The organism is Acetivibrio sp. (assembly GCF_035371925.1).
Lineage (GTDB): Bacteria > Bacillota > Clostridia > Acetivibrionales > Acetivibrionaceae > Hungateiclostridium.
Genome location: NZ_DAORXT010000009.1, coordinates 1 through 51065, shown reverse-complemented (window position 1 = coordinate 51065; position 51065 = coordinate 1). Strand labels below are relative to the sequence as shown.

The following is a 51065-nucleotide window of genomic DNA, read 5'->3' as shown; positions in this document are numbered from 1 at the left end:
TTAAAACAGGGTTCTGTAAGATTTTGTAAGGCAATTAAACTTGCAATTTAAAAGCTGCAAATAGAGCAATATAATTATTGACTTTGCTCTCTTAGTCATAGTAATATATGATATCCATAATATTTAATTCAATTTTCATTACAGGAGAAAGATATAAGTATGGGCAATAAATGGAATAAAAACATAGTACTTTTTTTGGCCAGTCAAACCATTTCTCTTTTAGGTACTTCACTGGTGCAATATGCAATAACATGGTACATTACGTTAAAAACCCAATCCGGTGCAATGATGACCATATCAATCATATGTGGTTTTCTGCCCACCTTTTTTCTTTCGCCCTTTGCCGGCGTATGGGCAGACCGCTATAACAGAAAAATGCTGATTGGCTTTTCGGATTCACTGATTGCAATATCAACATTGGTTTTAACCATATTGTTCTTTATGGGATACGACTCTCTGTGGCTTCTTTTTGTTATGTCAGCCATACGAGCCTTTGGTTCGGGAATTCAAACACCAGCTATAAATGCATTTATACCACAGCTAGTGTCCAAGGATAACCTTACCCGCGTAAATGCGACAAACAGCAGTATTCAATCCGTGATTACGTTAATATCCCCCATGATTAGTGCCGCCATTATGTCATATGCTTCGATTGAAGCAATATTTCTTATTGATGTTTTCACCGCGGCCATAGCAGTAGCTATACTTGTGTTGTTTCTTGACGTTCCCGCTCATGCAAAGGCTTTAAGCATAGAGGAATCAAGTTATTGGAGTGACATGAAGGAGGGTCTTTCCTATGTCAAAAATCACAGCTTTCTTAAGTCATTCTTTTTATACAGCATATTATACTTTATATTGATTTCACCCGCTGCCTTCTTAACTCCTCTTCAGGTAACGCGAAGTTTTAGCGATGATGTTTTGTACCTGGCGGCAGTCGAAATCTCCTTTTCTTTGGGTATGGTGCTGGGCGGTATAATCATCGCATCTTGGGGAGGATTTAAAAACAAGCTTCTTACAATGGTACTGTCAAATCTTGTTTTGGGATGTTGTACTTTTGCTTTGGGAATTATCCCTATTCTTTTGATTTACCTTTTTTTCATGCTGTTAGCGGGAATTGCAGTGCCCTTTTTCAATACCACATCTACGGTTTTATTGCAGGAGAAAGTAGAAGAGGATTATTTGGGAAGAGTATTTGGAGTTCTTTCAATGATATCGAGCATTATGATGCCAATAGCAATGCTTGTTTTCGGTCCTTTGTCGGACAGAGTTAAAATAGAATTCCTGCTTATTGCGACAGGTGCTCTAATGGTTCTTCTGAGTATTTTAATGTACCGCGACAAAGCACTGATTGAAGCCACAAAGCCGTCACCTGACCCTGAATAATTCCCTTGAAGTAAAATTATCGGGCATTTATAGTTTTTAATACTCTTATAATGTCTTCAGGGTCTTTAGCCAAAAAATCGGGATTGCCGGTCAATAAAAGGTCCGCCGACTCAAAACCCCATGTGACGGAAATTATTTTTACTTTGGATTTCTTGCATGCTTCAATATCCCTAAGCTCGTCACCTATATATATTATGTCATCTTTATCAAGGCCGCTTTTTTTGATAAAGTCATTTATAACGTAATGCTTTCCAAAAATGTTTTTTGCCGGGTAAATACTTTCGAACATATCCAAATCATTTAATTGCAATACCTGTTTTATTGTGCTTTCCGTATTTGATGATATAATATGTAAACTATACTTTTCTTTTTCAAGAGCGTATAATACCTCTTTCATTTTATCAAATACTTTTATTTTATGAATATTATCTTTTATTTTTTCATTTAACTTGTGCACCAGTAAAGGTATTTGTGCTAAAGATATGCCAAGCACATTACACTTTTTCACAATGGGAAGCCTGCCAAGCTCCGTAAGGTCCGAGGGATTTAACTTTTTAAACTTACATTCTTCAGCTATTTCATTATATGCATCGATTCCTATACCTAACGAATCAACTATTGTCCCGTCAAAATCAAATATTAGTGTATTCACCATATCGTTTCACTGCCTTTCTTATCTTATCGCCCAATATTTTATGGATTAGTTTTATATGTTTCTTCAACTTCTTAATATATTTTGACCCCAGCATAAAACCGATTTAATTCCAAGCAAGCTACACCTCATTATTATATACTATTCTACGTTAAAATAATAGCATAATTTTACATTGAAATATATGGCAGAATATAAAACAAGCCCGGCAGGCTGTATTTACCTGCCAGGCTTTAAAATTACTAATTTTCAATTATTAATTCCTTTCACCAACGCCCAGTTCAAACTCTATTACAGTTGTAAGCTGGCTTTCATCAATCTTTTCTTCATCTTCCCCCTGTACAACCATAATGTCAATCTTTGCTTGGTATTTTCCCGCTGTGAGCTCATTTCCCTCTTTGTCCGTCATATCCCATTCATCCTGCCATTTTACAGCTTCACCCGGGTTTATTGTTTTTGATACTAACGCCAGTGTAAAGAATTTACCGTCGGAATATCTATATACTTCGTTACCTTTTTCATCGGTTATAGTTACTTCAAACTGCTGTCCGGAACCAAACATCAGCTCCTTTGCCTCTTCATAACGGTTCACCAGCTCAAAGTTAAATACCACCTTGCCGTCTTTTATTTCATAATCTCCCCTGGTCTCAAACCTATCCTTTGCTATTTGCTGAACGTCAGATTCCTTCTCTTTTTCTACAGACTGGGCCGTATTATACACTAAAGCCGCCAACTCACCATATGTAACATCAGTCTTTGGATCAAAAATGCCTTCGCCCCTTCCTTTTGCTATGTCCTTCATATAAGCAACCATAATAGATTGGTAGTATTTTATATCCACTTGGTCAAGGTCTACATAGATTAGCATTCTAATTACCGGTACTTTATCAAGATCTTTTCCTGTTTTCTCAGCCCATATTTTCATCAATTCATGAACAACAGCTTCCCTTGTCACCGAATCAGGTGTTCCGTCGTAATCCTTGTCCAGCACGAGTCTTACCAAGTTTTGAAAGTCCTTTGCTTCAATAGCAGAATTTAAATTTTTTCCCTCAAACATCTCATTAGCATTATAGTTTTCTGATAATTGATTTACAAAAGGTTCAGACCAATGCTTCATTTGATAGCTTATTGTAACAACATCCGGCTTTTCAACCGAAAGCAGCGTTATATCTGCGGTCTGTGCAAATGATGTCGCAGTAAAAACCGAAATTACAGCCATTGGTAAAATAAAGCTTCGTACAATTTTCTTTGTCATAAGAAAACCTCCATAATTTTTATCGTTTGTATTATAGACGACAATAATTAATATTATGTTCCCTTTAAGTTAACATAAAAAAATGGGAACCCCTTCACTTCAAAGAGCCTAAATAAAAGCTCGGGACATCGAGTCCCTTCGCTTTTGCCTCTTTCATTTCATTCCAAGAGGCAAAATAAAAAAACGCCTGAAAAAAACCAAGCGTTTTAATACCGTAATGACTGGAGCCACCAGGCGGACTCGAACCGCCGACCGGCGCATTACGAATGCGCTGCTCTACCAACTGAGCCATGGTGGCATCAGCATATATACATTATTTAACTTATATAAAAATATTAATTCCAAAACATAATTTTGTCAAGACCAATACTTTCTATTTTTTGCGCTTTATCTCAATACTTTTTTGGCTATTTCTTTTACACTAAACTTTACTTTTTCCTCATCAATGGTCTTAAGCTCTCTATTTTCCATGACAATATTTCCGTCAATTATCACCGTGTCAACGTCCGATGCCTGAGCAGAGTATACCACAGCCGAAACAGGGTCGTTAACAGGACAAAGGTGGGTTTTATCCATATCTACAAAGATGAGATCTGCTTTCATTCCCTTTGAAAGTTCTCCTGCCTCATCTCCAAATCCCAATGCTTTTGCCCCGTTTACAGTTGCCATCCTCAATGCAGAGGAAGCTCCAATCAATGTGGGATCCATGTGAACACCTTTGTGTATCAGCGCGGCCAAATGCATTTCTTCAACCATGTTAAGGTTGTTGTTGCTTGCTGCGCCATCGGTCCCTAAAGCCACATTGATGCCGTTTTTAAGCATATCGTCCACTTTTGCTATTCCGCTGCCCAGCTTTAAATTGCTGGTGGGATTGTGAATCACATTTACGCCTTTCTCCTTGATTATCTCCATATCCCTGTCGGACAAATGAACACAATGGGCTGCAATTACCGGAACATCAAAAATTCCTGTCTCACAGCAAATTTCTGCAGGACTCATCCCATACTTTTTGATGCTGTCTTCCACTTCTTTCACTGTCTCCTGCACATGTATATGAATACCTGTACCTACCTGTTTTGCAATTTCTGCCGACATCTTAAGTGACGGCTCGTCAAAAAGATAAACCGAATGGACTTCAATATAGACTTTTATCCTGCCGTTAAAGCTGTTGTTCCACTTTTTAAAATACTCAAAGCACCGAATGGCATCGTCCACACTTCCATTTCCGTCTTTTAGAGGGCTTCTGCAAAGGTTTGCTCTAATACCCGTCTCCGAAACAGCCTTTGCCACCTCTTCCATGTGAAGATACATATCGGCAAAAGTGGTGGTGCCCGACTTTATCATCTCGGCTATTCCCAAAAGTGTACCCCAGTATATATCCTCCGGTGTAAGCTTTTCTTCCACAGGAAGCACGTTGCCGAAAAGCCAGTCCTCCAAGGCAAGGTCGTTTGCAAAATTCCTAAGTATTGTCATTCCACTGTGGGTATGGGCATTTACAAATCCAGGCATAACCAATTTCCCTCTGGCATCAATAACCCGGTCAGCCTTAAAGTCCCTTATAGCATCTTCACTGGTATCTATAAAATCAATATAACCGTCTTTTATGCCCAAAAACGCATTATTCAACACGTCATTTGAGGCATTGCAGGTAATAATGTCAGCATTTTTGATTAATATGTTCACAAAAACAAGTCTCCTTTACATACTGATACGTTTGTAACTCATATTTAGCTTATTTAACACCAGCTGTCGAGATATTTTTTCTGTTCCTCGGTAAGCTCGTCTATTGCTACCCCCCAGGATTTCAGCTTCATTAACGCAACTTTCCTGTCAATTTCCTCCGGCACGTCCAGCACCTTATTTCCAAGCTTTGAATGGTTCTCAAGCACATACTTTGCACTCATGGCCTGAAGGGCAAAGCTCATGTCCATAATTTCCGCCGGATGTCCGTCTCCTGCAGCAAGGTTTACAAGTCTTCCTTCTGCAAGAAGGTTTATCCATCTGCCATCCTCCATCATATATCCCATAATGTTTTTGCGCTGTTCTTCCTTGCGTACAGCCATTTCTTCCAGTTCCGTGACACTTACTTCCACATCGAAATGTCCGGCATTGCACAATATTGCGCCATCCTTCATAACCTTGAAATGGTCACGGTGTATCACCCTGATGCAACCGGTTACGGTAATAAACAAGTCCCCAATCTTTGCCGCGTCATCCATAGGCATAACTTTGAATCCGTCCATCACAGCCTCGGCCGCTTTTATCGGGTCAACCTCGCACACAATAACGCTGGCACCCAAGCCTTTAGCTCTCATGGCAATACCTTTGCCGCACCATCCATAACCGACTACAACAACATTTTTTCCTGCCACGATAAGATTGGTGGTTCTGTTTATGCCGTCCCACACCGACTGGCCCGTACCGTATCTATTGTCAAACAAATACTTGCAGTAAGCATTGTTTACTGCCACCATGGGGAATTTCAGCACCCCTTCTTTTTCCATTGCTTTAAGCCTTATAACCCCTGTTGTGGTCTCCTCGCATCCTCCCATAACATGGGGCAAAAGCTCGGTCCTTTCGGTATGCAATAGATGTACAAGGTCTCCTCCGTCATCAATAATGATGTTTGGCTTGTATCCCAATGCAAGGTTCAAGTGCTCTTTAAACTCCTCTTCTGTGGCATTATACCATGCGTAAACATCAAGTCCGTCTTCAACTAAAGCGGCAGCCACATCGTCCTGAGTCGATAATGGATTGCTTCCCGTTACCGAAACTTCTCCGCCGCCTATGGCAAGAAGCTTTGCCAAGTAAGCCGTTTTTGCCTCAAGATGTACCGATACCGTAATCCTAACTCCTTGGAAAGGCTTTGTCTTTGAAAACTCTTCCTCAAGGCTCCTTAGAAGCGGCATATTTTTCCTTACCCAATTGATTTTCTGCCTTCCGGATTTTGCTAAGTTTATATCACGAATAACACTTTTCATATTTTATACCTCCCAGACGGATATTACCCTTTTTACTAACCGCGTAAAATTATTTTCGGCTTCTTTTGCTGTTTTCATAACCTCTTCATGATTTAACGGCTGATCTAAAATTCCTGCTGCCATATTGGTTATGCACGAAATTCCCAGTACATTCATACCGGCATGCCTTGCGGCAATAACCTCCGGAACGGTGGACATACCGACTGCATCGGCTCCCAATATGCCCAGCGCCCTTATCTCGGAAGGCGTCTCATACATTGGACCCTGGGCAAAAGCATAGACTCCCTCTTTGACATCCACTCCCAAATCCGAAGCGGCTTTTTTACACATTTCAATAAGCTTCGGACTGTATGCCTTGCTCATGTCCGGAAATCTTAATCCAAATTCATTTATATTTTTACCTCTTAATGGAGATGGAGCAAAAAAACTTATGTGATCTTTGATAATCATTAGATCTCCCGGTTTGAAACCTCTGTTTATTCCGCCGGAAGCATTTGTGACAATAAGATTGTCTATTCCCAGCATTTTAAAGACCCTGACGGGAAAAACCACTTGCGATACATCATATCCTTCATAGTGATGGAAACGCCCTTTCATGGCAATTACACGCCGGTCTCCCAAAAGTCCGCACACGAATTTTCCGGCATGTCCTTCAACGGTAGTCACCGGAAAGTTGGGTACGTCTTTATAATCAATCTCAACACTGTTTTCAATCTCATCTGCCAAAGGTCCCAAACCCGAACCGAGAATGACGGCAATCTGGGGAGTTTCCTTTATTATCCCTTTGACAAATGAGGCCGTTTCCCGCACCTTTTCATATATGTTGTCCATTTTCAACCTCCTGGGAAATGTAATTTTTTATAATATTTATTTTTCTTATAAATCTATTGATTTATTTATTGCCATAAATTAAATATATACGAAAATATAGTATCATAATTTGAAACTAAAAGACAAGCTCACATTAGTTTTTGCCTTCTTGAACTTATAGAAAATATTGCACCGAAAACAATAATTGAGGCAAGAACAACAACCGAATTTAAAAAGAATGCCTGCCTGATTCCGATTAAGTCACTTACGACACCACCGCCAATACTTCCAATTATTCTGGAAACTCCTTGACCTATGGCGGAGTTTACTGTCTGACCGGAAGCCTTCAATTCAAGGGGCACTTCATTATTAATATAGGTTGCCATGGAATAAGCCAAAACAATATAGATAAAACCGTGAAGAACTTGAAACACCAGTACCAAATAAATATTGTCAATAAAGCCCAGAATTGCCCATCTTACAACTGCTACAAAGGCGGCACCGAAGAGGGTGGCTTTAATTCCCAATCGCTTTATTATTCTATCGCCAAAGACAAGGAAAATTATCTCACTGGCCGAACCTATAAATACTGCCAATCCCAGAAGGGCATTATCGGCACCCATGTTTTTATAGTGAATTGGAAAAAAGGTGTTATAAAAGCCCATGGTAGTATGAACCACAACCGTAAATCCCATAAGCAGCACAAGCTCCCTGTTTTTGAAAACCTCAAGAATGGAAAGCTTTTTTCCGTTTGATTGATGTCCTTTTACCGCCGGTATTTTAAATGTAGTCAACAAAGACATAATACCTATAACAAAGCATATAAAGAAAATCCCGTTGATATTTTTCTTTGTCAATGCCCCTCCTAAAAATGCCATAACCGCATATCCCAATGCACCGGCAAGCCTTATGGGACCATATTTCCACCTTGTTGCAGTAATGTATTCCAATGTAATCGCGTCCCCTATTGGAATAATAGGTGTTTGAAAAAAAGCATAAAAAACCATTACCGCAAATATATAATAATAGTTGCCTGAGAGACGAAACATGAGAATAGCAATACTGCTAAAAATCAATAAGGTTTTTAGCACAGTGTTTTTAGATTTTGCCCGGTCACTCACAACTCCCCAAACGGGTTGTGCAAAAAGACCAACAAACGAGCTTATTGAAAGAAGTGTTCCAATGTCTGTATTGTCATAGCCCAATCCTTCCAGATACACAGGCATAAATACCCCAAATACGGCAAAAGCCATATAAAGCAAAGAATAAAACAAAATTAAAGAGAATGGGTATTTCTCAGAATGTTTAAGACTATCCAAAATCATCCTGCTCCTTGATTCAGCTTTAAAAAAGTTTACATTAAAATATTTTATACTTACCGCAAATTGATGTCCAGAAATAAAAATGCACTCAAAAAACACCAAAAAAAAACAGTCCTCTCAAGCCCCTAGTCTTAGGGCCGGAAAGAACCGACTTAAGCTTGCTTATCCGTCTACCAAAGTAACTTTCTTTTGTTCGTCGCATACAATAAGCTTCTTTTTATTGTCAATCATTGTGCCTAACATGACTTTTCCGTCCCAAAGGTCAACTATATGCTTCATGGTTTCATAAGCATAGCTTAACTCAATTTCCCTACCATCATATTCATGTTCCAAAAACAGCGTATTGTCCTTTTGAACCCATTCCGCCACCTTTATGACAGGAATACCGGAAAGGCCCACACTGTTGGCTATTGTATCCCTAATACTTTTCCAGCCCTCTTCATCCGACACTTCCGTTATAATGTAGCTGCTGCCAATCTTGGCATATTCGAAAAGATTCATTTCCTCACAAAGCTCTCGGGTAAGATATCTTCTTATAAAAGACTGGTCCCTTTCAACTTCTCTTACTTCAAATATTTTCTTCGGGTCGTCTTCATACCTTTTCTTAAGGTCTTCAAATATTTTAAATCCGATATAATATGGGTTTAGTTGACCTAAAAGGGGCCTTATAACCTGATTGTGTCTTTTTAAAAACTCAAAATGAAGTCCCTGCTCCAAGTTTAGCTTGCTTAAAATGTTATAATGCCAGAAACTTGCCCATCCTTCATTCATTATCTTTGTCTCAATTTGAGGAAGAAAATATAAAGTTTCCTCTCTGACAATGCTTAGAATGTCGCGCTCCCAATCTGAAAGCTTGCTGTAATTTATAAAAAATAAAAGCATATCTTCTTCAGGTTCAACGGGAATCTTCTTTAAATCCGGCAGCTCCATATCATTTTTTTGCCTGGGTTCTAACAAAGGATACTCGCTTTTAGGCCTCGTATACCTTTCCATGAGCTCCTTTTTTTTCTCTTCCTGGGACAGCTCTTTCACGCCTATATTGCGGGATATCTGATACTTTATGGCATGGGCGGCATTAAGAATTCTTTCCACTTTGGCATAGCCTATGCCAGGGTCCTGAATATACTCCCTGATCCTATTGGCATGGTTTTTAAACATCTCCACCGTGTCTTTGGCTCTTGTGCCAAGTCTAAAAAGCCGGTTGTTCTTAAAAAAGTCGTTATGACCGTAAACATGCGCAATCGTCAGTATCTGCAAAAGCAGGGTATTGTCTTTCATAAGGTAAGCTATGCACGGGTCCGAGTTTATAACCATCTCATAAGGCAATCCGGTTAAATTGAATTTGTAAAGGGTTTTGGTCCTCTCATAATTCTTTCCGTAGCTCCAATGAGGGTAGTGCGAAGGCATGCCCACATAGGTTTCATAAGCAATCATATCCTCGTAGCTGCATATTTCAAACTCTTGTTCATAGTAGTCAAGGCCTTCGGCACGGGCTATCTCTTCTATTTTTTGATTCCATTCAACAAGCTCCTTCATGCTGTATTCGGTCATCTCTTCACCCCCATTTATGTCAGTTACTCCCCTTCTTTTTCCAAAAGCTTCTTTAATCCCGGAAGCACGTCATCTTTATTGGTTATTGTGATAACAGAAAAATTATCCCTTTTGATATTTCTCTGGAACTCATTTTTTATGGTACTTCCGGAAGAATAATAGCCCGGTACTATTTCACCGTACCCAAAAAGGTTGCAGACTTCACAAAGCTTTTGGCCAAGTTCAACTGCTTTTTTATTGTCTTCAGCCCAGTTGTCGCCGTCACTGCAGTGAAAAGCGTATATATTCCAACTGTTGGGATTATATCTTTGTTCGATTATTTCAAGAGCTTTTTCATAGCCGCTGCTGATATATGTTCCCCCCGATTCACCCCTGTGGAAAAATTCGTTTTCACTGACTTCCTTGGCAGTGGTGGTATGGGCTATAAAAACAACATCAACATTGGCATATTTTAATCTAATAAACTGGTACAATAGAAAATAAAAGCTTCGGGCAAGATACTTCTTTGTCTGATCCATGGAACCGGAAACATCCATAATGCAGATAACTACCGCATTAAAGTCTTTTTTGTGGTCCTCTCTAACCCTTCTGTAGCGCAAATCATCCTCACTGAAGGGAAATCTCTTTCTTGTGTTATCTTCAGTCTCCAATTCCCTTATATCTTCTTCTACCTCTTCCTCCGAATCAGTCAAGCTTCTATTATTTCTCAGATATGCCTGCTTTCTTTTTATTTTTTCAATAACGGAACGTTTCTTGGCAAGTCTCGGAGGTATGCCTTTTCGCTGGTAACCAAGGTTTTTATAGCTTCTTATGGATTCCTGTTCCGCAATCCTCTTTTTATCTATATCCGGAAGGTTTAAATCATCAAAGAGATAATTTATGAGCTCCTCAATAGTAATCTCTGTCTCATAAACTTCTTCTCCTTCCTGATTTCCGGCCTGACCAGCCCCCTGCCCCTTTTTACCTGCCTTTTCCTCACCTATTTTTTCCCCGCGTTTCTCCGTTCCGTCACCGGAACCTACCGAAGGAGTATTCTTTCCGTATATAAACTGATATTCCTTAATGCTTCTTATCGGTATTTTTATTTTTTTGTCTTTGCTCTGTCCGATGATACTTTCCTCTGCAATGATATTGCCTATATTCTTTTTTATCGATTCTTCAACCAATTCCCTGTGGCGCCGTCTGTCTTCAGCAGCTCTGTCTTTGCCGCTGCTTACATACTCTCTGAAAATAGCCACAACAACCACCCCCCGGTTTGATTTTTTGCAGGATTAAGGGGTTTAATCCTTCCACAAGTTGTTTGCCGCATACTTCAATATAACATTGCAGCAATGGTCACAGTATCCGTTCTTTTTCATCTCTTCAACCATTGTATCGTACTTCTCGCTCTGCTCTTTATCCCTCACCTTTGCCTGAGTAATGACCCTGCTAAGCTCCTTGACCGATGCTGTAAGTTTCTTTTCAATAGCCTCCTTTAAAGGCTCATAGCTGCTAAAGTCAAGCTTTCCGCCATTTCTTAAAACGTAGAACATATATGCCGTAACATCCGCTCTAAATCCCTTGGCCGCAGTATCTGTAATTCCTATTTGCTCCTCAATTGACCTCAGGAACTTTTCATCGGGCTCAAGCTCTTCTCCTGTATTCCTGTCCTTTATCTTTGTCTTGTTCACAAAGGCCTCGGCATGGTCAAGGTAGTTGTTGAATAGGCTTTCCGCCTGCTCCTTGTAACCGTGAATAAATGCCTTTGTAATCTCCTTTTCCAAAATCTTGTTGTACTCTTTTCTTATGCTGTCCTGTACAAACCTTAAATATCTTTCTCTTTCTTCATCGCCAATTGCCAGTTCTTTTACCGACTTAACCAATGTCTCCATAACCGATATAGGATTAATGCAGTTATGATCCGACTCTGACAGCGCTGTATCCAACACCTTCATGATAAATCTGGTGGAAATACCGGTCATTCCTTCTCTAGGAGCCTCTTCCTTCAGTTCAAAAATATCCACCTTTCTTGTCATACCCTTTTCGATTACTTCTTCACCGTTGTATATCTTAAGCTTTGTTATAGGGTCAACCTTGTTTGACGGCGCAAGTCTTGTGAGTATCGCAAACATTGAAGCAATTTCAATGGTGTGAGGTGCTATATGAGCGTCAAATTTACTCTTCTTGAGTATTTTTTCATAAATTTTTATCTCTTCGTTAAGCTCCAAGCAATAAGGAACTTCGATTTTGACAATTCTGTCAAGTATCGCTTCGTTTGTATGGTCGGCTTTAAACTTGTTCCATTCCGCTTCATTGGAGTGGGCCAAAATTATACCGTCAAAGTATATCATTGAACCTTTTCCCGGAGATGGAATCGATTTTTCCTGGGTTGCCGTAATCATTGTGTGCAGGTACTCCGTCTCATTCTTAAACACCTCTATAAACTCAACAATACCGCGGTTTCCAACATTGAACGCACCGTTTAGTGAAAGAACCCTTGGGTCATCTTCCGGATACAAGTCTATCTTGGATATGTCCACGCTGCCTATTAAAACCGATGTATCCTGATTATTCGGGTCAACGGGAGGTACCACGCCGATACCTTTCCTCGATCTGATGGAGAAATCCACTGTCTGAACGGGGAACTTCTCATATTCTCCGTTAAACTCATTTTTAAGTCTATAACGGCAAACAGGGCACAGATCCCCTTCTATTTTCACATTCAATATTTCTTCAAATTCCTTTCTCAAATGCTTCGGTACGAGATGCAAAGGTTCTTCCCTCATCGGGCATCCTTTTAATGCATAAATCGGCGGGCTCATTTCCAGTGCACGTTTCAAAGCCTCCATCAAAGATGACTTACCTGCTCCAACCGGTCCTACCAAGTAAAGCACCTGTCTTGCTTCCTCTCCTGCCATGGCTGCCGAATGGAAATACCTTACAATTTTCATAATTGTTTTATCGATTCCAAAAAACTCATCATCAAAAAATTTGTATTTCTTTATAACATCATTCCCATAAATCCTTCTAAGTCTGGGATTTTCGTCTGTTCTTATTACGGTTACACCGGGCTCTGTGATAAGCTTATACATTCTTTGGTGAGCAAGCATTGCAATCTCGGGGTTTTCTTTTACAATATCAAGATACTCAAGGAAAGTTCCTTCAAACTTTTTGCTTTTGTGTTCTTCCCTGTCCTTGCGTATAATAGTTGAGAAATCTCGCTTTTCCACGTTTTATTCCCCCTCTTTTTTATGGAATATTCACTAAAAAATGTTACGATTTTATAAAGCTACATATTCTTTCAACCGTTTAAAGATTGATGCTATCACCAAATTCCAAATTCAAAAAGTTTAGAATCGGGGATATTATTTTGTATGATTGATTCCTGTTTTAGTTTCATATTTTCATATATATTACTGAGTTAGTTATAAAATACTGCCATTCGGAACTGATTTACAAAAAACACCGGACTTAAATTGTCTCGTTTCACATGTGAAAATCCAAGTTACAATATAGATTTGCTTACTTTTATTATAACATAATAGTATGTTAATAGCCATATTTTTTGTATGGAAAACATGGAAAAATATATTTTTGATTTTTATCCTTTTATGATATAATCAATTTATTAAACATAATAATTTACAGAGATTTACAATCCCAAACTTATTTACATTCTTTTTAAGGGAGATGATATCTTTTATGAACTTCAAGATTTCCAAATTGGATTTCAAATCAATTATCATCTGGGCTGTCATACTCCTGGCAGGGTTTTGGTATCTAACGATAGAAATCGGCCATGAGACATTATGGTTCGACGAATCTTACTCTGCCGCCATTATCAACCATTCAATCCCAAGCATCATTAAAATTACTGCAAGTGACAGTCATCCTCCTTTATATTTCATAATGCTCAGGATTTTTAGTTTTATATTCGGCCGCTCAGAACCGGCATTAAGGCTTTTATCCGTATTGGGAGTACTTGCTTTGTCAGCCCTCGGATTCGGGCCGGTAAAACGTATTTTTGGCAAATTCACAGGTATGATATATTCATTCTGTATAATTGCAGTCCCCATAAGCGTATCAATCGGGCAGGAAACAAGAATGTACACATGGGCAGCTTTCTTTGTTACCGCCAGTGCTTTGTATGGGTATCTTGCAATACAGCAAGGCAAAACATCCGATTGGGTTAAGTTTGGACTTTCTACACTGGCATCCGCTTTTACTCATTATTATGCACTTCTTGCCGTTACTATTTTAAATGTACTGCTTTTTGTTTGGGTGCTTCTAGGATTTATAATTAAAAAAGATAAAAAGAAGCTGTTAAGCTATTTGATTACTGCAAGCGCAGCAGTATTATGTTATTTACCGTGGATTTTTATATTATTCAATCAGGCAAAAAGGGTTTCCAAGTCTTTCTGGATTCCTCCTGTCACAAAAGACGTCATATGGCTGACCTTGGCGTATCCGTTCAGAGCAAAGTTTTGGGGATCTGACTTTTCTAAAACATATTTTATTTGCGCAGCAGTATTAATACTATGGGGATTGATATTTTGCATAATAAAACGAAAAAAACAGGGTTTAATGTCTTTGGTTGCAGTACTGACATACTCATTAACCCTGGTAACTGCAATTATTCTGTCCAATGTAATCAGACCTATTTTGGTGGAAAGATACATATTCCCGGTTGTGGGATTGTTTGTCCTGGCTCTTACATACGGAATATCCGTGTTAAATAACAAAGGGGCTTCAATATTTGTTTGTCTGGCAATACTGTTCGGTTCAATTTCACTAAACCAAATAATCTTTGAGCAAAGATTTAACGGACCAATGAAAGAAGTATGCGATTTTGTAAACGAAAGTATAACTCCTGAAGATGTCTTTATTCATACCGACGAGCATACCTTCGGAACATTTTGCTACTATTATCCCAACCACAAGCATTACCTATACTTGCCTCCCAACTTCGAAGGATACAGCGGCTACGAAGCTTTTTCGCCTAATGGCTACTACGGTTCGGATGCTAAAGAGTTTATAAAAGGCAAGGAAAACATATGGCTTGTAAACCGTGAAGGTGCTTCAACCGCTTCATTCTCATCCAGATTATTCAGGGATAATACCATTAAGGCAAAAGACACTGTCCAACGTTTCAATCTTAATCCGTATTCCTTCTACGCTGTTAATATTAGAAAGGTTTTACCGGGAGATGAAGTAAATGAATAAAAGCGCAAAAGTTTTAATATAATTTACCGTTGAAAATTCTAAATTGCCGCCATGCATTAAATGGCGGCTTTATATTTTCATCATTGATTTAAGCTCACTCTATTCAGGCAGTATATTTTTAAGCAAATCAAACCTTTTTAGCGCATTAATATATTGAGCAACACATACAAAATTTTGGAGGTCTTTTTCATCAAGTCCTTGAAAAGCACACATTTCATCCCAAAGCATCGTGCTTCCTTCCACCATAAAAAAGCCTGTCACTTCGTCAATACCGGTAAAAATCTTCGTAATGCTCCCATTCCAAACATCATCAGGGTCTTTGTTTTCATCCCGATAAAAAATTTCACCATTACCCGCCCTCTCAAGATAAAAAGCTCTTGGAATAGGTGTTTTTCCGGCTGGCAGTTTTTCTGCATGAACTTTGTTCATAGTAACATTGTAAATGATTGCATCCAAAGCTCTTTTTTCATTTATCTCGGTCAAGATATATTTATTTTGCAGGTACTCAATCAATTCCTTTCCCGATTTTCTATTTGGTTTTAGCATATCTTTATACTGCATCCAAATAGATTTCCATTCTTCAAGCATATCTATGGTTGGTTTTTCTGTTATCATGTTGCTGTTCTCCTTCTTCATTATTAATACAAGCTTCCGAAACAATCCCTTTATTATAATCACAATAACATTTCAAACTCAATTTCATGCAATATGGGAATATTGTCATAACCATATAAAGGTATCTGCGGTTTGATTTTTCGAGCCTCATTTACTGCGTTTAAATATATATTGCAAAGATTAAACCCTCTTTTCTGGTAATACCGAATCGCACGGGTATTATCGTTCGTAGTTATCAACCAAACTCTTTTACATTTGAACTCTTTTGCCTTTTCTATTACATGGTTGATTAGCTGTGTTCCAACTCCTCTATTTTTAACAAAACTATCAAGAGAAACAATTTCTAAGCTATCATCAGATATGGAATATGTTATGAGACCGATTATTCTACCGTTTTCCAAAGCAATGAAACCCGGTAAGTCTTCAAACGAATGAACTTTACCTCTTGATACTATGATGGAACTACCCCAGTTTTCAGTTGTCAGTTTCACAACCTCTTTTCTGTCTTCATCGTCTATAGGCTTTAAAAAAACATACTCTCACCCTATCTTCTCCTCAACTTTCCATTCATCCATTATCTCGCTAACAGGAACAAATCCAAACTTTTCATACATTTTAACTGCTTTCTCATTGCAAGCGGCAACCGTCAAAAATATCGGTGTACGGTGAGTTTGCTGAAGTTTTGCTACAGCAAAGTTCAATAACTTCTTTCCGTAACCTTTGCCCTGATATCCTAGGGCTACCACCACTTTCTCAATTTCATAACAGTTTTCCTCTTCGTTATGATGAATGCTGATACCCCCGACAAGCTCGTCGTTTTCGAACCATAGATACGTTTCGCGTTTTTTTATTTCATCCAGCGGAAAAAACTGGCGTATGTTACTTCGCATTTTGCGAAGTAAATCGGCAAAAGCGTCATTACCCATCCTTTGATATACATCGTAATATTTGTCTTCAGACAAAGTCAGCTTTGGCTCTAAATCTGAAGTAACTTGTCCTCCTCTATATTCCATTCTTATAAACCATGCATAAGCAGTACCAGTTGTTTCGTCAAATCGAAACGGGTAATTTTCTTTCATAATTCTTTCTCCTTTTAATCCCTATAAAGCATACCATTCTTCTTTTAAGATTGCATATTCATATGTATCAACCCAAATGCATTCTCCCATCTCATCCCGTTTAAAAAATATATTCTTAAGTAAATGTCCCTCTCTCCTCATATTTAAGCGTTCCAACAGCTTCCATGATGCTATATTTTCCGGATTGCACATAGCAACTATTCTACGTGCCTTCAAATTTTTGAATCCATAATCGATAACTGCCCGGCAGCTTTCCGTCGCATATCCGTTACCATAATATTGAGGATTAAAAACGTATCCAATTTCCCAGTTTAAAAATTCCTTTGGTTCCTGTTGATTAAAATAAACATTGCCTATCAATTTATTATTGACTTTTAAGCATACAGCCCAAAAGGCTTCATTTGATGAACGTTTAACGGCTTCATTTTTACAATCTTCTTCTGTAAAAATACCATATGGCTCATATCTTACTACTTGTTCTTTCGAAAGATATTCATATAAATCCTTCCAATCATCGGGAGAAAATCTCCTTATTATTAATCTATCAGTCTCTATTACAGCCACTTTGTGTCCTCCTTTTATACCTGTCCAATGTGGAGCATTGCGCAAAACTTATGCTTTTTTTACCATTTTGGACTGGATCCATTTTTTTATGAATACTTCATCGTATTTTCCCGTGGCAACCCCCAACCCAAGTTCTATCAGCTCTTGTTGAGTATATTTTATTTCAATATCATTTAATCGCAGTAATAATAACATTACTGACACACCAATTCTCTTATTCCCGTCAATAAGGCCATGATTATTAGTTTCTCTAGCAAACTCATTCTCCATCATCTCCATGTAAATATTTTACATCCCATAAACATATTTGTATATTTCGTGATTTTCTCCGTGATAACACCCAAAATACTTTTCTTTCAAACTAAATGAACATTTTTCTAAAACTCTACGGGAAGCCATATTATCCCCGCGGCAAACACCCCAAACCCGTTTAATATTTAGCAGGTTCATTATTATCGGCACAAAAGCTTTCACTGCTTATGTCGCATAACCTTTGCACGTATAATGCGAAGCAATATGATAACCAATTTCCCACTCATCACCGGTAGGTACTGCTTGCACATAACCTATATTCTCACCGCTTTTTAACAAAACCGGATATACTAACGGTCCATTCATACCTTTGTAACATTCAATCAGAAACTTAAGAATTTTCTGTGCTTCTTCTACAGTTTCAAAAACTTCATCCGGTACAAATTTGCGATTGTCATCATCTAAAGAATTGAGATGGACAATTTCTGCCATACTCTCATCAAACTCGCTAATTATCAATCTTTCTGTTGTTATTTTCAAAGTATCCACTATAAGTTTATCTCCTTTTTGTAAAGCTAAGTATTAAAAGAGCCTTTATCCAACGCGCAGAACGCAGCAACAACGCCTTATAGCGTGCATATATCATTCCTTATGCTCTTCATTTAGTCTAATAATTTCAATATCACAGTATCTATCTTTGTATCCCAAATATTTCTGTATATGTATAACTTACGAGAATAAGGCTTATTTGGGCTAACATACAGTAAACCATTATTTTAAATATCGCTCTATAAATTTATTATACAAATCATTACCATAATATACAAGTAGCTGAAACTCAAACAGCAGCCAAACATCCATATTTTACCAAATCAATTCCGCCAGCTTTAATGATATAATATTGTAGAGATAATAATTTTATAGGTACAAGCATAAATAAATTTATCATAAGGAGGATGTCATGAGCAGCTTATATAAATACTCGAAAAACATCGTTTTATATATAACATCCTCTCTTGCCGGAATTATACTCTTTCTTTGGGTAATGTCAATAATTCTTGGCTCATCAGTTATGACATCCGATTTTCACAAAAAATTGTTCGAAAAAAATAACATCTACGACGAAGTTCAAGGTGAAATCAATAATCTGGTAAGCAGTATATTTACCGATTTAAGCAACCAATCACCCCAGCTTAGCGACCAACAGAAAGAGATATTTGCCATACTCCAAGACTCCATTTCACCTAAAATGGTAAAAATAAACCTTGATACCATCACCGACGGTCTAATCAAATACCTAAACGGTGAAAAAAGCTTTTTGCCCGACATTATTATTGATGTCGAACCAACATCTTCACAAAGTTCAAATGCTCCGGCAGAAGACTCTTTGGAAGATACCCCGGACATTGCAAATTCCGAATATGTCTTAAGCAAAATAAAGCGGGTCAACCTCAATGCAATACTCTTGTCAATAAATCGCAGTGATATCTTGGACATGCTGCTTTTTGTCAAGCTTATTTATTTTGTCACAGATTTTATACCGGTATTTTGCGCATTACTTCTCATGCTGCTGTTTTTAAATGCTCTGCTGCTTATCAAAAATATTAAAGAAATGCTAAGATGGCTGTTTGGTTTATTAATGACTTGCGGCATCTTAAATGTTATAACAGCACTGTTTTGCCTGATATTTTCCTACAAGCTCCTTCCCCAAAATATATATATTCTTTCCGTGACCGTTCCGCTGAAATCCGAAGTACTTCTGTCCTATGTTCAAAACTGCCTTCTTCCGCCACTTGTGTTTTGTATGGCTTTGGGCATACTTATAACGGTGCTGTCATTTTTGGTGTTGTCCTTTAGCAAAACTGCGGATAAATTCAGCTTAGCAAATGTATTTAAGCTAAATCTTTCAATCAAACTTAAAAAAATACTGAAATACACTGCTATAACAATACTCATGGTTTCTTCGCTTTTCTTTCTTTGCTTCGAGCTGTATTCCTTTAAAAAAGAATTTGAATCCAACAATTTTTCAAATTTGATATCAAGATTGACCAATTCAAATTCCTATACCGAAATAATATCCGCAAAAGATGATACAATTTACACTCTTCAGATTAAACTTGTTGACATTGAAGACGACTCTCCGGTTTCGGGTATCCGGATAAGTGTAAACGGCAAAACGGAAAATCCTGAAAAGTACTATACTGTTGCAGGTATAACCGATGAAACCGGTACTGTAAAATTTACACTGGGAAAGGGAACCTTCCATCTGGCATTCTCTCCTGTGGAGGGAAGTACCGATTACATTCTGCCGTCCCCGTTTTTCTACGACTTAAAAACAGTGGGAACAACCATGCTTACAGTTAATCTTGGCAAAACCAACTTATTAGCCTCCGGTACCGGAATTGCCGAAATTGAAGTCCTGGATGAAAACAACCTCCCCGTAAAAGGCATTGAGCTTTACGTTGATAGTGCCAATTCTGAGGCACAGCAAACTGAAAACACCTCTTCTGAAGATATATCGGGGTCCCCATCGCCAAAAAATACAGAAGCTTCAAAGAATCCCGACAGGTTTTTGTCCGTCACCAACGAAGAAGGCATTGCAGTATTTAAGCTTCCTTCAGGTGTCTACAATGTAAAATTTTCTCCGGACAAATTCCCTAAAGATTATAAAATTCCCGAACTTTTTGAAATCAATTGTTCCTCTGACCTCACAACAAGATACACAATACGTCTGGTTAAAGCCATTCAGTAATCAAAGTAACATAATTCTCCTTTCCTGAATATTATGTATAGCAGGTATCTATGTTTAATATGAAAGGAGAAATCTTTATGGATTCATATTACCATTATCCCTTTGTATACGATCCATACGCTGCATATACACCAAATGCCTGGCAGCCTCAGAATGTCGATGAATTATACTTGTATTCCATGCCGGCTGTAGAAAGACAACCTCAACCGGTATTAAGCAACAGGCCTGCCCAAACATCCATTGTGCTTTTTAAGGAACTTACAGGTTATCCGAACTACGGAAATCCCAGTGGCAATGCAGACATTTTGTATACCGGCAACCGCGGAACATGGACCTTCGATATACAGCCTTTCTTGCTCGTAGCAGGCAATTTAAATGCACAGCTGGTAATACGCGGAGTACTTGATGACCACACAAATGTTCCTGTAGCAAACTACTCTGCCAGAATAACAATAAACGGTACTGTTGTCCATACCGGCAGGCTTCCTTTGGTTCACGGCTCACCGGCCGGCCAGCGTTTCAACAACTGGAGGCTTCTTACCTTTAATGTGCCGAATCTCAGAAGAAACAACAGTGTCGTAATTCAAAATACTTCAAACACCGGACCTAATGATTGGATTGCCTTTGACTGGATGGAGTTGAGACTTCAGCCCAGGTAATATACAACAATGATTTCACTTGCACAAGTAAAACCCCCCACACCTAAAACAAGCCCTGTTTTTTCGAAAACAGGGCTTGCCTTTCATATTTTATCTAAATTTTATTATCAATTAATCAAGTTTGGGCAGGTTGTTTATGCTCTTTGAGATCGCTTCTTCGGAATAATCCACGTCACTAAGCTTTCCGCTAAAGTAGTTGTCATAAGCAACCATGTCAAAATATCCGTGTCCGCTCAAATTAAACAGAATAACTTTCGACTCTCCCGATTCCTTGCACAACAATGCTTCATCAATAGCAGCCCTTATTGCATGAGAAGACTCAGGAGCAGGAATAATTCCTTCAGTTCTTGCAAAAGTAACGGCCGCATCAAATACCGAACTTTGTCCGTAAGCTTTAGCTTCAATCAATTTGTCTTCATAAAGCTGGCTGATTATGGGTGATACTCCGTGATATCTTAATCCGCCTGCATGTATACCTGCAGGTACAAAGTCATGACCCACTGTATACATCTTCGCCAACGGCCCAATCTTTCCCGTATCCGAATAATCATAAGCATATACACCCTTCGTAAGAGTAGGACATGCAGTCGGTTCAACTGCAACAGCTCTAACGTTCGTTCCTTTAAGCTTGTCCATTAAGAAGGGGAAAGCTATTCCTGCAAAGTTTGATCCGCCTCCGCAGCATGCAAAGACTACATCAGGATACTCATCAAGATATTCCAACTGTTTCTTGGCCTCAAGACCGATAATGGTCTGGTGCAGGCAAACATGATTCAAAACACTTCCCAAAGCATAATTTGTATCAGCATGGGTAGCCGCATCTTCAACAGCTTCACTTATGGCAATACCGAGACTTCCCGTACAATTAGGGTCCTTCTCCAATATGGCTTTTCCGCTGCTGGTGAGATTGGTAGGACTTGCAAACACTTCCGCTCCAAAAGTTTTCATAAATGAACGTCTGTAAGGCTTTTGCTCGTAGCTTACCTTAACCATATAAACCGTACACTCAAGTCCGAAATGACTGCATGCAAGGCTCAGCGCACTTCCCCACTGTCCTGCACCGGTCTCCGTAGAAAGTCTTTTTATGCCGGCAGCCTTGTTGTAGTAAGCCTGCGGCAGTGATGTATTGAGCTTGTGACTTCCGGTGGCGTTCGTTCCTTCATATTTGTAGTAGATTCTTGCAGGAGTACCCAAAAGCTTTTCAAGCGCTTTAGCCCTGTACAATGGGCTTGGCCTCCATTGACGATACATCTCTCTAACTTCTTCCGGGATATCAATCCATCTTTCTTGGGTATTTTCCTGTTGAATCAGTTCTAACGGAAAGATTGCCTGAAGTTCTTCGACAGTAGCTGGCTTGCCGGTCTTTGAGCTGAAGTATGGCGCGGGCTTGTTGGGCATGTCTGCCAAAATGTTATACCATTGCTTTGGAATATCCGCCTCATCTAAAACTACCTTGGTTACATCCTTTTTACTCATCTTTCTCAACTCTCCTCACAAAATAATAACATTATTTAATATTGTACTAGAAAAAGCTACAACAATCAACATAAGTACAAAATTTTATACAAATGCATAATGAGCAAAATAAACGATTAACAGATTTTTGGCGTAAAAAAAGCGCATCCAATCTATAATCAGACGCACTAATATATGACTTTTTCCATATTTATAAAATTATACGCCTTTTCTATATTTTTGCAATGCTTAGATTTTACATCTCATAACACATACCCTTTTACTGCCTATCTCCTGCCAATACTCTATATAATCATTGTCCTGTTTAAAGTTTTCAAACGCATATCCTTTAGACTTTGCGTATTCTACAATATCCAAGGAGAAAAGAACATCCATGGCCGCTTCACTCAAGCTCGGCAGCTTTCTTAATGTAAATTCATCACACAAAGCCTTAAGCTGGTCAAACAGCAGCACCGTATATGTCCTTTCGCTGTTTTTGCATATTGCATAACCCGGCCGTACTCTGACAATATCCTCCATGGAAACTTTTCTCTCTATCAGCAACAAATCATTGAGTCTTTTTTCAAGATACAAGATTTTGCAATTTTCCAAATACTTAAGTAATTCATTTTCTTTTAAGCCTTTAACTTTATCCAAATTTATCGTCAGAAAATCCGGTTTATCATTTTTAAACAGCACCAAAGTCGCTACATCTTTATCACGATACCATATCTCACCGTCATTCATGAATATGATTTCGCCATTCAAATTTTTTTCATTGAATACCGGGAACAAATAAGGATAATCATTAAAGAATTTAACCAACCTTAGTAATACTTTATTGCCCTCTTTTATAGTAACTGAGCACGGTTCTCCCCACATATCTCTGTCTACAACAACCATCCTGCCAGCCTCTGTAATATAAATATAGTTCTTCTTGTCGGACTTTTTCAAATCCTTTTTTGTAACATCCAAAAGCCTTTCGAGATTTCTTATCTTATCCTTTTTCAGTGAATGAATAAAGTTGGCTGCTCTCTCTGTCCTTTCTTGAATATTGTCCACTATGCTATCCTTCAAATTTGACAGAATTTCCTTGCTCTGATCTACCGAAATCTTTGATGTTATAGTTTCCATGAGACTCTTGACGCCTTCATTGCTCGTGCTCAATACTTCCTTTTTATCATCCACGAAACACCACCCCTTTATATAAACGAACGAGAAACAGATAAGATGAGATACTTATTGCAAAGATTAACGTGTTTTATAGTTATAATACTATGCGAAATATATTAATATTATTATTTTTATTATACCCTATTGCACAAAAAATGCCAAGCCCCTAATGTATAAATTATTTAATATTATTATATTTAAACAAATCTAATATATTTTTTTTGTTTATATATTGCCCATCAAAAAAATTTGCTAAAATTATATGGGAAAATTAAAACGACTTGGATTTGTCAGCAAACACAAAAGGGGGAACATCAATGAATAACGTAATAAAATTTAAAGTATTATGTTTTGCAACCACAGCTGCATTGCTATTGTCAGTCACAGCCTGCAATAAAAGCAATACCCAAAACTTGGGTACTTCTTCGGCCAATATCGATCCATATGGTGAAAATGGCACTGATTCGGCAAAATATTCTGAGCTTTCCTCCAAAATCTCCGAAGACAAAGCCGTATATTATCTTGTCAAGCTGGAAAACAGCTTCGGAAGCATGGAAAAAGTCTTCGACGAATACCTTCTTTCTTTGCAGTTGGATATTGATTTTGATAAATGCCTTGAGGACAAAAACTCATATGATAAACTTCGGGAAGACAAGCTTTCAAAAATTGACGAAAGCAGCCTTATCACTGTGGAGGATATTGAAAACAAAGCACTGGAAAGTCTCCAAAGATTCAACAATAACAATAACAACAATATCCCCGGTATAGGAAACGATATCCTAAATCCATCCGCCAACACCGTCCCGAATATTGTAAATCCTCAGCCCGAGCTTCCAAAAGTTGACATGCCGAAACCGATTGACCCAACAGAGCAATTTAACAGGTAAAAGCTCAATATAACGGAACAGGGTTTTCTTAAGCATGTTCATTCCTATTCTCCTGTTCCTTGTTTTTTTTCTTGTCCTTTCTTAACATTTCGTAAAAGCCCAATACCAAAAGAAATATTCCGAAGTACCTTTTTAGCGATACTCCCGGTAACGATACTGCCAATCTGGAGCCCAAAAATGCTCCGACGAGCCCGAAAATTACAATCGGTATTGTCAGCTTAAAGTTAACCCTTTTATTTTTTATATGTACAATAAGGGCTATTACAGCTGTAGGTATAAAAAATAAAAGGTTCACACTTTGTGCAATGTGCTGGTTCGGATTAACAAACAGCACCAAAGCCGGAATAAGAATTGCTCCTCCCCCAATTCCCATTCCGCTGATTATTCCTGAAGCAAGTCCTATTAAAAAAAGAAGCATTTATCCTCCTTGTTGTTTTTGTTATATTATCATTCTTACAGCTGCTGCTATTATAAATACTGCAAAAATTTTTCTCAAAATGCGGGTTGGACAGATGTTAAGAAGCTTTGCACCCAAATACCCTCCTACTATTCCTCCCAGCATGGTTTTTATAGTCAGGCTCCAATCGATATAGCTGTTTGATACGTAAATAAAGGCACTTACCAAGGTCAAAGGTAAAATAATAGAGATGGCAGTTGCATGGGCTACATGCTCCTCCTCTTTCAGCAGCAAAACCATGGCAGGAACGGCGATTGTTCCTCCTCCGGAGCCGAAAAGCCCGTTTGCAATGCCGGTAATCAGCCCAATTATCGCAAATTTGATATGTTTGGATATTGAAATTCTTCCCTTGCCCAATAAAACCACTCCGAATTAAATGTCATCTACAACATTTATTTTTGATTAATTTCAAATATATATTCCACATTTTAATCAAATTCTATAACTTTCCATGAATTATAAACCGATAGTTATTGTACTAAAGCAGACGTATTTGTTATAATTCTATTGTATATTGACGGTTATATACAAACGCAGGATTTATGTATTAAAAGCAAGCTTTATATGATAGGAGTTGCTTTTTATGGCTGAAAAGACAATACTTAAAAATCAAACCAACCTTGATTTCAAAAAGCCTAAAATGTACAAGGTGATTCTTCTTAATGACGATTACACAACAATGGATTTTGTTGTTGAGATACTTATAACGGTTTTTCATAAAACTGCCGCCGATGCCACAAGAATTATGCTTGATGTGCATCGCACGGGAAAAGGCATTGTGGGGGTTTATACCTACGACATTGCCAGAACAAAAATAGCATTGGTGGAAAAACTGGCATCCGAAAGAGAATTCCCGCTCGCAGCCATTATGGAGCCGGAATAATTGCTTGTAATTTTTACATAAACCTAAATGATTTTCTTTATCTGTAAAAGGGATGGTGACTCCATGATGAGATTAGATGATATAGCCAATAAAATTTTAATTGCAGCATATAATGAGGCCAAACACCAAAAACACGAATTTTTTACGCCGGAGCATATTCTTTATGCTTCTCTGTTTTTTGATGAGGGGAAAGATATAATAGAAAACTGCGGCGGTAAAATAGAAGATATTAAAAAGGACTTACTGGATTTTTTCAGCAGCAATATGACCATTGTTGAAAACCACGAGCCTATAGAATCCCTTGGTGTCAACAGCGTTATGCAATCTACTGCCTATCAGTGCATTGCCTCCGGAAAGGAATATATTCGCATAGGTGACATTATAGTGGCCCTCTATGGGGAAAGAGAATCTTTTGCCAGTTATATACTTCAAAAAAACGGTATTAAGAAAATTGACGTCTTAAAATATATTTCCCACGGGGTATCCTTGGTTCCCAAAAATACCGATACTACCCTAAAATCCTTTGAACCTGAGGCTTATCTCGAAGCTTACCAGTACGACGATGACTTCGATTATGACTATGATTATGAAGATGAATACTATGAGGAAGATGAGCAAAATTCCTCAAAAAGTGATTTCTTGCAGCATTTCACCATTGAGCTTACGGAAAAGGCAAGAAAAGGCAAAATAGACCCCCTCATCGGCAGAGAGGATATCCTCGAGCGAACCATTCAGGTCTTATCCAGGAGGCTTAAAAACAATCCCATCCATGTGGGAGACCCCGGAGTCGGAAAAACCGCAATTACCGAAGGCTTAGCAAAAATGATTGTGGAAGATAAGGTCCCCAAAACATTAAAAGGAAGCAAAATATATTATCTTGACATGGGAAGCATGCTGGCAGGCACCAAATACCGCGGTGACTTCGAGGAACGCATTAAAAGGGTTCTCAATGAAATTCAAAACCAGCCAAAAGCAATTGTTTATATAGATGAAATCCATACAATAGTGGGAGCCGGTGCCGTATCCGACGGAGCCATGGATGCGTCAAACATCATAAAGCCCTTTCTTACGCAGGGCACACTAAGGTTCATCGGCTCAACAACCTATGAAGAGTATAAAAAGTATTTTGAAAAGGACAGGGCCCTTTCGAGAAGATTTCAGAAAATTGATGTGCCTGAGCCGTCGGTTGAAGACACAGTAAAAATACTTAAAGGTCTTAAGGACAGGTATGAGGAATACCACAAGGTAAAGTATACCGAAAGCTCCCTGCGCCTTGCCGCAGAGCTTTCTGCAAAATATATACAAGACAGGCATCTTCCCGACAAGGCAATAGACGTAATTGACGAAACAGGGGCGTATGTGCGCCTTCACGCAAAAGATGAAGACAGGATAATAACCGTAAAAAACAAGGATATAGAGCGTACGGTATCTTCAATTGCAAAGGTACCTATACAGAGTGTATCCCGCGATGAGATTTCAAGGCTTAAAAACCTTGATGTAAAATTAAAATCCACAATATTTGGCCAGGATAACGCAATTGACACTGTGGTGCAAGCAATAAAGAGGTCCAGGGCCGGCTTTAATGAAAACGAAAAGCCTGTTGCCTCACTCCTTTTCGTAGGACCTACAGGGGTTGGAAAGACGGAACTTGCAAGGCAGTTGTCTTCGATTCTCGACATTCCTCTTTTAAGGTTTGACATGAGCGAATATCAGGAAAAGCATACAGTTTCAAGGCTGATAGGTGCTCCTCCCGGATATGTGGGATATGAGGAAGGCGGACTTTTGACCGATGCAATAAGAAAGTCGCCCCACTGTGTACTGCTTCTCGATGAAATCGAAAAAGCGCATCCTGACATCTTCAATGTACTGCTTCAGATAATGGACTACGCTGTCCTCACAGATAACAACGGGAAAAAAGCGGATTTTAGAAATGTGATACTGATAATGACCTCCAATGCCGGGGCCAGGGAAGTCGGAAGGACTCTTATAGGATTTGACAGCAGAAATATCGACAGAAGTGCCATGACAAAAGAAGTTGATCGAATATTCTCACCGGAGTTTCGAAACAGGCTTGATGACATCGTGGTATTCAACCATATCAACGAGGATATGGCTCTGCTTATAGCCAAAAAAGTCATAAACCAATTTAAAGAAAAGTTAAAGGCAAAGAATATAGACCTCAAGGTAACGCCAAGATGCTACAAATGGATTGCACAAAAGGGTCTTTCATCAGTTTACGGTGCCCGTGAAATATTAAGGTTTGTTCAGGACAAAATAAAAACGTACTTTGTTGATGAAGTTCTCTTTGGAGAGCTTTCCAAAGGCGGCATTGCAGTAATAGATGTTGCAGACGGAGAAATTAAAATAACCAAAAAGCCCAAAGGTGATGATTGATGCCTGTTTTCAGACTTACAGAGGAATTGTTTTTTCCCCATCCCTCACTGGCCAATGAGGACGGAATTTTAGCTGTAGGAGGAGACCTGTCTTGCGAGCGTCTTCTCCTTGCGTACCAAAACGGAATATTTCCCTGGTTTTCGGAAGACGAACCTATATTGTGGTGGTCACCGAATCCCAGGTGCGTTCTCTTCCCAAAAGACATAAAAGTATCAAAATCCATGAAGAAATTTTTTAAAAAACAGGTCTATGAAGTTACCTTCGACATGTGCTTTAGATATGTAATCTCCATGTGCGCAAAACTAAGAGAAGACAATACATGGATAACTCCGGACATTATTGAAAGCTATTTAAAGCTGCACGACTTGGGATTTGCCCACTCTGTCGAGACTTGGTATCAGGGCTCCCTTGTAGGAGGACTCTACGGTGTATCTTTAGGAAAATGTTTTTTTGGCGAGTCCATGTTCTCCATCATGGACAACGCTTCAAAAACAGCACTTATCGCCCTTTCCCGAAAGCTCGAGGAAAAAGGATTCCTTTTAATTGACTGCCAGGTTCATTCAAAACACCTTGAATCTTTAGGTGCGGTAAATATTGACCGTGACACATTTTTAAAATACCTTGAAAAAGGGCTTGCCCATGAGACACTGAGAGGAGATTGGAAGTTCTTTAATCAAGACATGGGTTCACAATATTAAAAATCATTTTAAAGGCTGGTAGGATGTATGAATATACGAAAAATCAATAAAAAACTGTTTTTTATCCTCCTTATTCCGCTAGCATATCTATTGCAATTTCTTTCCTCCAAGGCTCCCAGCCTTGCAGAGAGAATTTACTCAATGGGTGTTTATAGACCAATTGCAAAGCTTCTTAGCCTTGTCTGGGGCTATATACCTGTATCCATTGCAGAAATACTGGTAATACTGTCTATTTTATTTGCACTGTTCTACATCATAAAAACAATTATCAGAATGGTAAAATTCTCTTTAAGTGCTCGTAAAATTTTATGCAGCGCCCTAATCAATATCCTTGCCGCCGTAAGTATATTGTACTTCGCTTTCATGCTTCTGTGGGGAATTAACTATCAGAGGCTTCCTTTTGCCAAAATAGCCAATTATGATACGAGCCCTGCTTCTACAGATGAATTGCTCGATGTATGCCAAAGCCTCTTATATCGCGCAAACGAGCTTAGAAAATATGTAGAAGAAGACGGCAACGGGGTCATGAAGCTTTCAACCGGTATAAATGAAACATTGAAAAGAGCAAACTTGGGTTATAAAGCCGTTTCCGAAATATATCCGGAGCTTAATCACAATTACGGAAGACCAAAAGGTGTAATTCTGTCGGAAGTAATGTCCTATCTTGGCATCGAAGGGGTTTATTTTCCCTTTACCGGAGAGGCAAATGTAAATATCTCCATACCCCATACATCAATTCCTTTTACGACTTGCCATGAAATGGCCCACCAGCTTGGGTTTGCCAGAGAGGATGAGGCAAACTTTATAGCATATATTGCCTGCAAAAACCACCCTTCAGTGGATTTTCAGTATTCCGGAACTTTATTGGCTCTGATAAATGCTACTAATGCACTATACCGGTACAATCAGGACGAATATTTTAAATTGAGAGAAAACTTCAGTGAAGGAGTAACCCGGGATCTTAAGGCTATAAACAGCTACTGGGCAAAATACGATACTCCCGTGCAAGATTTCTCGTCCTCGGTAAACAACACCTACCTTAAGGCAAATATGCAGGAAGATGGAGTAAGAAGCTACGGGAGAATGGTGGACCTTCTTATCGCAGAATACAGAAGCCGGCAACAACATCCTGTAAATTAAACAAACTCCCCACCCGAATCTATTACATTTTCATTATCATTTTCTTCTTTCACACGGGTCTTATCCCTGTATACCGCTAAATAGAATGCCATCATAATAAAGCTTGCCAAACCCGAAGGTACGCTTATCAATACAGGTACTACATATGAGCGTACAACATGTGGCAACGCATCGGCAAAACCGGATAATGCACCAACTATAGTGGAATTTGCCATCGAGATAAGAAAGCTAATTCCTATAGTCTGCCACAAATACGACCTTCCCACCTCAATAGCCTTTTTAAATGCCGAAGTAACGTTCATGTTGTCAACCAACATGGCCGGAAACCAGTATGAAAGAACACATTTTATACCATACATTACTACATAAATTACTACTCCAACCGCCAAGGCAATTACAATTCCCAGTATCACAGCTGCAGTTCCAACCCCTAGCAGACTGTAAATTATAAACGCAAACAATGCAATAACAAGCCCTAAAATAAGTAGCAATACAATATCAACAAAGAAACTGAATATTGTATAAACAATATACTTTGGCAGATTCATACCCATTTGAGATACGAAATCGCCAATATCGACTTTATTCGTCTCCAACCCCTTGTTTATCATACCGTAAGTTGCAGGCACAATAAACAGGCTTAACAGAAAAGATATAACATTGGCAATACATATTGCTAAAAACAAAGGCTTCATAACTTCAAGTGCCATCCTCAATGCTTCAAAAGCATCTATAGCACCGCTTTCAACACTTGTAACTAATTCACCAAAAGCTTCTGTCATTTGTGTGTCATCCACAGTTCCTATAATGATTTGAGGTATGGCAGCGGCAATAATCAATGGCAATACAAGCAAAAAATGTTCTTCCAAAAACTTAAAAACCTTCTGCAAATATTTCATATGGACCTCCCTTTTTCAAAAAAGTTAATAACAAAATACGGAAAGCAAAAATATCCAAGCTTAATTACAAATAAAATTATAAATTAGTTTTCTTTAATTGTCTATCTAAAAACCTTACCGCTTTCCCAAATAAACCTCCACACTATGCTTTCCTTTGTCATTAACAAGCTGAATTCTATTATCATAAAACTCTTTTCCGTCAACAACAACCTTTTTGACTCCGTTATTTACTTTTTCCGGGTTCTTCACTTCTATCACATAATCAGTATCATAATAGCGATATTTTATTTTAAAATCCGTCCATTTTGCGGGTATACACGGGTCTATCTCAAGGGTTTCCCCGCGCTTTCTAAATCCTAAAATGTATTCAAAACCCACACGATAGATCCATCCTGCCGAGCCTGTATACCAAGTCCATCCTCCCCTTCCCGTATGAGGCGGAACAGAATAGACATCTGCGGCCATAACATATGGCTCAACCTTGTATCGGGAGTATTCCATATGCGTCCTTGAGTGATTTATCGGATTTAGCAGGTCAAAAAGCTCTGTCGCTTTATCACCGTCTCCCATCTTTGCAAAGGCCATAACAACCCAGGCCGCGGCATGGGTGTACTGTCCTCCGTTTTCACGAACTCCCGGCACATAACTCTTTATATAACCCGGCTCCAGCTCTCCTTCATCAAAAGGAGGAGTAAGAAGCTTTATAAGTCCTTCATCCCGTTTTACCAAATAGTTTTCAAGGGCACTCATGGCATCAACAATCCTGTCCTTGTCTCCTCCTTCGGATATTACCGCCCAGGACTGAGCCAAGGAGTCAATCTGGCATTCACTGTTTTGGATGGAGCCCAAAGGTACTCCGTTGTCAAAATATGCTCTCCTGTACCAGTTTCCATCCCAGGCATTTTTCTCAATATTCTCAACAATTTGGTCTGCCGTATCCAGATAGCTTTTTGCAAGCTCCTTGTCTCCCATTCTTTCGCACAGCGGAGCAAAGCTCTTTAGTATCGAATATAAAAACCAACCAAGCCATACGCTTTCTCCCTTGCCCTTGTTGCCCACCGTATTCATTCCGTCATTCCAGTCGCCGGAGCCAATGAGCGGTATTCCATGCTCACCAAACTTTAAAGACCTGTTGATAGCTCTGATGCAGTGGTCATACAGGGACGATACGGTTGAGGATACCCTTGGAACACGATAAGCTTCATCCTCAAACTCTTTAAGCAGCTCATCTTCCAAAAACGGTGTCATTTCGTGAAGTATATCATAGTCCCCGGTAATGCGTATATACTCAACCGTGGCATAGGGCATCCATAAAAGGTCGTCGGAAAACCTTGTTCTAGTCCCTTTATATTTTTCTTCATGCCACCAGTGCTGTACATCTCCCTCTAAAAATTGGTGCTTCGAGTGGAGAAGTATCTGATTTCTGGCAACTTCCGGCCATATATGGGTTAATGACATACTGTCCTGCAGCTGGTCCCTAAAGCCATATGCTCCCCCTGACTGATAAAAACCGGATCTGGTCCAGATTCTGCAGGAAATAACCTGGTACACCAGCCAACCGTTTAGCAGTATATCCATTGCCGGGTTTGGAGTCTCAAACTGCAATGCCCCAAGCTTCAACTCCCAGAATTTCTTCACTTCATTCAAGGCTTTCTTTGCCTCTTCAAGCTTCTTGTATTTTGCACAAATCTGCTTTGCTTCCTGCTCATCCTTGCCTGCCCCGAGAAGAAAGACCATTTCTTTTTCCTCATCAGGTTTGAGGCTTACATTGATACTTATGGCTGCACAAGGGTCAAAACCTGCACCGATCGTTCCTGAAAGCGATGCACGTTTTATTCCTTCAGGACTTGCAATATCTCCAGCCCCAAAGAATTCTTTCCTGTCGCAGGTTATGGAACCGGCCTTAAGTGAAGTATCAACGAAAGCCACTCTGCCGTAAAACTCATCATTATAGTTGTTTCTTATCAAAATCATACCGTTATCGGCCTCGGTATTTATATGCATGGCAGTAAACTGATCGCTAACTCCAAGAACCGGCCTTATATAATATGTCAGGCTCAGCTCCCTGTTTTCCTTCGATTGGTTTTTCAGCTTTAACACACTAATTTTCACCGAATCGTCAACCGGGACAAACTGCACCATTTCCTGTTCAATGCCATGACTTGCATGACTAAAAACCGTATAGCCAAAGCCGTGCCTTATCATATATGGTTCCTTCTCTCTCACAGGCAGCGGCGTTACGGACCATATGTCGCCTGTATGGTCGTCCAGGATGTACAATATTTCTCCCGGCGTATCGCTTACCGGGTCGTTTGACCAAGAAGTAAGCTTGTTCTCGCGGCTGTTTTCAAACCATGTATAGCCTGAACCGGACTCTGTTACGATAAACCCAAAACTCCGGTTGGAAATTACATTTATCCATGGCAAAGGAGTATTCTGGCCGTTTTCCAAGAAAATAACATACTCTTTGCCATCCTTGCTAAATCCTCCAAGACCATTGAAAAAGTTTAGCTCCAAATCCTTTTTGAGGCTGGAATCGTAGCTTGACGGCTTTTTGTCAAATTGCTTAAACTCTGCCAAAGCAATGCTCTTTGCACATTTCACCTGTTCTTTTAAGTCACCCTCATTACCTTTTAACACTATCCGCGAAACCGAGCAAATCAAGTCAATGTCTTCCATAGGCATGTTGCTTTTCTTAAGGAGAAACACTCCTCCCGGTTTGTTTACCAGGTCATGGGCATGACTTTCGGCAATTATATCCATCAGCAAACTATTTAGCGGGTTGGTGTAGCTGTTTTCCTCTTCATTGAGTATAACCAAATCCACTGCCAATTTCTTTAAACGCCAGTATTCATGAGCTCTCAGTATCTCCCTCACAATATCTATGTCATCGGATTTGTCCAGCATGACAAGTACTATCGGTATATCTCCCGAAATACCGTAAGGCCACAGACCCGACTGTCCTTTTTTGTTGTTCATTATACATTTCTGCTTCTGCTTTTGCTGAGGGCTGAGAAACAGTATATGGGAAATCATATCCTGATACAGTTCGATTTCTTCCGTATCAAGGTTCAAATATCTGGCTTCCACACGGCTCTTTGTGATGGCCATGCTAAATTCATCCTTTATAACCTCTGGGCTGTTAAATTTCGCAGCCAGCTCCATTACAGCTTCCCGCTCATTTGCCACTGCAGTCACATAGGATATTTTTATTGACTTTCCGGGGTCAATCCTGACCATCTGCCTAAAGCTTATAACCGGATCCAGTACCGCCCCCACAGAGTTGGTAAGCGGCTTGTGAGGCTCTAGCGCAATCGGTTCCGACACATTTCTGCCTCTTCCTATAAACTGCATTCTGTCGGTTTCATACTGCAAGCCTCCAACCCCTTCTCCCTCTAAAACCACGGTATTCATCATCCATACCGGTTTTTCTTTTTCCGATCTCGGTCTTCTGCTGGCAATCAGACAGTTATGTTCCGGTAAAAACTCCGTTCTGATAAACAAATTTCCAAAAGCCGGGTGGGCAATATCCGCACCATGTCCGGACAAAACCAGTTCAAAATAGCTGGTAGTCTCCATAACACGGCTTTCCGACCCGTGATTTGTCAACGTAACACTTCTAATCTCCGCATTTTCACCGGCGCAAACCACTATCTCCGTCAAAGTATCAATATCTCCGTCTTTTCTGTAGAACTTGGCTTTTCCCGAAGTAAATTCAACCTTGTATTCATCGGGTTTTTTACGTCCCGGCGCAAAGGTGGACGACCACACTTCATTACTCTCCACATCCCTTATATAAAAGAACATACCGTAATTGTCCAAGGTTACGTCTTCCCTCCACCGGGTTACATCCAGGCCCTTCCATCTGCTATAGCCGGTACCTCTGTCGGTAACCATAACCGAGTAGTTGCCGTTTGAAAGTATATGGGCTTTTGGAAGCACAGGATCGGGAACAGCAAACTCCCTAAAGCAATCCTTCTCATCATATACAGCATCCTTGAACGGAAGTATTTTCTCCTTGTTTTCTTTTGTAAACACTATATTTGACGGAACTTTTTCCATGAGCAGAAGCTTTGCAGCATCCACTACCGGGTCGGCATGGAACCTTTTTTGCATTATATTGTCGTTAAAATAGTTGTTTAAGGCCAATATGCTCATGCCTTGGTGATGAGCCATATAGCTCTTTACAATACCCTTTTTCTGCCCCAAAGGAATCCTGTCGGGGGTATAATCAATTGCTTCATACAGACCATAAGGTCCATATGCCCCCTCTTTAATTAGTCTCTTTAAATTATCCATAGCTTCCTTAGGGACTACAGGCAGAACCAGCATGGTTGCATAAGGAGAAACCACCATATCCTCAACAAGTCCTCTCTTAAGGCCCAGCCACGGCACTCCAAAGGCCTTGTATTGGTAATCCAGATTTATGTCAAAGGAATAAAAGCCTGATTCGGATATTCCCCAGGGCAGGTTTCTCTGCTTTCCATACTTCTTCTGGCTCCTTACTACAAAGGAATAGGTTTCGTCCAGCAGAGTGTTTTTAGGACTCTTCATAATAAGCAAAGGCATAAAGTATTCAAACATGGTTCCGCTCCACGAAATCATTCCCTTATACCGGTCTATCTGGGTAAGAGTCCTGCCGAGCTTAAACCAGTGCTGCTGATCCACCTCTCCTCTTGCAATGGCAATGTAACTGGTCTGTCTTGCTTCAGAAGCCAACAAATCATAATATGAATTTGTAAGGGCATTTTCTTCAATATTGTATCCAATGGAAAACAGCTGCTTCTTTCTATCATACAAATGCGCAAATTCTGTCTCATCTGCAATTTTAATTATCCGGTCTATCAAATCCTCATATCTTTTTACCAGTTTGTCCGCATTTTCTGCCGCTCCTTCTAAAGCTTCCTTGAGCCTGTTAAGCACATCTGCATTTTTTTGCCCATCTTTAATCTTTTTCTTGAGTTTTTCAATTTCTCTGATTGATTCCCTGTATACAGCCGGCATAGCCTTAAGAGAGAAATTAGAATTTAATTTTTTTATTATACCTTCAAAGGACTCCTTTATATTGGCTTCGCTGTTTTCAAAAGCTTCGGATAATTCTTTAGTCATGTCGCACCAAGGCATATAGGTGTACAGCTCGATTTTCAGCATCTCTATCATGCTGTCAACCTTTGCCTTCCACACATCTTTGCTGTCCTTAATTTTTTCCGCGTTTTCCGAAAGCTCTGTCAACGCTTTCATCATACACGGAATATCTACATAGCTTTTGTTTTCTGCATTTACAATACACTTTTCAAGGCATGAGACATCCCTGTAAGGGTTTTCGGTTTCATTGGCAATCAGACTTGCCGTATCCCTTATTCCGTCAATAAACGCCCTGTCCTCAAGGGGTCTGTTCAAATACTCCGTCAAGCCTTCTTTCAAAGTTATGAGATAGCAGACAAAGTTTCCGCTGTCAACCGTAGAAATATATCTCGGACGCAAACATTCCAATGTCCGCGTGTCATACCAGTTGTAAAGATGACCGTTCCATTTTTCCATCTTTTCTATGGTATCCATGGTCCTGGAGATTATATCGCAAAGCTCCAGAGTACCTATATAACCCAAGTCCCTTGCTGTGAGGGCTGCAAGCATACCCAATCCGATATTGGTGGGTGATGTCCTGTATGCTATACCGTTTGGAGGATCTTCCTGGAAGTTATCCGGTGCAAGATAGTTGTTTCTTCTGTTTACAAACTCCTCATAATATCTCCACGTCTTTCTTGCAATCCTTCTAAGCTCCAAGTTTTCCTCATCGTTTAAGGTTTCTGCTTTGTAAACCGTCTCTTTGCTTACCCAATAAGCTATAAAAGGCGATAATACCCATACGGCAAACAGAAGAACAGATATTGTAGCACCAAAACCGGGTTTAAACACAAACGCCAGAGCAACAACAATCAAGGCCTGAATCACTGCCGTCTTCATCTTTAAAATATAGCCTTTAAGCGAATTCTTAAGTCCTCTTTCGGCATCCAGTGCGGTTACCCACTCAAGCATATTCCTTTTTGTAAACAAAACCCTGCCAAGGCTCAATGCTGCTGCATTCACCATAAGCCATGCATTATAGGGCAGGAAGACAAACTGCAGTGTCATTTGCAAAAAGGACGCTTTCAAGCCGCATATAACAGGCTTGTATTTCTTTGAAGTAATAGCCCCAAAAGGTTTTGACACAATATAGTCTATACTTCCCGTAATTAGCGGAAAATATATGGTTATAAGGGCAGCCCCCAGCCAGAAAAGCGGATTTCCCGGCAAAACACTAAAACCCAAGCCAATGAGCAGCATTAACGTAGGTGCCACCAAGCTTCTTCTAAGGTTATCCAGTATCTTCCACTTCGAAATTGACGACAGAGGATTTTTTATCTTATTTCCCTTTCTGTCTCTCGTTTTACCACGAAGCCACGGCAAAAGCTGCCAGTCTCCCCTCACCCAGCGGTGAAGCCTCATGGCATATGAGTTTAGCTTTGAGGGATAACCGTCAATAAACTCAATATCCGTCACAAGCCCCGCCCTGACATATGAACCTTCAAGCAAATCATGGCTCAGTACGGTATTATCGGGTATGGCATTTTTCAAAAGCTTCTGGAAAACCTCAAGGTCATATATACCTTTACCGGTAAAAATACCTTCTCCGAAAAGGTCTTGATACACATCCGAAATAGCGCTGGCATAAGGGTCTATCCCTTCCTCGCCGGCAAATATTCTTGAAAACAGCGACTTGTTGACGCTCTCTATATCAAACCCTATCCTTGGCTGCAAAAGCCCATAGCCCTCTGTTACTACTCCCCTTTGCTCATCAATCACAGGCCTGTGCAAAGGGTGAGCCATGGTGCCTATCAGCTTTTTGGCCGCACCCAAAGGCAATATTGTGTCTGCGTCCAAAGTAATAACATACTTTACCTTCGGGAGCTTTGACACATCATGGGACATTATTGAATAACTAGTAGATTTTGAGCCCAAAAGGACCTCATTAAACTCCAGAAGTGCACCTCTTTTTCTTTCCCATCCCATCCATTTGTTTTGCTTTTCATTAAACTGCCTATGCCTGTGGAAGAAATAAAATATATCCGGAGCATCTTTTTTTCCGTCTTCATTTTTCCTGCAGTACTTTTCATTAAGCTCCGCAATTTTACTTAGAGCCGTATCAATTATTTTTTTGTCACCGGCCATTTCTTTGCTCTGAGCATCTTTAAAATCTCCGGCAATGGAAAAATACAAGTTTTTCTCCCGGTTGGCAAGATAATACACCTCTAAGTTGTCAATCAGCTCCCTTGCCCTGTTCTCATCCGAAAGCAAAGCAGGTATAACAACCATTGCAGCATACTCTTCAGGTATTCCGTTCTCAAGGTCAAGTTTAGGCAGCACCGAAGGTTTTATTGCCCTGCTCAGTATCCAGTTTACAAAATTGACTGCAATGTCCGTTGCAGGAATAACGACCGCCACCAACGCAACTATTGCCAAGGCAGCACCGTAGTTTTCAGTACCGAAAAAGGAGTACTGCACCACGCATGCCAATAGCAAAAGAGTTATAAACCCGATAAATCCAAAATACAATAATGCAGGATGGTCTTTTATCCTCTCAATCATCCTTCTGTTAAAGCTTTTTTCATAACCTATTTCCTTTTCCAGCTCACAAATGCCTTTTCCGACAAGATAATATCCTACATGGGCCAGACGTTTATCAGGCAAATTACCGTTTTCTATAGCATTTTGCGCAAGCTCAACAGCCTTTTTGGCAACATGGGATTCAGAAACATTGTATCTTAGCGCCAGCTCTTCCACTTTGCTTCTATAGTAGTTTCTCGAATCAAAATCCATCAAAGAATAAAAACCTGCCGGATCTTCTTTTAAAATTTCCTCTACTTTGCTGAGATTTTCAAAAATATCCACCCAATTTACAGTTGAAATAAATTTCAGGCTCATTATGCAATTGCCTATGGATGCTTTGCTTGCCGTCTGCTCATTGTGCTCTTTATGGGTAATAGCATCAACGGTTGTACCGCTTTCAGCAAGTCTTTCGTCTATATAACGCAAAACATGGGTATATGCTCTGCCCATTTTTCTGAATTTGTATGCAAGATACTCGATAAAAGCCGAATTTACCTCGTATTTTCCCTTTAGCTCGTTATCTATGGCAGTTATAAGTTGGTAAGTATTTTCAATATTTTCATCGAAGTCCTTCAGTATTTCTTCTACTTTCCTTCTCTGCTCCTGAGCTTTTGCGATTTTCTCACAAATATATCTCGTTTTTTCTATAAGTACAAGCTTGAGCATGATAGGAAAAGCCCACAATTCCCTTCCTGTGAGCACATTATTGGATTGATATGCCTTTATGTAATTAATCAGCACTTTTTCATCAATCCTGCCGTCGGTATGAGAAAGCAGCTCCAAAGCAATGGAGTATATTCTCGCATAACCTTTCAGGTGTCCGCTGTTTAGCACAGGAAGCTTTGAATAGAACTCCTTTGTAAGATCTCTTCTTAAGCTCTTTACCTGCTCTTCTATAATATAAAAATTATCCAAAAGCCATTCTGCAGCAGGCGTAGTGCTGATACCCTTCTGTACATCTTCATTCATTTCTCTATACACGGACATTATATACCTGTAATTATCATTCATCCTGGGTATTGGCCAGGAAAACATACTCTTTTTCCCGGATACGGAATGCTCAATTGCTATTTCTTTTGCATACGCTTCCAGTTCATCAAAAGTCAAAGATGCATCCCGCACTTTTATTTGACGTTGTCTCTCATCGCACCTCGAAAAAACCACCAATAAAATCAAACATAACAATATAGCTGATAAACCTAAAAGATATAAAATGTATAGTTGCATCTGCATCTATCAACTCCTGTTTTGATATTTTGAGGTTCATTTTCTGCAAATATTAACATAAAAAAGAATTTGTCATAGGAGCATACTTTATTATATGCCAAATAGAGAATTTCAAAACATACGTGCCATAAAATATATTGGATAAAAGAACTGCTATAGATAAGTATACCACTAAATGAATGATTTAACAAATAAAATTTATACAGAATTACTGTTTACCTTTATTTTTTCTCAAAATTTCATACATTAATATGCCCGCAGCCACCGATGCATTCAGTGATTCCGCCCTTCCCGGCATAGGTATCCTGACTAGAATATCGGCATAATTTTTTATATTTTCACTTATACCGTTTGCCTCGTTTCCGATAACAATTGCAATATTCTTATTATACTCAAGGTCAAAATAATCACAATTGCCTTCAAGATGGGAGGCGCAAATCGTAACTCCTCTTTTTTTCATACTCTCCATTGTTTCTATAATATCTTCACTCAAACATATCGGTACATGAAATATGGAGCCCATGGTGGACCTTAGAACTTTGGGATTGTAGACATCCACGCATCCTTTGGATACTATTACACCTGTCGCTCCCACTGCATCGGCGGTTCTAATTATTGTACCCATGTTTCCGGGGTCCTGAATCGAATCTAAAACTATAAAAAAATTCTTCGCATCCCAAACATCTTCAATGCTATAGTTTTTTATGCCCAATACTGCAAGTATCCCTTGGGGATTTTGAGTATCCGAAATTTCCGTGAAAAGTTTATGAGGCAGCGCAAAAACCGAATATCCTCCGCTATTCACCTTATCTAAAATTTCCCTGCCGGAATTTGTATCGCCAAGCTTGTCCGAAACAAGAATTTTGTGTATCTGAACTTCTTCTTTTAGTGCCTCTTCCATAAATCTTATGCCTTCGATAAAAAACATATTTTTTTCTTCACGGTACTTCTTCTGCTTTAAGGATTTTATTTCTTTTATAACCGGATTTTGTACACTGCTTATGTAGTTCATTTCCTCACCTCAAAATAAAATGTCCAAATTATTATATCAAAAAAGGGAGCCCATTAAAGCTCCCCTTTCTATAATTTCATATTTTTATATTTACTACTTTTTGTTTATATAGATTTATCTCTCTCTTTTTATTCTTTATATAGAATTATTTTGCTGCTTTAACTTTCTCAACCAGCTGTGCAAAAGCATTTGCATCGTTTACAGCCATTTCAGCCAGCATCTTTCTATTTAAAGTTATACCTGATTTCTTAAGCCCGTTCATAAATTTGCTGTAGCTTAAACCGTTCATTCTTGCTGCTGCATTAATTCTTGTAATCCAAAGCTGTCTGAAATCTCTTTTTTTAGCTCTTCTATCTCTGTATGCGTAAACCAGTGATTTCATTACCGCCTGGTTTGCAATTCTAAAATTCTTGCTTTTAGCACCAAAATAACCTTTTGCCAGCTTTAATACTTTTTTATGTCTTGCACGGGTTCTTACCCCACCTTTTACTCTCGCCATGGTCACACGCCTCCTTTTTTACTTGTATGGAATCAACTTTTTGATCACTGATGCATTAGCATCGGACGCAATCGCTGATTTCCTCAAGTTTCTTTTTCTTTTTGAAGTTTTCTTCGTCAAAATGTGATTTTTATAAGCTTTTGCTCTTTTAACCTTACCTGTACCGGTCAACTTGAATCTCTTCTTCGAAGAGCTGTGCGTCTTTATCTTAGGCATAAGATTTCCTCCTTAAATTCTATATTACTGTTTAGGATTAAGAATCATAAACATATTTCTACCTTCTAATTTAGGCTTTTTTTCAACAGTAGCAAATTCTTGAACTGCTTCCGCAAATTTCTCGAGTACCTGCTGACCTAATGAGGTGTAGTTCATTTCTCTGCCTCTAAACTTGACACTGACCTTAACCTTGTCTCCATCCTTTAAGAACCTCACCGCATTCTTCAACTTAAAGTTAAAATCATGGTCTTCAATTAAAGCAGACAGCCTAACCTCTTTTACATTAATCACCTTTTGATTCTTGCGAGCTTCTTTCTCCTTTTTGGCAAGCTCAAACATATACTTGCCGTAGTCCATTATCCTGCACACAGGCGGTACAGCTTGAGGGGCTATCTTGACCAAATCCAAGTTTTTGGCGTTCGCAAGCTTCTGTGCCTCTTTTGAAGACATAATACCCAACATTGTACCATCAGTATCAATCAATCTTACTTCCTTATCTCTTATTTGCTCATTGATCATTAAATCGTTTTTGTTAATAAAAAACACCTCCGGGCTTTCGAGATTCGCGTTATTTGTTATTTAATACAAAAAAAGTGAATCATTAAAATGATCCACTTCACTTATCCCTCACATTATTAATACACGTACTGTAGCCTCAATACAGTAAACTTAAGTATTAACCCTACAAAATAAAGTTCGTAAGGTGAGAAGTGGATAACTTCTTCTTTGTTTTTACCTCCTAAATAGTATCAGATGATGGTCTATTTGTCAATAGTTTTTATAATATTTTTATTATAGCACCTTTGGACTTTTATTTACATATTTCAAAAAACTATACCGAATATTATTATACTCCTTCGCCTCGCTTATGGATACCTGCTCCCATTCTCCCATTTCATCCAGGTTTGGAAAGTATTTGTCTGCAGGATACTCATTGTCAATTTTAGTAACATAGGCCTCGGAGCAATACGGCAACAGCAGTGTGTACACAGCTTCTCCGCCTATTATAAAAATATCGTCGGAATTATACTTCTTAAGCTCGCAAAAAAGCTCGTCAAGAGAAGGACACACTATTATCTTGTCATTTTCAAAATCTCCGCTCTTACTTAATATTATATTTACTCTATCCTTTAAAGGTTCTTTCCCCGGCAACGATTCAAAGGTCTTCCTTCCCATTACTACAACTTTGCCTAAAGTCATCTGCTTAAAAAATCTCATATCTTCGGGAATACGCTCAAGCAAATTACCTTTACATCCGATTGCCCAATTCAAATCAACCGCAACAATGGCTTTCATCTTGTCCTCCTTCTCTAGATGGCAACAGGGATGTTTTTTATTTGAGGTCCGGCCTGATAGCCTTCCAGTACAAAATCTTCAACCTTAAAGTCATAGAAATCCTTTTTCTCGGGATTAATCCACAGCTTCGGCGCAGGATAGGGAGTTCTTTGTATAAGTTCTTTTATAAGCGGTATATGCCTGTCATAAATATGTGCGTCCGCAATAACATGCACAAACTCTCCCACTTCCAGATTGCACACCTGAGCAAACATGTGCACCAAAATTGCATATTGGGCCACATTCCAGTTATTTGCCACCAAAACATCCTGGGAACGCTGATTAAGTATTGCATTCAGTTTTCTTCCGGTAACATTAAAAGTTATGCTATATGCGCAAGGATACAGGTTCATTTCGTGCAAGTCGCTATGGTTGTACATATTGGCAATAATCCTTCGGCTATAGGGATTATGCTTTAAATCATAGATAATCCTGTCAACCTGGTCAAATTCCCCTTCGGAATATTTGTGCTTAATGCCCAATTGATAACCGTATGCCTTTCCTATCGAGCCCTGTTCATCAGCCCAACTGTCCCAAATGTGGCTGTTAAGGTCTTTTATATTATTCGATTTTTTTTGCCATATCCAAAGCAGTTCATCGATTGCAGCTTTCAGATTTGTCGGTCTTAAAGTAAGAACAGGAAACTCTTCCGACAAGTCATATCTGTTAACCACTGCAAACTTTTTGATTGTATGGGCAGGTGTTCCGTCATCCCACTTGGCCCTTACCGTTTCTCCTTCAGAAGATATCCCGTTTTCAAGGATATCTTTGCACATCTTAATAAAAATCTCATCCGCTTTACTCATAGCAACTACCCTCACTTATAATTAATCGTTTAATAATGGCACATATTATGCATTTTCTCTTCTAAATCCTGCTTATTGAATTAATATCGACAATATAGACATAAATTTCACGGAAAAATTGCCTATGGATTAGAAAATACAAAATATATTTTAACATATCCTGAGGTAAACAAACCAGTGTTTTATAATACAATAGAAAAAGAAGACAAACTTAAAGCTTTCCTTGCTTCAGTTTGCCTTCTTTCTTAAATCCCATTAATTTTCTTTATTCTTGACAGCTTCGACAATCTTGTTGACAAAATCTTCAAGAGGCATGGAACCCATATCGCCGTCTTTTCTTGACCTTACCGCAACAGCTCTGTTTTCCATTTCTCTGTCACCGATTACAAGCATATAAGGCACCTTTTCAAGCTGCGCCTCTCTGATTTTGTAGCCTATCTTTTCGTTTCTCAAGTCAGTTTCTACTCTAATGCCTTTCTCTTCCAATACTTTCTTAATCTCAGCCACATACTCGTGCTGTTTTTCAACTATGGGCAGTATCTTGACTTGCACCGGCGAAAGCCACACAGGGAAAGCTCCCGCATAATGCTCGGTGAGAATGGCAATAAACCTTTCTATGCTACCGAACACAACTCTGTGAATCATAACCGGTCTGTGCTTTTCACCATCGGGGCCTATATATGATAAATCAAATCTTTCAGGCATCTGGAAGTCAAGCTGTATTGTTCCGCACTGCCAAGTACGTCCAATAGAGTCCTCGAGGTGGAAGTCTATCTTAGGACCGTAGAATGCACCGTCTCCTTCGTTTATCTTGTAGTTTATTCCCTTCTGTTCGAGCGCATTTCTAAGCGCATTTGTAGCCCTCTCCCAGTCTTCATCGGAACCCATGGAGTTTTCAGGCCTTGTGGACAGCTCTACATGGTATTTGAAGCCGAAAACCTTGTAGAAGTCGTCAATTAGATTTATTACACCCAAAATTTCGCTTTCAATCTGTTCCGGAGTCATAAATATGTGGGCATCATCCTGAGTGAAGCATCTAACCCTCATTAAGCCGTGCAAAGCTCCGGAAAGCTCATGTCTGTGCACCAATCCAAGCTCAGCCATTCTCTGAGGCAAATCCCTGTAGGAGTGAAGCTTTCTTTTAAACACCAGCATACCTCCGGGACAGTTCATAGGCTTGATAGCATAATCTCCCTCATCTATCTTGGTGAAATACATATTCTCCTTATAATGATCCCAGTGCCCGGAACGGTGCCAGAGCTCTTCATTCAAAATTATCGGAGTCCTAATCTCCTGATACCCTGCCTTCCTGTGCTCTTCCCTCCAATACTCCTCCAAAGTGTTTCTCAAAGCCATACCCTTTGGCATAAAGAAAGGAAAACCGGGACCTTCTTCATAAATATCAAACAGATCCAGCTCCCTTCCAAGCTTTCTGTGGTCTCTCTTCTTTGCTTCCTCAATCCTTGTAATATATGCATCCAATTCACTTTTCTTATTGAAGGAAGTACCGTATATCCTCTGGAGCATTTTATTCTTTTCGTTACCTCTCCAGTATGCCCCTGCAACCGACATCAGCTTAAAGGCTTTGACCTTGCCTGTAGATTCTATGTGCGGGCCGGCACACAAATCAACAAAATCACCCTGCTTGTAGAATGAAATTATTTCGCCCTCAGGCAAATCCCGAATCAATTCCACTTTGTACGGTTCGTTTCTCTCTTCCATAAACTTTATGGCCTCATCCCTCGGAAGAGTAAATCTTTCAAGCTTGTAGTCCTCTTTTATGATTTTTTGCATTTCATTTTCAATGTTTGCCAAATCTTCTACCGAAAATGGTTTTTCCACATCAAAATCATAATAGAAACCGTTTTCAATTGACGGTCCAATCGCAAGCTTAGCTTCAGGATACAGCCTCTTAACGGCTTGCGCCAAGATATGGGATGTGGTATGTCTGTATGCATGCTTTCCCCCATCATCGTCAAAGGTCAGCAAGTTGAGGGTACAATCATTCTCGAGCTGATAACTCAAGTCTTTCACCTCGCCGTTGACCTCTCCTGCAAGGGCAACCCTCGCAAGCCCTGCACTTATGCTTTCTGCAACTTCTTTGATTGTAATCCCTTTACTGTATTCCTTAACACTTCCATCTTTGAGCGTTACTTTAATCATAAAATACCTCCTTTTATACTGATTATAAAAGCTCTTAGACATAGAGTCCCTTAGCTTTTCATCTTTCATTTCACTTCAGGATACCAAATAAAAAACCCCCGTCCCTTAAAAAGCAAGGGACGAGAGCTGTGTCTCCCGTGGTTCCACCCTAATTGGTACTCATTATGATTATAACGTAATCACCGTTTCAACTCCGAGGTGGTCTTCAACTGAAACTCCTTAAAGGTACTTGCAGCCATCGATACCTTCTCTCTTAAAGGAATCCCTCAGTCTACTCTTCTCTTCATAGTCGACATAGAAATATTATTTATATTAAAAATATTATATATTCTTATATCATCAATGTCAACTACTGAAAAAATACATAAAATCACATTAAATACTGCTTTGTTTTCCAGGAATAATAAAACAACCCATTTTGTAATATAATACTGTGTCTTTTGGCATTAATTCAATTGAGCGCGAATTCCGCCGAAATATCAATGTGTAGAATTATTTCCTGTCGAGTTTGCCGACAAAATATCAATCAGTTTATCAACAACATCTCTTTCTTTCTCACTCAAATCATTATTATATAAACCTTTCAAGGTCTCCAGCCTCTCATCCGCCAACTCATCATTCAGTTCCAACATTCCTCCGCAAGCGGCAACCTCATAGACTTCTTCCCTTACCTTATTGCTGCCCGCCAACACCTTTATAAAATCCAACGGATACTTTTCAAACAAATTCACTATGTACTCATAGTATAATTCCGCTGCAGCGCCGTCAACCTCCAAATCAGATTCCGCCATTATCCTGATTTTACTCTGTACATCTATGCTTTTGCAATCATTAACAAGCCATTCCATAAGGTCTCTTGAATCTTTTCTGAATTCATAAATGTCATCTTCAAATCTCTCAATACTCAGACCGCCTTCAATTTCATAAAACCTCTTCCAAGACCAGTCTTCATCTTTAAGTACATCTATAATCTTTTTCTCATTTTCGGCATCCTTTTCATCTTCATAAAGCATATGGTCAAACAAATTCAGTACATATTTTTCCTTTGCTGACTCTTCCACAATAAACACTATTTTGGATTTATCATCCCATGTTACTTTATAACCCATATTTTCACTTATAAAACGCAACGGCACATACGTTCTCCCATTACTTATAAAAGGCTCTTCATCCGGAGTAGGGCTTCTTTACCGTTTATAATAATTTTGCTTACGCTGTAATGCGCAGTTATGTTTTTTGTTATCGTAGACGCAAATACAGTCCCTAAACTACACACAAGTCCACCTACTATAAAACCGCACAGAAACTTCTTCAAACTAATACCTCCGTTTCATTAAATTTCATTTAAAGCCAATTTCATATTTTTAGTATATGACTATAAAAAATCAAAGTCAATTTTAAGTAACCTCCATCTCCGGAATTTCAGCGCTATAACTATAATTTAGGGAAAACTAAGAAAATGATGACAAAGGATATATAAAACAGCCTCAATCCGTAAATATTTTGATTTCCCGGAAATAATAAAACAACCCATTTCGTGGTATAATGTGGATTAGTATTAATTGGAGGGAATAATATATGCGAACAACCAGAGTGGAAAAGTTCAGAAAACTCAGGCACAAGAAAATAAAAAAGTTCATCATATATACCTTCATCCTGCCAACCACTTTTATTCTACTGGGTTATTTACTTACAAACATCATTATTATCCCCATAATGACGGGTAATAATTAGAAAAGCTGGCATGTGTGCCAGCCCATCCATTATTTCTTTCTATTTCTTAATAATACTTTCGTTTCTTCCAATAGGAGCATCCAGTGCTTCATGGATAAAAAACTCCCTGACATTACCCTCTATTAAAAACTGAACCTTGTTTATCCCGGGAAGCTCCGTAAGCGAAGCAACAATCGAGTTTATGGTCATAAGTTCTGCAGTGGAACCGCCTATATGATTTTCAACGAACTCCTTCGATAAATTCAGCGTACAAATTCCGTTTTCAGTCTTGACCGACAATAACTTTGTACCCTCGGAAATGACCGGATCCAACTCTTCTGACTTGGGTCCTTTTGCAAGTTCCTCAAAAACAGCCTTTTCAATGCTTTCTCCCGCCTTTACTTTCACTGTCCTTGTCTCGGGAGCCACCTTTTCCGATTGAAAGTCGCCAAAATATACTGTTACAGTCAATGTCTCCTCTTTCTCAGGTTCCTCCTCAGTGTCTTTCTCAGATTCTTTCTCCAAATCTGCCTCCTGCATTTGGCTGCCGTTACCCAAATCGTTTTGCTGCTGTTGTTCATTGCCGGCCTGCCCCGTACCTGACCCTCCTGAAAGACTGCATCCTGCTGCAAACACAAGAATTGAAAAAGCTATAATTGCCGTTAAAATTCTTTTCATTAACGCTCTTATCAGACTTTAAAGATACTTAAGTCTGACAATTCACCCCCTTTGCTTTTTTGTCGTAAAGCATACTTCAGAATAATTATACTTCAAAATTGAGCTTTACGTAATACCATTTCAAATATTCCAACAGATGCCACTTAGTCTACCGTGATAAAGTCTTTGATATTGTTGAATTTGCTCTGACCAATTCCTGATACATTCATTATATCTTCTATTGTTTTAAATTCACCGTTTTGCTCGCGATAAGCCACTATTTTGGCAGCAGTGGACGGGCCTATTCCCGGAAGAGTGTCAAGTTCCTCTAAAGTTGCAGTATTTATGTTAATTTTTGTGTTTGAAGCTTTATTATTCGAACTATCATTGTCATTATCACCTACTATTGCTCCGCCGCTGTCTTTGGTAATGGTTATTCCTTGAGCAGCCTCATTCTGATTACTCTTTGAAGAAGTTGAGCCTAAATTCCTGTTGTCCGTCTTGTCGGAGACAGTTTTTGCTGCAGCGCTCTTGCTTGAGCTGCCCCCTGCAGCGGCATTTTTTCCTTCAGTACTTCCCTCCGCAACGGCCTCAATAGTGCTGTTTTCATCAGTGCCTTGCTGTACCCTCTCACTTTTGGACATAATCCTTATCATAACATTCTCCTTTAGCTCATAAGCCAAGTTTATATTTTCAATATCCGCATCCTGAGTAGGCCCTCCGGCAAGCTCAATGGCATCCTGTATTATCTGTCCCTTTTTCAGCGTAACCACGCCGGGCTTGTTAACCTCCCCGACAACATATACCTTTATCTCATCCAAAGGCTCTTCCTCTTGCTTCTCATCAGGATTTCCATTGTTTTTTTCCCCGTTAGTTTCCGATTGCAGGGTATGTTGAGCGTCTTTCGCCTTGCTTATAATTATATCTTCATTACTATTTGCCAGCAAAAAACCCGTCACCGAAGTAGTCGCAATCAATCCCAATATCATAAGAGCAACTACGCCTTTTTTCATATTAACTTCCTGATTGAAAAAATCCCTTAACAAAAATCTCCCCCCTATGCAATCACAATTATATAACTTCCTATAGCTGGGTAATTGACAGCTTTAGGTTACATTAAATGTCGTAATATGTAAAATACTTATATTACTGTTTATATATATAATAATAGTTGGACATAAAAATGTAAATACTCATTCCTTTATTTACCTGCAGATTTTTTCACATACCTCTACTTTTTTCAACACTTTTTGCTATACTTAAAATAATGTTGGTTTCTTCATTTTTGCCATTTGATAAAAACATCATGATTTACTGGAGGAAATAATGAAAAGACTACTGCTATTCTTTATGTTATTCTTTATTATAACAACCATTTTGCTTTCCGGCTTTATAATGGTTGAAGCGCAACCATTGGAAATTAGTGCACGAGCTTATATTTTGATAGATTCTAAAACCGGTCAGGTTCTCGCCGAACACAATCCGGATCTTCAAACTTACCCCGCAAGCACCACCAAAATCATGACTGCAATATTGGCCCTCGAGATGGGAGACCTCGATCAAATGATGACTGTCAACCAGTCTGCCATAGATGATATAGGTCCGGGCGGCATGCATGTCGGTTTGCTGGCCGGAGAACAGTTGGAGCTTAAGTACTTGCTGGACGCCCTCTTGGTGAGATCTGCCAATGAGACTGCTTATGTCATTGCCGAAAACCTGTGCTCCTCCCGCGAGGAATTTTACAGTCTCATGAATGAAAAAGCCAGGGAACTTGGAGCCACAAATTCAAATTTCCTAAACCCCTGCGGTATGGATAACGGAGAAAAGGGAAAAAATCATCTCACTACTGCAAGAGACCTTGCAAAAATAGCGCAGTACGCAATGTCAATGCCTGAATTCAGGGAGATTGTTCAAAAAACCCTTATAAAAATACCGCCTACAAACAAGCATTCCGAAGAGGTTATCGTCGGAACTACCAACAAATTGCTGCTTTACGGCAACTCAAAATACAAGTCGGACTACTTTACAAAAGTAACCGGCATAAAAACAGGTTATACCGACAGGGCTCTAAACAATCTTGTTTCTTCCGCAATGAACGATGAAGGAACAGAATTGATTGCCGTAGTTCTTGGTGTGGAAAATTACGACATGGTCTTTGAATATTCCAAGCAGCTGTTGGAATACGGTTTCAAAAACTATTCCCTTCAGCCTGTTATAGCGCCCAATTCGTATATAACTTCCGTACCTGTTTCAAATGCCGAAGGCAATCACAACCTGGACATTTTGGCATCGTCGGAAGGACTCAAATGCTTATTGCCCAATGACTCAAGCAATACCGATTATGAAATTGAAAGTCGTATTAAGCAAAACATAGAGGCACCTGTAAAAGAAGGAGATGTTCTCGGATTTGTTGAAGTTAAAAGAAACGGTGTTACTATTGGCAAGGTAGATGCAGTTGCTTCAAGAAATGTTGAAAAACTTCAGCCTTCAGAAGAATCTCAAAACGTAATTATTAAAACAGTAACCGATCCTGCTTTAAAAAAAGTCACAACGGGAGCATTAATTTTTCTGTTGATGTTCCTTATGTTAAGATTTATTTTGCGCAGAATTTCACGAAGCCTTCACTCTAAAAGATGAAAAAATCTTTCTAATAATATTTCAAACAATATAAACTATGATTATCCCACAAAAAGTATCGGTTCTAAATAAAATTTCTTAAACCTATTG

42 protein-coding genes, 1 tRNA gene and 1 other annotated feature are annotated in these 51065 nt (G+C 39.2%); of the genes, 10 read left to right on the top strand and 33 right to left on the bottom strand.

The features are described from left to right. Positions 1-159 precede the first annotated feature (159 nt). On the top strand, positions 160-1383 hold the full coding sequence (locus tag PLH43_RS02575) for an MFS transporter (RefSeq protein ID WP_324359767.1): 1224 nt from the start codon (positions 160-162) through the stop codon (positions 1381-1383). Between the two features lie 16 nt (positions 1384-1399). Here the strand turns inward: PLH43_RS02575 and PLH43_RS02570 are convergent, their stop codons facing one another. The 10 genes from PLH43_RS02570 to PLH43_RS02525 form a co-directional block, all read right to left on the bottom strand. Next, positions 1400-2038, bottom strand: coding sequence for an HAD hydrolase-like protein (locus PLH43_RS02570; RefSeq protein WP_324359765.1), 639 nt, complete (start codon positions 2036-2038; stop codon positions 1400-1402). 253 nt (positions 2039-2291) lie between these two features. Further along, positions 2292-3290: a BsuPI-related putative proteinase inhibitor gene (locus tag PLH43_RS02565; protein ID WP_324359763.1), complete on the bottom strand. Its 999-nt coding sequence runs from the start codon at positions 3288-3290 to the stop codon at positions 2292-2294. 222 nt (positions 3291-3512) lie between these two features. Next, positions 3513-3588: transfer RNA gene (locus PLH43_RS02560), tRNA-Thr, on the bottom strand. Between the two features lie 89 nt (positions 3589-3677). Beyond that, a complete protein-coding gene (locus PLH43_RS02555; protein ID WP_324359761.1) occupies positions 3678-4973 on the bottom strand; it encodes an amidohydrolase in 1296 nt (431 codons plus the stop codon). Positions 4974-5026: 53 nt separating this feature from the next. Beyond that, the gene (locus PLH43_RS02550) at positions 5027-6271 is read right to left on the bottom strand and encodes an adenosylhomocysteinase (RefSeq protein WP_324359759.1); all 1245 of its coding nucleotides are present in this window, start codon (positions 6269-6271) and stop codon (positions 5027-5029) included. A gap of 3 nt (positions 6272-6274) precedes the next feature. Further along, positions 6275-7102 carry a purine-nucleoside phosphorylase gene (locus tag PLH43_RS02545; RefSeq protein WP_324359757.1) on the bottom strand — a complete coding sequence of 276 codons (828 nt, stop codon included), beginning with the start codon at positions 7100-7102 and terminating at the stop codon, positions 6275-6277. A 128-nt stretch (positions 7103-7230) separates the two neighbouring features. Further along, positions 7231-8406 carry an MFS transporter gene (locus PLH43_RS02540; RefSeq protein ID WP_324359754.1) on the bottom strand — a complete coding sequence of 392 codons (1176 nt, stop codon included), beginning with the start codon at positions 8404-8406 and terminating at the stop codon, positions 7231-7233. Positions 8407-8565: 159 nt separating this feature from the next. Continuing rightward, positions 8566-9954 (bottom strand): SpoVR family protein, encoded by a 1389-nt coding sequence (locus tag PLH43_RS02535; protein WP_324359753.1) that lies wholly within the window; start codon positions 9952-9954, stop codon positions 8566-8568. A gap of 23 nt (positions 9955-9977) precedes the next feature. After that, a complete protein-coding gene (gene yhbH, locus PLH43_RS02530; protein ID WP_324359751.1) occupies positions 9978-11192 on the bottom strand; it encodes a sporulation protein YhbH in 1215 nt (404 codons plus the stop codon). Positions 11193-11234: 42 nt separating this feature from the next. Further along, positions 11235-13163, bottom strand: a complete 1929-nt coding sequence (locus PLH43_RS02525) for a PrkA family serine protein kinase (RefSeq protein ID WP_324359748.1) — start codon at positions 13161-13163, stop codon at positions 11235-11237. Positions 13164-13635: 472 nt separating this feature from the next. On the opposite strand from PLH43_RS02525, the gene PLH43_RS02520 reads away from it, so the two are divergent. After that, entirely contained in the window at positions 13636-15156 is a 1521-nt protein-coding gene (locus tag PLH43_RS02520; protein WP_324359746.1) for a glycosyltransferase family 39 protein, read from the top strand. Positions 15157-15255: 99 nt separating this feature from the next. On the opposite strand, the gene PLH43_RS02515 is transcribed toward PLH43_RS02520, so the two are convergent. The 6 genes from PLH43_RS02515 to PLH43_RS02490 all read right to left on the bottom strand — a co-directional run bounded on the left by PLH43_RS02515 (position 15256) and on the right by PLH43_RS02490 (position 18215). Then, positions 15256-15771, bottom strand: coding sequence for a hypothetical protein (locus tag PLH43_RS02515; protein WP_324359744.1), 516 nt, complete (start codon positions 15769-15771; stop codon positions 15256-15258). A gap of 59 nt (positions 15772-15830) precedes the next feature. After that, complete coding sequence (locus PLH43_RS02510; protein ID WP_324359742.1) at positions 15831-16262, bottom strand: GNAT family N-acetyltransferase; 432 nt, start codon at positions 16260-16262, stop codon at positions 15831-15833. A 48-nt stretch (positions 16263-16310) separates the two neighbouring features. Next, positions 16311-16850: a GNAT family N-acetyltransferase gene (locus tag PLH43_RS02505; protein WP_324359740.1), complete on the bottom strand. Its 540-nt coding sequence runs from the start codon at positions 16848-16850 to the stop codon at positions 16311-16313. A gap of 21 nt (positions 16851-16871) precedes the next feature. Next, positions 16872-17414 carry a GNAT family protein gene (locus PLH43_RS02500; RefSeq protein WP_324359738.1) on the bottom strand — a complete coding sequence of 181 codons (543 nt, stop codon included), beginning with the start codon at positions 17412-17414 and terminating at the stop codon, positions 16872-16874. Between the two features lie 48 nt (positions 17415-17462). Further along, entirely contained in the window at positions 17463-17693 is a 231-nt protein-coding gene (locus PLH43_RS02495; RefSeq protein ID WP_324359737.1) for a type II toxin-antitoxin system death-on-curing family toxin, read from the bottom strand. A 198-nt stretch (positions 17694-17891) separates the two neighbouring features. Then, positions 17892-18215, bottom strand: coding sequence for a GNAT family protein (locus PLH43_RS02490; protein ID WP_324359735.1), 324 nt, complete (start codon positions 18213-18215; stop codon positions 17892-17894). Positions 18216-18627: 412 nt separating this feature from the next. Here PLH43_RS02490 and PLH43_RS02485 point away from each other — a divergent pair, with 412 nt between their 5' ends. Together PLH43_RS02485 and PLH43_RS02480 are read left to right on the top strand one after the other, a co-directional pair. Then, the gene (locus PLH43_RS02485) at positions 18628-20418 is read left to right on the top strand and encodes a hypothetical protein (RefSeq protein WP_324359733.1); all 1791 of its coding nucleotides are present in this window, start codon (positions 18628-18630) and stop codon (positions 20416-20418) included. A 77-nt stretch (positions 20419-20495) separates the two neighbouring features. Beyond that, positions 20496-21077, top strand: coding sequence for a hypothetical protein (locus PLH43_RS02480; RefSeq protein WP_324359731.1), 582 nt, complete (start codon positions 20496-20498; stop codon positions 21075-21077). A 111-nt stretch (positions 21078-21188) separates the two neighbouring features. Here PLH43_RS02480 and PLH43_RS02475 read toward each other — a convergent pair whose 3' ends face one another. After that, complete coding sequence (locus PLH43_RS02475; RefSeq protein WP_324359729.1) at positions 21189-22553, bottom strand: TrpB-like pyridoxal phosphate-dependent enzyme; 1365 nt, start codon at positions 22551-22553, stop codon at positions 21189-21191. 228 nt (positions 22554-22781) lie between these two features. Next, positions 22782-23720, bottom strand: coding sequence for a hypothetical protein (locus tag PLH43_RS02470; RefSeq protein WP_324359727.1), 939 nt, complete (start codon positions 23718-23720; stop codon positions 22782-22784). A 302-nt stretch (positions 23721-24022) separates the two neighbouring features. Here PLH43_RS02470 and PLH43_RS02465 point away from each other — a divergent pair, with 302 nt between their 5' ends. Then, complete coding sequence (locus tag PLH43_RS02465) at positions 24023-24592, top strand: hypothetical protein (protein ID WP_324359725.1); 570 nt, start codon at positions 24023-24025, stop codon at positions 24590-24592. Positions 24593-24620: 28 nt separating this feature from the next. Here the strand turns inward: PLH43_RS02465 and PLH43_RS02460 are convergent, their stop codons facing one another. Further along, positions 24621-25010 carry a sulfite exporter TauE/SafE family protein gene (locus PLH43_RS02460; RefSeq protein WP_324359723.1) on the bottom strand — a complete coding sequence of 130 codons (390 nt, stop codon included), beginning with the start codon at positions 25008-25010 and terminating at the stop codon, positions 24621-24623. A gap of 21 nt (positions 25011-25031) precedes the next feature. After that, positions 25032-25406: a sulfite exporter TauE/SafE family protein gene (locus PLH43_RS02455; RefSeq protein ID WP_324359720.1), complete on the bottom strand. Its 375-nt coding sequence runs from the start codon at positions 25404-25406 to the stop codon at positions 25032-25034. A gap of 226 nt (positions 25407-25632) precedes the next feature. Between PLH43_RS02455 and PLH43_RS02450 the strand changes: the two genes are divergently transcribed. The 4 genes from PLH43_RS02450 (at position 25633) to PLH43_RS02435 (ending at position 30164) form a co-directional block, all read left to right on the top strand. Beyond that, positions 25633-25932 (top strand): ATP-dependent Clp protease adaptor ClpS, encoded by a 300-nt coding sequence (locus PLH43_RS02450; RefSeq protein WP_324359717.1) that lies wholly within the window; start codon positions 25633-25635, stop codon positions 25930-25932. Positions 25933-25995: 63 nt separating this feature from the next. Next, a complete protein-coding gene (clpA, locus tag PLH43_RS02445) occupies positions 25996-28326 on the top strand; it encodes an ATP-dependent Clp protease ATP-binding subunit ClpA (RefSeq protein WP_324359715.1) in 2331 nt (776 codons plus the stop codon). After that, on the top strand, positions 28326-29024 hold the full coding sequence (gene aat / locus PLH43_RS02440) for a leucyl/phenylalanyl-tRNA--protein transferase (RefSeq protein WP_324359713.1): 699 nt from the start codon (positions 28326-28328) through the stop codon (positions 29022-29024). Before clpA ends, aat begins: the two co-directional genes overlap by 1 nt. Before the next feature lie 141 nt (positions 29025-29165). After that, positions 29166-30164 (top strand): DUF3810 domain-containing protein, encoded by a 999-nt coding sequence (locus PLH43_RS02435; protein WP_324359711.1) that lies wholly within the window; start codon positions 29166-29168, stop codon positions 30162-30164. On the opposite strand, the gene PLH43_RS02430 is transcribed toward PLH43_RS02435, so the two are convergent. The 13 genes from PLH43_RS02430 to PLH43_RS02370 form a co-directional block, all read right to left on the bottom strand. Next, the gene (locus PLH43_RS02430) at positions 30161-31063 is read right to left on the bottom strand and encodes a hypothetical protein (RefSeq protein WP_324359709.1); all 903 of its coding nucleotides are present in this window, start codon (positions 31061-31063) and stop codon (positions 30161-30163) included. The genes PLH43_RS02435 and PLH43_RS02430 overlap by 4 nt on opposite strands. A gap of 114 nt (positions 31064-31177) precedes the next feature. Continuing rightward, positions 31178-39943, bottom strand: coding sequence for a glucoamylase family protein (locus PLH43_RS02425; protein ID WP_324359707.1), 8766 nt, complete (start codon positions 39941-39943; stop codon positions 31178-31180). A gap of 202 nt (positions 39944-40145) precedes the next feature. Beyond that, the gene (gene rlmB, locus PLH43_RS02420; protein ID WP_324359705.1) at positions 40146-40949 is read right to left on the bottom strand and encodes a 23S rRNA (guanosine(2251)-2'-O)-methyltransferase RlmB; all 804 of its coding nucleotides are present in this window, start codon (positions 40947-40949) and stop codon (positions 40146-40148) included. Between the two features lie 145 nt (positions 40950-41094). Further along, on the bottom strand, positions 41095-41448 hold the full coding sequence (gene rplT / locus PLH43_RS02415) for a 50S ribosomal protein L20 (protein WP_324359703.1): 354 nt from the start codon (positions 41446-41448) through the stop codon (positions 41095-41097). An 18-nt stretch (positions 41449-41466) separates the two neighbouring features. Further along, positions 41467-41664, bottom strand: coding sequence for a 50S ribosomal protein L35 (rpmI, locus tag PLH43_RS02410; RefSeq protein WP_324359701.1), 198 nt, complete (start codon positions 41662-41664; stop codon positions 41467-41469). A 24-nt stretch (positions 41665-41688) separates the two neighbouring features. Continuing rightward, complete coding sequence (infC, locus tag PLH43_RS02405) at positions 41689-42183, bottom strand: translation initiation factor IF-3 (RefSeq protein ID WP_324359769.1); 495 nt, start codon at positions 42181-42183, stop codon at positions 41689-41691. Positions 42184-42243: 60 nt separating this feature from the next. Further along, positions 42244-42397, bottom strand: a sequence feature (ribosomal protein L20 leader region). 59 nt (positions 42398-42456) lie between these two features. Next, positions 42457-42960, bottom strand: coding sequence for a dihydrofolate reductase (locus PLH43_RS02400; protein ID WP_324359699.1), 504 nt, complete (start codon positions 42958-42960; stop codon positions 42457-42459). A gap of 14 nt (positions 42961-42974) precedes the next feature. Then, on the bottom strand, positions 42975-43805 hold the full coding sequence (gene thyA, locus PLH43_RS02395; RefSeq protein ID WP_324359697.1) for a thymidylate synthase: 831 nt from the start codon (positions 43803-43805) through the stop codon (positions 42975-42977). 255 nt (positions 43806-44060) lie between these two features. Further along, positions 44061-45968, bottom strand: coding sequence for a threonine--tRNA ligase (thrS, locus tag PLH43_RS02390; protein ID WP_324359696.1), 1908 nt, complete (start codon positions 45966-45968; stop codon positions 44061-44063). Between the two features lie 479 nt (positions 45969-46447). Then, positions 46448-47104, bottom strand: a complete 657-nt coding sequence (locus PLH43_RS02385) for a stalk domain-containing protein (protein ID WP_324359694.1) — start codon at positions 47102-47104, stop codon at positions 46448-46450. A 17-nt stretch (positions 47105-47121) separates the two neighbouring features. Continuing rightward, positions 47122-47283, bottom strand: coding sequence for a hypothetical protein (locus PLH43_RS02380; RefSeq protein WP_324359692.1), 162 nt, complete (start codon positions 47281-47283; stop codon positions 47122-47124). A gap of 458 nt (positions 47284-47741) precedes the next feature. After that, positions 47742-48359 (bottom strand): GerMN domain-containing protein, encoded by a 618-nt coding sequence (locus PLH43_RS02375; protein ID WP_324359690.1) that lies wholly within the window; start codon positions 48357-48359, stop codon positions 47742-47744. A gap of 143 nt (positions 48360-48502) precedes the next feature. Next, positions 48503-49384 (bottom strand): helix-hairpin-helix domain-containing protein, encoded by an 882-nt coding sequence (locus tag PLH43_RS02370; RefSeq protein WP_324359688.1) that lies wholly within the window; start codon positions 49382-49384, stop codon positions 48503-48505. Positions 49385-49664: 280 nt separating this feature from the next. Between PLH43_RS02370 and PLH43_RS02365 the strand changes: the two genes are divergently transcribed. Next, positions 49665-50975 carry a D-alanyl-D-alanine carboxypeptidase family protein gene (locus tag PLH43_RS02365; RefSeq protein ID WP_324359686.1) on the top strand — a complete coding sequence of 437 codons (1311 nt, stop codon included), beginning with the start codon at positions 49665-49667 and terminating at the stop codon, positions 50973-50975. Positions 50976-51065 lie beyond the last annotated feature (90 nt).

Coding starts and splice junctions, on each gene's coding strand:
- PLH43_RS02485 (WP_324359733.1), top strand. CDS start 18,628: ATGAGCAGCTTATATAAATACTCGAAAAACATCGTTTTATATATAACA.
- PLH43_RS02575 (WP_324359767.1), top strand. CDS start 160: ATGGGCAATAAATGGAATAAAAACATAGTACTTTTTTTGGCCAGTCAA.
- rlmB (WP_324359705.1), bottom strand. CDS start 40,949: ATGAACTACATAAGCAGTGTACAAAATCCGGTTATAAAAGAAATAAAA.
- PLH43_RS02565 (WP_324359763.1), bottom strand. CDS start 3,290: ATGACAAAGAAAATTGTACGAAGCTTTATTTTACCAATGGCTGTAATT.
- PLH43_RS02540 (WP_324359754.1), bottom strand. CDS start 8,406: ATGATTTTGGATAGTCTTAAACATTCTGAGAAATACCCATTCTCTTTA.
- PLH43_RS02425 (WP_324359707.1), bottom strand. CDS start 39,943: ATGCAGATGCAACTATACATTTTATATCTTTTAGGTTTATCAGCTATA.
- PLH43_RS02365 (WP_324359686.1), top strand. CDS start 49,665: ATGAAAAGACTACTGCTATTCTTTATGTTATTCTTTATTATAACAACC.
- PLH43_RS02480 (WP_324359731.1), top strand. CDS start 20,496: ATGGATTCATATTACCATTATCCCTTTGTATACGATCCATACGCTGCA.
- PLH43_RS02465 (WP_324359725.1), top strand. CDS start 24,023: ATGAATAACGTAATAAAATTTAAAGTATTATGTTTTGCAACCACAGCT.
- PLH43_RS02570 (WP_324359765.1), bottom strand. CDS start 2,038: ATGGTGAATACACTAATATTTGATTTTGACGGGACAATAGTTGATTCG.
- PLH43_RS02545 (WP_324359757.1), bottom strand. CDS start 7,102: ATGGACAACATATATGAAAAGGTGCGGGAAACGGCCTCATTTGTCAAA.
- rplT (WP_324359703.1), bottom strand. CDS start 41,448: ATGGCGAGAGTAAAAGGTGGGGTAAGAACCCGTGCAAGACATAAAAAA.
- PLH43_RS02375 (WP_324359690.1), bottom strand. CDS start 48,359: ATGAAAAGAATTTTAACGGCAATTATAGCTTTTTCAATTCTTGTGTTT.
- thrS (WP_324359696.1), bottom strand. CDS start 45,968: ATGATTAAAGTAACGCTCAAAGATGGAAGTGTTAAGGAATACAGTAAA.
- PLH43_RS02435 (WP_324359711.1), top strand. CDS start 29,166: ATGGGTGTTTATAGACCAATTGCAAAGCTTCTTAGCCTTGTCTGGGGC.
- PLH43_RS02460 (WP_324359723.1), bottom strand. CDS start 25,010: ATGCTTCTTTTTTTAATAGGACTTGCTTCAGGAATAATCAGCGGAATG.
- clpA (WP_324359715.1), top strand. CDS start 25,996: ATGATGAGATTAGATGATATAGCCAATAAAATTTTAATTGCAGCATAT.
- PLH43_RS02535 (WP_324359753.1), bottom strand. CDS start 9,954: ATGACCGAATACAGCATGAAGGAGCTTGTTGAATGGAATCAAAAAATA.
- PLH43_RS02550 (WP_324359759.1), bottom strand. CDS start 6,271: ATGAAAAGTGTTATTCGTGATATAAACTTAGCAAAATCCGGAAGGCAG.
- PLH43_RS02400 (WP_324359699.1), bottom strand. CDS start 42,960: ATGAAAGCCATTGTTGCGGTTGATTTGAATTGGGCAATCGGATGTAAA.
- PLH43_RS02495 (WP_324359737.1), bottom strand. CDS start 17,693: ATGGAGATGATGGAGAATGAGTTTGCTAGAGAAACTAATAATCATGGC.
- PLH43_RS02505 (WP_324359740.1), bottom strand. CDS start 16,850: ATGAAAGAAAATTACCCGTTTCGATTTGACGAAACAACTGGTACTGCT.
- aat (WP_324359713.1), top strand. CDS start 28,326: ATGCCTGTTTTCAGACTTACAGAGGAATTGTTTTTTCCCCATCCCTCA.
- PLH43_RS02520 (WP_324359746.1), top strand. CDS start 13,636: ATGAACTTCAAGATTTCCAAATTGGATTTCAAATCAATTATCATCTGG.
- thyA (WP_324359697.1), bottom strand. CDS start 43,805: ATGAGTAAAGCGGATGAGATTTTTATTAAGATGTGCAAAGATATCCTT.
- PLH43_RS02430 (WP_324359709.1), bottom strand. CDS start 31,063: ATGAAATATTTGCAGAAGGTTTTTAAGTTTTTGGAAGAACATTTTTTG.
- rpmI (WP_324359701.1), bottom strand. CDS start 41,664: ATGCCTAAGATAAAGACGCACAGCTCTTCGAAGAAGAGATTCAAGTTG.
- PLH43_RS02515 (WP_324359744.1), bottom strand. CDS start 15,771: ATGATAACAGAAAAACCAACCATAGATATGCTTGAAGAATGGAAATCT.
- PLH43_RS02475 (WP_324359729.1), bottom strand. CDS start 22,553: ATGAGTAAAAAGGATGTAACCAAGGTAGTTTTAGATGAGGCGGATATT.
- PLH43_RS02450 (WP_324359717.1), top strand. CDS start 25,633: ATGGCTGAAAAGACAATACTTAAAAATCAAACCAACCTTGATTTCAAA.
- infC (WP_324359769.1), bottom strand. CDS start 42,183: ATGATCAATGAGCAAATAAGAGATAAGGAAGTAAGATTGATTGATACT.